Genomic DNA, 57,671 nt, shown 5'->3' on the forward strand with positions numbered 1-57,671 from the left:
TTCGGAATGCCAACCGTAATCAGCCAGTTCATCATGCCTACTGTTATCAGTCAGTAATTATCTCCTGATAAATCAGCCGCAAAGCTAAAGCCTTTCAGAATTCATTAATTTTATCTGAAACGTCCATAAATGCCAAATATCATCAGCCAATCATTTGTTATGCTGATTGTTACCTGTCAATAGCGAGATTTGCAATTTTCTTACAAATTACAAATTTTCAGCATATATCACGAAAAATCATAAATTATCATTTGATAAAAATAGTTTTCGGTCAAGTTTTACACGAAAGCTTTCAGTACCTGCCATCATCAGCCAGCTGTTTATGCTATCGGCTGCCATTCACAAGCAATGGATTTTAAAGTTTCCAATCTGTATATATCTATCCCGGAAGCCCCGCAATTTGAGTAAACTCTCAAAGTGTATTCGATCCCGCATTTTGCGTGTTATATTCTATTCTCCTGATTAATTTTCCTGTTCCTGATATTCATAGACAATAATTATTTAAATACAGGCCTGACAGCAAATCTTTAATTTTTTTATAGATTTAGAGGATTTTTATGCTCATTTGCCAGCCTCCGTCATTTTAATAATTGCTATGAAAAAAAAACATACGCTTATCAGTAAACAAACTATTACCAAGCTTAATAATACTCAGGTCGGTCTGACCAGTTCTTCGTCTCCTCAAATCATAGAAAGTATTCCGATTTTAATACCAACTGTAATCAGCATATAATAAAAAAACTCCTACCGAAAAAGCAGGAGTTTGAATAAGGGTAATTTATGAGATGCTAAAGAATGTCTTAGAATTGGAAGTGCATTGATGCCTTTACAGTAAAAGGTGTAGCCTTGTCATGATCCAGATAAGTCAGCCTGTGAAATGCCTGCACTCTGAATATCTTGAATATATTATCAATTCCATATCCGACCTCAACAAAAGGAACGCTCGGATCTAAAGAATCGAATCCGTAACGGTCAAGATATCTTGACTCGAACGGTCTTGGTTTGCCTTCCTGCATCAACTCTACGTTTTCCTTGCGCTGGCTGCCGAATAAAACATTGGCGCTGGCAACAAGACGCCATTTTAATTTTTTAATAGCCGGAATACGGTTAAACACTAAACCTTCGAAACTATGGTTGTATTGAATAGAGGCATACTTATCACTGACAAACTCGAAATACTTCATTGTATTGAAAGCATTTCTGTTGTAAAAGAACGTTTCATTACCTAAGTGCGGGAAAAGCAAAGGTGCCGGCAAAGTAGAAGGCGTATAGCCAAGTGATAAGGTATAAGCCGAACGCCCAAGTGTTCCCAGACGGAAAGTCTGATAAGCCTTAAGTGTAAATTTGTGGTAGTCAAAATTTCCCCCTAAAACGTCTTTGAATCCTCTCTGATATCTGAACGTAATGACAGGGATTCGCTTCGTATCGAGCGTAATCCGATCGTTACCATTCATGATAAAAGTTTCATTTTTGGCAAACCTCGTTTCAAAAGTAAAAAACGTCTCATCATAATTGTCTTTTACCGGAGAGTCTTTCCCTAATTCAGGATTTTCCCGGAATTGAAATCTGAACAAAGGGTCAAAACTTCTGTGTGTCAGTGCAACTGTAAATGAAAGGCCTTTTGTAGGTTCTTTTGTAAAGAAAAATTCATTTTCTCTGCGATAGAAAGCTCCGGAGAAATTTCCCCATCTGGTAAAGGCATAAAATAGCTTATTATCCCCTATCAGCTCCTGGGTTAATCCGATTCTCTCTACATCATATGTATGCCTGAAACCGGCCATTGTCCATCGCTTTTTAGAAAAAAGATAGTCAATTTCACCACTGTATTTCGCCCGGAGGTCATTAGTTCCAAATCCGACAAAACCTCTTAAAATCCAGTGCTTGTCAAAATCAGGATTTGTTCTGAAACCCAAACGCAGTCTCATCCCTTCCAGTTTATTAAAAGCAATTGCGTTTATGTAAGGTCCTATATCAAAATTTCTGAACCTTTTGTATCCGCTGACAACGATTTCAGCAACTTCGACGTACGTTTTAACAACCGGAATATTCCTGACGGAGTCAATTAATGAGGATGCCAGCAAATCCTGTTTACTTAAAGAATCAAATCGGGCAGCTTTCCAGAAATTGGGATCGGGCTCTTTGGCATCTTCGGCAATTTCAGAAGCTAAATCATAAAAAGAAAGAGGTTTCGGTTGATTTACAACAAAGTTTCTGTTCGAGATATACATTTTTAAAAGCATCCCGGCAGAATTCTTTGTAATTTGTTCAATGTCTATTAAAAATCTGGTTTTGGCAGGGAGCCATGCACCTTCAGAAGTACGTTCAAGTTCCTGCTGAATCTTTATCTTTTCAATAAAGTTAAGGTTTGCTCCTTTTCCAACAGAGGCATCAATCTGTACCAGAGCAAAATTAGTTGTATCAATCCACATTTTGCCGGTAAAAACCAGATCCTGCACCCTCTTAGGGTCAAATTCTACCTCATAACATGGATGTCCGTCTATTTCAGTTGTATCAGAAAGAAAATATTTGTAGTTCCCTTTCCAGTTATCTCCGATCGGAGAGGTAAAATCTTTACCGAAGAAAGGAACATAATTATCATAGAAATTGTAATTAGCCAGCAAGTTTCCGCCAACCAGTTGAGAAATAAAACCACCGTCATGAACACCAACACCTTTGACGTTAGTCTTTTCGATCAATTCTTTTTTTCGCTGAGGACTTTCCCGGTAATAAAACTTAGAAATCGATTCTGAAATAAAAGTAGGAATTACAGGCTTTCCATCTTCTCCGGCTATTTTTTCGAATTTTTCTATAGCCTTATCAATTTTCTTCATAAACTTCTTTTCCCGAAGTTTCGCAGAAATATTATCAACATCCAATTCCATTTTTGAATACGAATCATATTCATAGGCAGTCAGTCGTTTCCTGTCATTTTTCTCCCGGTTGGCAATAACGCCCCGGATAATCCGAAATGCAGGATTTTCTCCTGAATACACCACAACTTCTTCAAGTGCGCGGTTGGCAGATTCGAGCTGAAAATTGATAGTCTGAGTTCCGGGCGACTGGGTAATCACCTTATAGCGGGATTTATATCCTACAAAGGAAGCAAACAGAGAATCAGACAGAACTTTCGTTCTAAGAGTGAATACTCCGTCAAAATTTGTTGCAGTACCAATATTTTTACCTTTAAGGGCCACATTAGCAAAAGGAACAGGATCACCATTCGAAGCATCTGTTACTCTACCCGTAATTATATATTGCGCTGAGATGTTTCCGGAAAATATTAGTAACAGTCCGAACGTAAGTATTCTAAATAAACGCTTTGAAATCATTAGTGATCTTTTTACAGATTTTTAACTTGTCTTTAAGGCACCAAAAGTGGAGATGGATTTAGAGGAAATAGTATAGGATTAATAATAGGAAAGTTCAAAATCAGAATATTCAGTAGTAATTACCAAAAACTGAATCAAAAGTTACTATTTTTTCGCTAAAATAATTCATTTCATCTCAAAAAAAAGACATTTAATCCACAAAATCCCCCTATTCGAATTTACAAAATTTACAAAAAATCATGAAATTATCGCAAACCTATCTTGGAAAAATACAGTAAACGCAGATTTTGCCTGACAAGGGATTATTTTTGGTTTTCATTCTTAAAACACGCTCTGTTTTAAGAAATTATTAAAGTTTGAGGTGATTTTCAGTTAAAGACACTAATAGCATAAAATTACTGTATCAGTTCCCGTTTTTCAGATAATCAACGAATTTTTGAAATGCTCTGGCACGATGAGATATTTTACTTTTCTGCTCCATCGACATCTCCGCAAAAGTAAGTTCCTGCCCTGAAGGAATAAAAACAGGATCATAGCCAAAGCCTCCGTCTCCCCTTAATTCTCTGATAATACTGCCATCAATCCTGCCATCAAACTGGTGTATTACGCCATCTCTGATTAAAGTTATCACTGTTCTGAAACAGGCAGAAAGATCTTCTTTTCCTTCAAGGTTCTTTAGCAATAAACTGATATTATCGGCATTGCTCCGATGCTCTCCGGCATATCTGGCAGAATATACGCCAGGTTCTCCGCCCAGTGCTGCAACTTCGAGCCCGCTGTCATCTGCAAAGCAGTTTATTTTATAATGATCAAATAAATATTGTGCTTTTTGAAGGGAATTGGCCTCCATGGTATTTCCGGTTTCAGGTAACTCCTCCTCACACCCTATTTCATTCAAGGTCAATAGCTCAAAATTATCTCCCAAAAGAGCTTTTATTTCTTCTACTTTGTGTTGATTGTTTGAGGCAAAACATAACTTGGTTTTCATCTGTATATCTATCTTTTTAATCAGTCCTTATTCTTTACCTGACAATAATTACGGTAAGAAAGTTGTACCGGATTAAATCATTTCCAGGATTTTAACAAAAAAAATCCTCTTTCCCGAAGAAAAGAGGATGCAAAATTATCAGAAGTTAATTTATCTGACAACTAAATTTTATTTAATCACAGAAAAACCTTATTGGATACTCACAACTTCAATTTCGAAATACAGAGGAGCATAAGGAGGAATAAGACTTCCCCCGCCAGATGCGCCATATCCTAAAGATGAAGGGAATACAAGTATTGCTTTCTCTCCTACCCTCATTTTACTGATTCCTTCCTGAAATCCTGCAATAACAGACTGGGCACCCATTACAAAACTATAGCTTCCAGCATCAAACTGGCTATCATAAGTAGTCAATCCTGAAGAATTTGTCTGACGGAAAGAATAAAGCAATTTACCAACATAATTCACCTTAACTGTTTTACCTGTCTTGATTGAATCTCCTGCGGGATTAGATTTGGTGATGATATATCTCAATCCTGTAGAAGTTAACACTGGTGTCGGTAATTTCTGGTTTGTCAGAAATTCAGAAATCTGTTCTTCTTCATTTCTTGTCTTCAAGAACTTGATATCTACCCTGATCGGAGAATAAGCCGGTAAATTTGCGTAAGACTGACTTCCGTACGCAAGTCCTGATGGTAACAGGAAAGTACCTTTATCCCCCTGCTTCATCGTTGAAATCGGCAAACCAAAAATTGTAGCCGCATTGGTAGTCCAGATAAAGGCAGAAGGCTGTTGTTTACTTTCACTTGTACTATCCAGAATAGTACCATCTAATCTTGAAGTGACATAGTATAAAGTTACCAGTTCATTAGCCTGAGGAACTCTTGATCCTCCGTTACTTGTAACATTATAGTACATCCCGTTCAAATCTTTTGTCATAGACAAATTATTCTTTGAGATATAACTCTGAATATCTTTGTCATTTTGTAATTGCTTGGCAGCAAAATCGTCGGTAGGGCTGCTAAGACAAGAGCTCAGCAAAGCTCCCATCAACAAAAAACCAATAAATTTGAAAGTTGATAGCGGTTTAATCATTTTAAAAATGTTTAATTGTTGTATTGGTAAGGATTTATTAAATACAAAAATTAGTTTGAACCAACTAGTTTTACTTCAAACCAAAGCGGGGTATTCCCCGGAATTGAGCTTGATCCTGTTGTTCCATAGCCTAATGAAGACGGGAACACCAAATATGCTTTTTCTCCGATCTTCATTTTTTCAACACCTTTCTGGAAACCTGTCACCAAAGATCCTGTCGCTCCGATGGTTACACTCAGGGAGTCAGTTGTGGAGTAATTACCGTCAAAAGCACTTCCATTCAGGAACCGGCCTACATATTTAACCTTTGCAACTTTACCTGAAGCTAAAACATCACCGAAACCTGGTTCAACCCTGATATATCTTAACCCGTTATTCGAAGTATCGGTAACAGTAAGTTTTCTGCCTGCAATAAAATCATTAATCAAATCATCTTCATTTCTGATTCTGAAAGACTGAATATCACAACGAAGCGGAGCATAAGCCGGAAGGTTATCAAATGCCTGTGCTGTTCCCGGAAGTACAACAGATGCTTTTTCTCCTTCTTTCATTAAACTGATCAATTGGTTAAAAATAGGGCTGCTGAAACCGTATCGGTAAATAAAAGGTGTGGAAGTAGTTTCCAGCACTTTACCGCTCAGATCAGACAGTGTATAGTTTACAATAATAGAATCGTATTGCTTGGGTTGACGGGCAGTATTGAGAGATAAACTCTTGAAGTAATAAGAGCCATTACCCAATTTCGTAGCAGTAGTAATGTTATTTTTGGCCAGGTACGCAACAATTTGGGCATCCATTTCTTTTTTCCTTACGTCGTCTTCTAATTCAACATTAGACAGACACGCTCCAAGTCCAACACATAAGCTCAAAAAACAGAGTGCCTTAATGATATTTGATTTTTTCATGTTTTAACAAAAATTGGTCTCCGGCACTCAAAAGGCCGAATAGTAAAGTTCTAACGAGAATTAACCTTTCTTATTGCCAATCTATCCGAAAGATTTTAGGGGCTAGGTTTCAGGGAGTCTTATCAATTCAAAACTTTATCCCGGAACCTAACCCCTAACCATTGCTGCAATCGCTATTATTTCTTGATATCTAAAACTTCAACTTCGAATACAAGAATAGAGTTACCCGGGATAGGACCTCTCTCTTCTTCTCCGTATCCGATTGACGGAGGAATGATAAATGTACCTTTTCCACCTTTTTTCATCATCGTCATTGCTTCATTAAAACCAGGGATCATTTGTCCGATTGGCATATCAGCACTTTTATTCTGGTCAAAAATCTTTCCGTCAAGGAATTTACCTACATAGCTTACAGTACAAGTCTGACCGGTTTTAGCATTTTCTCCTGCTCCTGGTGCTGAAATTGAATACAGCAAACCTGATTTAGCTGTTTCAAATTTCTTACCGCTTTTAGCAACATAATCAGCCACTAATTGAGGAACCATTGCTTTGCGTTTTTCTGATTCAACTTTTGCTTTGTCAGCCTCAGCTTTCATTTCTTTTTCAAATTCCGCTTTAGTCTGAACTTTCACAACTTTCACTGTATACTTCAGGTCAGTTCCTCTTTTGATGAACGGAGGAAGCATTTGCTGTGGATTTTTAGCGATAGAATCAACCGGAACAAAAATTGTAGCACTATCACCGATTGCAAGCAGGCGAAGGCCGTCTTCAAAACTTCCTTTGAAACCTGAAGCACCGGCAGCCTGAATCATCGCTTTTGCAGGTTTTCCATCTTTATAAGAACTTTGTAAAACTGAATCCGATCCGTTTTTAAATTCTATATTAAAAGTTACGATATCGCCGTCTTTAAGTTTTTTTGCATTGTCATCATGCGAATGGAACTGGATTTTCACTCCATCTTTCACTTCAACTTTGTACTTGTTACAAGCTACCAGCAAAGTAGCAGCAGAGAGGAATAAACTTATCTTTTTTAACATTTCTGGTTGAGTTTTGACAGCTGTTTTTTCTAGTGTCGTTATTTGTTTGTTTTTCTTTATTTGTAAAATATTTCAAATTTAATGCTTAACTCGGTACGGAAAGTAAGGCTTCTTTGTATTCCGGTAAAATACTCAATAGTTTATCAAGCGTTGCCTGCAGGCCAATTCCGTTTGTTTTACCCCCTGCTGCATTTTTATGGCCGCCGCCGCTAAAATACTTGCTGGCTATTTCATTTACCGCAAATTCTTCAACAGAACGGAAAGACATTTTAATCGCTTCCGGCCTGTCAACAATAATTACAGACATTACAATGTTTTCTATCTGTAAGCCATAATTCACAATTCCCTCTGTATCACCCGTTTGAGAATTAAATCGCTTTAATTCTTCATCCGTAACTACAAAATAAGCTACCCTGAATTCCGGCAAAACTGTCAGTTTTTCAGAAAGAACATATCCCAGGAATTTAAGACGGTCAAAAGAAGTACTGTCATAAATCCTTCTATGAATTTTATTGGTATTTACGCCGATTTCCATGATCTCCGCTGCCATTCTATGAACCGCAGGCGTGGTACTTGGATGGCGGAAAGAACCTGTATCGGTCATCATTCCTGCATAAAGACACTCTCCGGTTGGGATATCCATCAGTGCTTTATCTCCCAATAATTCCGTAATAAGTTTATAGATTAACTCACAGGTAGAAGAAGCATTTGTATCATGAAGACTAAACTGAGAGAAATTCTCGGGGTACAAATGATGATCTATCATCACCTTTACACCCGGTGCATTTCTGACAACCGCTTCCATATCGTTAATGCGTGATAATGCTGAAAAATCCAAACAAAATATCAGGTCTGCCTCAGCAATTAATTTAATAGCTTTTTGTCTGGTTTTATTATTTTCAAAATTTATAACATCCTCATTACCATCCATCCAGGCAATAAATTTAGGATAGTCTGAAGGAGTAATTACATCCACAGTATGACCTTTTTTCTTAAGGTAACGAGCCAAACCTAATGAAGAGCCAAGCGCATCGGCATCGGGTTTGAAGTGTGTGGTTATCACTACCTTTTTTGGAGTTGAAATCAATTCCTTGAAGGCATTCAAATTTTGCATTTCTTCGTTTATGAATTTATTATAACAAAACAGAAAATCTGATTGATATCTTCCTTTTTTGAAAACCTCAACATTCATGTTGAGCGGATTTTCTGACAGCACAGATGAGAATCAGCCTGTTGTTTTAAAAACAGAAGGGCAAAGTTAAAGAGAATTAGTGAATAAAATTTGTTAGGCTTTGAAAACCTGACAGGATTGAGGTAATTTTGTAAAGTTTTTATCAAAAATAACCAAATATGGCAACTAACAGAACATTTACCATGATTAAACCTGACGCTGTGGCGGATGGAAACATAGGTGCAATTACCAAAATGATTGAAGAAGCTGGTTTCGAAGTAATCGCTTTGAAAAAAACTTTGCTTACCAAAGAAAGAGCTGGCCAGTTTTATGCGGTACATGCTGAAAGACCATTCTACGCTGATCTATGTAATTATATGTCATCAGGTCCGATCGTTCCAATGATCTTAGAAAAAGAAAACGCTGTAGCTGATTTCCGTACACTTATCGGAGCAACTAATCCGGCGAACGCTGATGAAGGAACAATCCGTAAAATCTTCGCAAAATCAATTGAAGCTAATGCGATTCATGGTTCTGATTCAGATGAAAATGCTGCTATTGAAGGCTCGTTCTTCTTTTCCGGTACCGAGCAATTCTAATACATTGACTTATTAATTGAAAGAGCGGAGTTCTGATAAACTGAATTTTTATCAGAATTCCGCTCTTTTTGTATTCAGCATTTAACCGCCGGATCATTATTTCCTTCTGTAAAACAGGAATCCGTTCTCTTCTTTAATCAAAACGAGATTGGGATGATATTTCAAATCATCTCCCGCATCTACCTTCATGACGAAATAAGCCGGTTTGTCGAGTTTAGGAGCATTTAATACTTCTTCTCCATTCCTGTATTTCAATTTTGCCGGCACAGGTTTTCTGAAATAAAATAAATGTGCATAAGATTTAAAACCCAAAGGCTCTATATAAATATCCTGTCCCCGATGCGATTCATAAAAATCTATAGCTGTTCTTTGTGTATAACCTTCGATTTTAGTAACAACGATTGCAGAATATACAAAAAGTGTAATCGCTGTACCGAAAAATAACATATATAAAGCCAGTGATTTCTTTTCCTTTTTACGGAAATGAAAGAAAAGAAAAATAGCGGCAAAATAAATCAATCCGATAAATGGTTCTGTCCCGCTCCATTGAACCGGAGCCTGTAAATTGCCTACCACAAATGAATCTTTTATAAAGGGAGTAATATGATCCGAATACATCCCCACAATTGGCACCAATGCCAAAGCAATTGCCATAAGACCACCAATGAAAATGACGCCGAAACTCAGCCAGTTGTTCCATTTGAACTTTCCCGCCAGCCACTGATAAAGCGTGTGTGCAGCCAGAAATGAAACCGGAAACCAGGCCATAGAAGAATAATGTACAATTTTGGTCTTAACGATGGTAAATAAAATCATTACAACCCAAAAGAGTACGATCATCCATTTTCTGAAAATTGTATCAGCCCAAACCTCGGCATCGGATGAAGAAACATTTGTTTTGGGCACCTTCACAAAACCAAGATTTCTGATTGCAAAAACCGAAATAGGGAAACATCCTAACAACACAACCAGAAAATGATAGTAAAATGGCTGCTCATGTCCTGCATCTCCTGTAGTAAGCAAACGGATCTGATAAGCAATAAAGTCCTGAAAAAGGGCAATTCCGTTTTCATAAATAGATAAACCAAACCAAATACAGGCTACCAGAAAAGCCACTCCTATAGATACCAGGACAGGTTTTATACTATTTAAAAGGAACTGTATCTTAAATCCGCCGGCTCCCCAGAATGAGAGAAAAGTCAATCCCCATAACAAACCTCCCACCGGGCCCTTTGTTAAAATAGCCAGACCAATAAATAAACCTGAAAGAATAGCTCCTTTTAATCCCATTGCAGGGGAATTGTTAATCGGCGTAATTATTCTTGCCAAAAACCATACCCCCAGAAATATAAACAGATTGAAAGTCGGATCAATAATACCTGATTTAAAATACAGGTGCGGGGTAAATGAACCCAGGTAAGCGATAGCCCACAGCAATCCAAACTTAGAATTATAAAGTTTCTTACCAATCGAGTAAAAAACCAATAATGTAGCTATTCCGATCATGGCATTCGGAAATCTTGCTCCGAATTCGGGTGAAAAACCGGAAGTATCAGAAAAAACATTGAAAGCTTTCATTGCTAAAACCTGCATCCAGAAGAATAAAGGCGGTTTTTCCCAGAATGGCTGATAGTTAATCTGAACTGTTGAGTAGTTCCCGGTTAAAATCATTTCCCTGGCTGATTCCGCAAAATTGATTTCGTCCCAGTCGAACAAATGAGAAGCGCCTAAAAAGGGTACAAAAAACAGTCCTCCCAATAAGGCAATTAACAGGTAATTATATTTTTCTTTCATGTACAAATGAAATATTTTGATATTTTAAATACTGATAATCAAAGCCATAGAAGCAAAAATCACTTTCCTGACAAGTTACTCAAATTTCTCAAATACCATTTTTGAGGATATTTGTCAAACAGGGAAGTCATAAGATAAAAAATCAATACACTGGATAAACTTCCGATAACAGCACCTGCGAGCACGTCTTCTGGAAAATGCTGGAAAAGATACGGTCTTGAGAAACCGGTAAGAAAAGCCAGTGTAATAAACAGAAATCCGGCTTTTTTATTCTTTACCATGATGGCAATCAAAGTATAACTGGCAAAAGCCGAAGTGGTATGCCCTGAAGGAAAACTATTGTATTCGTTCATAAAAAGCCCGTTCATGAGTTCCCAGTGATACGGCTGGTCTTTGAAAAAGGCAATAGGTCTCAGAAAATCCGGAAATACAGAAAGTTTGAGAAACTGGGTAAAAAGTGATGAAATCGTTACGGAAAGGATGGCAATAATAGCCCAGTCGAATCTGATAAACAATAACAGGCAAATCAATATTGTCCATACAGTTCCTTCTGCTGAAAGCGTAATATAATAGAAGAACTGAAAGCCTCCGGGATTCGAAAAAGCATTGATCCACTTCATCTGATCAAGCTTAGAAGTAGTCATAATCCAATAAAAAGCAATTACCAGCAGAATCAGGTAGGGAATAAAAAAGGCCTTATTTTCTTTAATAATCTTCATCATCCGGCAAAGTTCGGAATTTTTGATCGTTTGACTAAACATATTTAACAGAAACCCCCTGATAAATTTTAGCAGGACACTCCGGAATCAGGAAGAAAAAAGCTAATTGCTTGAATATAAAACTCAAACAATCTTTTGCATTACTCGAAAATCCTCTGTAATTTTGCACTCTTTTCCAGCAAAGTCGTGAAAAACAAGGTTTTAGACAAATATAAGATTGACATTTTCAAGCTCGAAAACAAACTGCATACGTTTGAATTTGAGGGAGGTAATGAGTTTTTTGCCGAATTAGAGCAAGAATTGGTAGAAAAGGGTCAGTTTAAAGCTACTATAACGCTTGATAAGTCTGAGACAATGATCCAGATGAAATATCATATTGTCGGGAATGTAGAACTGACATGTGACAGAAGTCTTGAGTTATTCGATTTTCCGATAGATACGGTTGAAAAACTGATTCTGAAATTCGGAGATCACAATGAAGAACTTTCTGATGAGTTATATCTTATCGACAGAAATACTCAGCAGTTAAATATCGCTCATGATCTTTTTGAGTTTATAGGTCTTGAGATTCCGATGAAAAAACTTCATCCGAGATTTTTAGGAGATGTTGATGAAGATGATGACTTTGAGGACGAGGAAGGAATTCTGGTTTATTCAACAGGAGGAGATGAAGATGATGAGCCGGCGGATGATGAACCGATAGATGAAGACAGCATTGATCCACGTTGGGCAGCATTAAAAAATTTAAAGAAATAAGTAATTAGTTTAAAATTTGTATATCAATCAGTAATTAAATAAGACAATGGCGCATCCTAAACGAAGACATTCGACAACTCGCAGAGATAAAAGACGTTCACATGATTTCGCAACTCCTAAGCAAATCGCGGTAGATCCACAAACAGGAGAAATTCACCTTTTCCACCGTGCTCATGTTTACGAAGGAAACTTATATTACAAAGGTAAAATGATTGTGGAAGGTTACGCACCACAAGCGTAATTTATCTTATAAATAGCTGACCATCAATCCTTAATGTGTCAAAAAGGCGGTTTAATTTCTATCCTTTAAGATTAAACTTTTATTTTTGTACCAAAAAACATCAAAGAAATACTGTTTACCTCTTCATTTAATGCTATTTTTGCGGTTACGTTTTCTTTAACCAAACAGTATATCAAATGAAGATAGCAGTAGATGCAATGGGTGGAGACTTCGCCCCGGAAGCTATTGTAGATGGAGTAATCCAAGCATCAGCAGAAATGCCCTCAGACGTTACCATTGTTTTGATAGGACAACAGTCTGTCATTAATGCTATTCTTGAAAAACATAACTTTAAAGGTGCTAACATTGAAATTATTCATGCTGATGACGTAATTGAAATGGGTGAGCATCCTACGAAGGCATTATCTCAAAAACCCAATTCCAGCATCGGAGTTGGGTTTAAACTTTTAAAGACAGGTGAAGTGGATGTCTTTGCTTCAGCCGGAAATACAGGGGCCATGATGGTTGGAGCCTTATTTTCAGTGAAAGCGATAGAAGGTGTTTTCCGACCTGCAATAGCCGGATTTGCACCACAGACCAATGGTAAATATGCAGTAATGCTTGATATTGGTGCCAATGCGGATGTAAAACCTGAAATGCTTGCACAATTTGCCGAATTAGGTTCAATTTATTGTCGTGCCACAACTGGCGAAGAATCCCCGAGAGTTGCCTTAATGAATATTGGAGAAGAAGAGAAAAAAGGTTCTCTGATAATTCAGGCGGCTCACCAGTTAATGAAAGAGAATAAAAAAATCAACTTCATCGGAAATATTGAAGGAAAAGATTTCTTTAAAGGCAAAGCTGACGTAATCGTAACTGACGGTTTTACCGGAAATATACTCCTCAAAATGGGCGAATCTCTTTATGGTATCATGGCTGAAAGAGGCGTAAGAGACAGCTTTCTGGACGGAACTAATTATGAAGCAGTCGGAGGAAGCCCTATTATCGGAGTAAACGGCAACGTGATAATAGCTCACGGCGCATCTTCCCCGACAGCAATTAAAAATATGGTTCACCTGTGTAAAAAACAGGTTGAATCAAAAGTTTATCAAAAAATCAAAGAAGCATTAGCTTAGTAATGTTGAATGAGTGAATGAACGAATGTGTAAAAAGCCCTTCATTCAAAAAATGACTGACAGGCATTTTCCTATTTATTTCCCCATTCCAAACATTCTATCATTCTCCCATTGAAAAAACTATGAATAAAACCACAGCTGCAATTACCGGTGTTTCCGGATACGTGCCCGAGTATGTGTTAACAAATGCAGAACTTGAAAAAATTGTTGATACCAACGACGAATGGATAGTATCTCGTACCGGGATTAAAGAACGTAGAATTCTGAAAGGCGAAGGAAAAGGTTCTTCGGTGATGGGAGCAGAAGCTGTAAAAAGACTTCTGGAAAAAACCAATACCCGTCCGGAAGACGTGGACTTATTGATATGTGCAACTGTAACGCCTGATTATTTTTTCCCGGCTACAGCAAATCTTATCTGTGCCAAAGTAGGCATACCCGAATCTGCTTCTTATGACCTGGCAGCAGCCTGCTCAGGATTTCTTAATGCGCTCGTAACCGGAGCTATGTTTATTGAATCCGGCAGATATAAGAAAGTGGTCGTAGTTGGCTCTGATAAAATGTCTTCAATTGTTGACTATACTGACCGTACTACCTGTGTTCTTTTCGGAGACGGTGCCGGAGCAGTATTGCTTGAACCGGATGCAGATGGGCTTGGCATTCAGGATTTTATACTAAAATCTGACGGAAACGGAGCCAGCCACCTGATTCAGAAAGCCGGAGGTAGTGCATATCCTCCTACCCATGAAACCATTGATTCCCGTTTACATTTTATCCACCAGGAAGGTCAGGCTGTTTTTAAATTTGCCGTGACAAGAATGGCTGATGTTTCTGCGGAAATCATGGAGAGAAATAAACTTACCGGTGAAGATGTTGCTTTCCTGGTTCCCCATCAGGCTAATAAGAGAATTATTGATGCCACTGCAAAGCGTATGGGCGTGGGTGAGGAAAAAGTAATGCTAAATATTCATAAATACGGAAATACCACTGCTGCAACCATTCCATTATGCCTTTGGGATTATGAAGACCAATTGAAAAAAGGTGATAACCTTATTCTTGCGGCATTCGGAGGAGGATTTACATGGGGCTCGATTTATTTGAAATGGGCTTATGATCCCAACAAATAATTGAAACTATTTCATTATAAGATTGCACTAAGCTAATATTCAATAGGAAGTGTTCGCTTATTTTTTATAATTTTGCATCAATAAACTTTTATTTCATATAAGTAAGTCGCTATCATCCGGAGAATCCTTTTGCTATCGCTTACGCATAATTGAAAATTGAACAAATGGCAACTACCGCAGACATTAGAAACGGTTTAGTAATCAATTTTAACAACGACTTGTATTCAATCGTTGAGTTCCTTCACGTAAAACCTGGTAAAGGCCCGGCTTTCGTGAGAACAAAATTAAAATCATTGACGTCTGGTAAACAGTTCGACAATACTTTCAACTCTGGTGTGACTATCTATCCGGTAAGAGTAGAAAGAAGAAAATTCCAATATCTTTTTGAAGACGAATTTGGGTTCAACTTTATGGACAATGAAACTTTTGAGCAGGTTTTACTGAACAAAAGTATGGTTGAAATGGCTGACTTAATGAAAGAAGGTCAGGAAGTAGAAATTCTGATGAATGCTGAAACGGAACAGCCCCTTACCTGTGAATTGCCTCCGTTTGTAGAATTGAGAGTAACCTACACTGAACCTGGTGTAAAAGGTGATACTGCCAACTCTCCTAAAAAACCTGCTACCGTTGAAACAGGCGCAACAATCACTGTACCTTTGTTTATCGAACAAGACGAGCTTATCAAAGTTGATACCCGTACTTATGCTTATGCTGAGCGTGTTAAATAAAGTTTTTAAACTTGAGTTTTCCCGGAGTCCGGCTTCGGAACAGAAAGCCTTAAGATATTGAATCTCCTAACTTTTCTTTTACCTAACAAATGGAATCTAAAGAAATCCAGAAATTAATTGACTTCATCGCTCAATCTAATCTTGATGAAGTAAGTATCGAGACGTCAGAGTTAAAACTCTCAATCAAACGTTACGGACAAGCTCAGGCAGTGCAACATGTTATTGCAGCCGCTCCTGCTCCGGCTCCTCAGGTAATTGCCGCCGCTCCGGCAGCTGCGCCTGTAGCAGCAGCACCAGCCGCTCCAAGTACTCCTGCTGCTGCCCCTGCAGCAAGCAATCTCCTAACGATCAAGTCACCGATGATTGGAACTTTTTACCGTTCTCCTAGTCCTGATGCTCCTTCATTAGTAGATATCGGTTCAGAAATCACAAAAGGGAAACCTGTCTGTATTATTGAAGCCATGAAATTATTCAACGAAATCGAGTCTGAAATTTCAGGTAAAATCGTTAAAGTTTTGGTTGAAAATGCTACTCCGGTTGAATTCGACCAACCACTATTCTTAGTAGAACCAAATTAATCCGGTTATCAACATCCAGTTATCAATCTCAGTTAAATATTCTGTTTTTGATAACTTTTTTTGTAAAGCAAAGTTTTAACATTTGCTATCGGGTGGAATAAATACTCTGCTCTCTTTGATAACTGATAACCGATAATTGTTCACTGAACATTATGTTTAAGAAAATACTTATTGCCAACAGAGGGGAAATCGCCCTCCGAATTATTCGCACTTGCCGTGAAATGGGTATCAAAACAGTAGCTGTTTATTCAACTGCTGACAGAGAAAGTCTTCACGTAAAATTTGCGGACGAAGCCGTTTGTATTGGCCCACCACCAAGCCGTCAATCATACCTTAATATTCCTGCTATTATTTCAGCAGCTGAAGTAACCGGAGCTGATGCCATTCACCCGGGTTATGGATTCCTTTCTGAAAATGCTGAATTTTCAAGAATTTGTTCTGAATACGGTATCAAGTTTATCGGAGCTACTGCTGACCAGATTAATTCAATGGGTGACAAAGCTACGGCTAAAGAAACTATGAAATTATCAGGTGTGCCTGTTATTCCGGGATCTGAAGGATTAATTGACACGGTTGAAGAAGCCAAAGCTTTAGCAAAAGGCATAAAATATCCTGTAATTATCAAAGCGACTGCCGGAGGCGGTGGCCGTGGGATGAGAATTATCCGTCATGAAGAAGAATTTGAAAAACTCTGGAATGACGCTAAGACTGAATCTGCTGCGGCTTTTGGTAATGACGGGCTTTACATGGAAAAATATGTTGAAGATCCGAGACACATCGAAATTCAGATTGTCGGAGATCAGTTTGGCAGAGTTTGTCACCTTTCAGAACGTGACTGCTCTATTCAGCGTCGTCATCAGAAATTATGTGAAGAAACTCCTTCCCCGGCACTTACCCCTGAATTGCGTGAGCGTATGGGTGAAGCTGCCATCAAGGGTGCTGCTGCTATCGGATACGAAGGTGCAGGGACAATTGAATTTCTGGTTGATAAAAACGGGGATTTCTATTTCATGGAAATGAATACCCGTATTCAGGTAGAACACCCTATTACTGAAGAAGTTACCGATTTCGATCTGATCAAAGAACAAATTAAAGTGGCTGCAGGTGTGGCTATTTCAGGAGCAAACTATTTTCCTAAATTATATGCTCTGGAATGCCGTATCAATGCAGAAGATCCGGCTAACGGATTCCGTCCTTCTCCGGGAAAAATCACGAATTTACATCTTCCGGGTGGCCATGGTGTAAGAATTGACAGCCATGTTTATTCAGGTTATACCATTCCGCCAAACTATGACTCTATGATTGCGAAAGTGATTGTTTCGGGTCAAAGCCGTGAAGAAGTTCTTTTAAGAATGAAAAGAGCTTTACAGGAATTTGTGATTGAAGGTATTAAAACCACCATTCCTTTCCATATTAAATTAATGGATGATGAGCGTTTTAAATCAGGTCAGTTCACAACTTCTTTCATGGAAGGCTTTGATCTGACGGATTTGTAGTTTATTCGGACAGTCAAAAAGTATATATTATAAAGGTTGTGAGTCTCAGTGGCTTACAACCTTTATTTTTATAAAAATAAATGAAGGCCTATTTGCAATTACAAGAACATATTTTTAACTTTGCACTCCCATTTTCAACGATGATGCCCAATTGTTTTGAAAATAAGGTCTATAATCACTGATAATCAAGCAAATTCCGTGGCTTTATGTTTGGTGATTCAACATTAAAAAAACGTACAAAAAAGTGGATACTTTAAGTTACAAAACCATCTCAGCCACAAAGGCTACCACAGAAAAGGGATGGGTCATCGTAGATGCAGAAAACCAAATCTTAGGTCGTTTGACTTCTGAGATTGCGAAAATCATTCGTGGCAAACATAAGCCATCTTTCACACCACACGTTGATTGTGGAGATAATGTTATCGTCATCAATGCCGACAAAGTTCGTTTGACTGGTAAGAAAATGACTGATAAGGTTTATATCCGCCACACTGGATATCCGGGTGGACAACGTTTTGCTACTCCAAGAGAAGTATTGGCAAAAAATCCAAGAGGTGTTGTGGAATCTGCTGTAAAAGGTATGTTACCAAAGAACCGTTTAGGACGTAAATTATTCAACAACTTGTTTGTTTACGCAGGAGCTGAGCATCCACATGCTGCACAGCAACCAAAAGAAATCAAATTCTAATATAATCGTTATTTCGTTATTGGCTAAGGAATCTATGATTTCGACTCACTATTCCTGACAATAACAAATAACTTCTCTATAAAAAAATGGCAGAAGTAACTAATACATTAGGTCGTAGAAAAACAGCCGTAGCACGCCTCTACATGACTCCCGGTAAAGGAGAAATCGTAGTGAACGGTCGTGATTATAAAGAGTATTTTCCTTCAGAAATCCTTCAGATTATCATCAACCAACCATTTGTGTTAACTAACACTTCAGGTACTTTTGATGTTAAAGCTAATCTTGATGGTGGTGGAGTAAAAGGTCAGGCAGAAGCACTTCGTCTGGCTATCTCTCGTGCATTACAGGAAGGTAATACTGAATTACGTGGTCCATTGAAGAAAGAAGGTTTCTTAACCCGTGATCCACGTATGGTAGAACGTAAGAAACCAGGTCGTGCTAAAGCCCGTCGTAAGTTCCAGTTCTCAAAACGTTAATATTTACTCATATCAATTGCCGGTTAGTGATTCTTCTCTTTTCCCGGCAATTGATATTTGTTTTATTATAAATTATGTCAATAAGGCTTACAGTGACCGACGCCTGTTGACTTTCATATCTTTTCACTCTTAATAATTGGTTTAATTCGAAGTTCAATTGTCTGATAATAGGGTAAAAATCCTGTTTATTGATAATTACGGAGATGATAACTGTCCTAAAATGGCACAATTAGAATACAAAGACCTTCTTGATGCTGGTGTTCACTTCGGACACTTAACTCGTAAGTGGGATCCAAAAATGGCTCCATACATTTTCATGGAGAAAAATGGTATCCACATCCTTGACTTGAACAAGACGCTTGCTTGTCTTGACGAAGCTTGTACTGCAATTAAATCAATTGTACGTTCAGGTCGTAAAGTAATGTTTGTGGCTACTAAAAAACAAGCTCAGGAAATCGTTACTGAAGAAGCTCGTCGTTTGAAAATGCCTTACGTTACTGACCGTTGGTTAGGTGGTATGCTTACAAACTTCGCTACTGTACGTAAGTCGATCAAAACTATGTCAACTATTGACAAAATGTTGAAAGACGAAGTTACTGTTAAAGCTCTTGCAAAACGTGAGCGTTTGATGATGTCACGTGATAAAGAAAAAATGGAAAGAGTATTGGGCGGTATTACTGACCTTACCCGTCTTCCTGCAGCTTTATTCATTGTTGATGTTAAGCGTGAGCACATTGCAGTTGCTGAAGCAAAACGTTTAGGTATCCCGGTTTTCGCAATGTGTGATACTAACTCTAACCCGGAATTAGTTGACTATCCGGTTCCTGCAAATGATGATGCTTACAAGTCTATCTCTTTAATCACTTTAGCAATCGGTAAGGCTATTGAAGAAGGTCTTATGGAGCGTAAGCAGGATAAAGATGATGCTCGTTTGGCTGAAGAAGAAGAATCAAAACGTTTAGCTGATATCGAAGAGGCTGCTGAAGCAGCTAAAGTGGCGGCTAAATACGAAAAAGAAGCTGAACAAGAATAATTTTAGCGGGCAAAAAACAGTTGAATTTACCGGCAATATGTTGTTAGCTCAATTGTTAATCCCAGTAAAAAATAATTATTAACAATTGGATAGCCCATAGTTTTCTGTGGGCTATTCTTGTAGTTTAGTAATTTCAGTTTTCCGGCCGGATATCTCAGATTCCGGAATTTTTTAATCACAGAAATTTTAAATCTTAAAAAATACAATACAATGGCTATTTCAGCAGCAGACGTAAATAAACTTAGACAAATGACAGGTGCGGGCATGATGGATTGCAAAAAAGCCCTCACTGAAGCTAATGGTGACTTCGAAGCCGCGATTGATATTCTTCGTAAAGCAGGTCAGAAAGTTGCTGCAAAACGTGCTGACAACGCAACAAATGAAGGTGTTGTTTTAATCTCAATCAACGGAGATGCAACTAACGGTAAATTAGTAGCTGTTGCCTGTGAAACTGAACCAGTATCTAAAGTATCTGATTTTGTTAATTTGGCAAATGGTATCCTTGAGTTGGCAGTATCCAGCAATGCAGCAACAAAAGAAGAATTATTAGCAGGAAAATTGTCTGACGGACGTACAGCAGAAGAGCATATCATCGAATTGACAGGTAAAATTGGTGAAAAAATCAATATTGCTGCTTACGAAAATGTAACTGCAGAACAAGTAGTTTCTTATATCCACTCTAACAACAAAATCGGTGTTCTTGTAGCATTTGCAAATGTTCAGGGCTTAGATGTTCAGGAAGTTGGAAAAGATATCGCAATGCAGATTACTGCTATGAAACCGGTTGCTTTGGATAAAGACGGCGTAGATGCAGCTACTGTTGAGCGTGAAATTGAAATCGGTAAAGACCAGGCTCGTCAGGAAGGAAAACCAGAAGCAATGTTAGAAAAAATTGCTGTTGGTAAATTGGAGAAATTCTACAAAGAATCTACTTTGTTGAACCAACAATTCGTAAAAGACGGTTCTATCAACATCAAACAGTTATTGGAACAAACACAAAAAGGTTTGACTATTACTGAATTCAAACGTGTTGCTTTAGCATAATTTTTTTCAAAATATAATGATAGCCCTCCGTTTTCTGAAAACTGAGGGCTATTGTTTTATACCGTCATTAAGTCTGAAGATTGCAGGCTTTGTTCTACAATCATCTCTCCCCAACTTACCATATCAACACTTTCATCATGAACAATCATGTCGTAGGTTCGGCTGAGCAAAGTATCCAGATACCTGCCTTTTTCTTCCAGAAAGCGTTCAAACATTCCCTCAAAAGAACGTTGATAAATACTTCCTATTCTGAATTTCGATGAAATTCCGTAAGAAATCGGATAAATGTCTCCTTTTTCATCAACGACAATGTTATTCATGCTTTTTTCCAATCTATCCGCCAAAGAGCTGTTATCCGGGTTATAAAAGCGAACAACTTCCGGGTTTTCTTTAATATAATCCCGATGAGATAAATCAAGCTGAATCTCTAACCGACAGCTATACTTATTTCTGAGATATTCCGTCAGAATAAAAATTTTATACCTGATTGTATCATTGAGCATATAATCAGACATCTCAGTCGAGGCTCTTCCTGAATTTTCAACAGGATGCAAATGCAGAAGCCTTGCTCCCTGTGACACTGCAAAATCAGCAAGCCATATCAGACTTTCCCAACTTTTACTGGTAATAGTGTGGATAAATCCAAAGGGTTTATGTAAATTTCTGAGTATCTCTATACCACGCAATGTATGCTGAAAAGCACCTTTTTGCCCTCTCATGTAATCATGCCATTCAGGCTCACCATCGATACTGATGGCAACAATGTCTACTGATTCCAGTACTTTTCCGGCAAATTCAGATCCCAGAAGCATCCCGTTAGAAACCATTCCGGTCCTCATTCCAAGAGATTTCGCAAATTGCACAACTTTGTCAAGTTCACGATACATCAGTGGTTCTCCTCCCGACAAAGAAATAGCATTAAAACCTTTTCTTTCAGCATACTGAATAAACCGGAGAAGTCTTTCAGATTCCAGTCCTGTCTTAAACACCGGAGATGATGAGGAATAACAATGTTTGCAGAGCAGGTTGCATCTCAATGTAGGATGAATCTGGATTGTACGAAAACTACCGGATATACCGGTAGCTTCGCAGATTTCATGGTCGGATCCCAGGGAATTCATAACTTTAAAATTCAAATTCGAACTGGTATCTTACATCTTCCAGCTGAAGTAATCCAAGTGGAAATCCCTCAAAGCGTTTGAGTTTACCTGCATCCATCTGTTTTCTGATAAAATCCCAACCTCCCGGAGGTGGAAAAATACCCCGTGTATGTAAAATAACGCTGCTCAAATCCTTAAGTTCAACACCATCAATCTTAAAACCCTCTTTTTTGAGAGAAACCAATGCAGAGGATACCTTTTTGAGGTCATCCTTTCCTAATCTGCTGCTTGTGAGTCTTTTCATAAGCGCATCTTCGAAATTTTTTAAATCTTCCATAGTATTAAGTTTTAATTGAAAAAAAGTAAAAGAGGTCTCTTATTAATATTTTGATACAGAAAATTCCGGAGAAGCAGTTAGGATCGGATAAATCAAATGTGGATAGGATACGCTTTCCATGTACAGAAAGAACAATACAAAGCTAAACCCGATTTTCATCATTTCTCAGCGTAGAATTACCTGAAACGATAGCGTATTTACACGTTATTTAAAAGTATAATGAAAAAATGGAAGAGATTTAAACGTTTGGAAGATGACATGGTCTAAGTCGACATAAAGTAAAAATGATTCATCCGTGAAACAAGACCTTACTTAAGAGGCAAAATTTATCAGGCGCTAATACTCATATCTACCGAACAATCTTTACTTAAAATGAATTATATATCCAAAAATGTAATTTATTACCCATATTATATGAATTTTATTACTTATCAATAAGTATTTAACAAAAAAATTATGTAAAATGCTGATTAATAGGGATATTTGCACCTTCTAACGACACACCCCCTAAGAATCCACGTTATTTAGTAATTTTTCAAAGGTCCAATTTAATATCACTGACCTAAATCCATGAAAAAATTCTCTGATGAACAATTGGTTCGTCTATTCGTTGATACTCAGAAAAATATTTATTTTGAGCATATTTATGATAGATATAGTGACAAAGTTTATCGTAAATGTCTGTCATTCGTAAAGGATGAGGCTAAAGCTGAAGATTTTGCCCATGATATTTTTTTGAAACTGGTTCTTAATATAGGATCGTACAAAGAGACATCTAAATTCTCAACCTGGCTTTTTTCGATTACTTATAATTATTGTATAGACCAACTGAGAATAGCCAAGAAAAAAGCAGAAGTCGAACTTGACGAAAACTTTGATTTTGTTGATGATTTTGAAGATGCTCAGGTTGCAGAAATGGAAGCTAAAAAGCTCAACAAAGCTCTTGAACATATTTCTGTGGAAGACCGGTCTATTCTAATGATGAAATACCAGGATGATCTTAGTATTAAGGAAATTTCTGCATCTCTGGATATCTCTGAAAGTGCAGTAAAAATGCGTCTTCTCCGTGCCAAAGAAAAACTTAAAAAAATCTATTTGGAAAACCTGCTTTTTTGGGCCATTATTACAACAAAGTTTTTGAGTATTTTTTTTAGGCATGATCATCACTAATGGAAGAAGAAAAAAAAAACGCTTTTAAAGAGATTGAACCAAATGTAACAGCTCCGGAAAATCTGAAAAAAGAAATCTCTTCGGAAATTGATTCCATTCGAAATACAAGCGCCATCATTGAGTTATTTGTCGGCAACTTCTTTAATGCTATCAGTGCTGCATTAAAGAAAGACCCATATTGATTGAAGATATACACTTAAATCCCTAGATTATGCCTAACATCCAGGAAATCCTTCTTGAAACATTCCGTAAATTACTTGAACATCTTCAGAATTTTGCTCCGAAGTTCTTAGGGGCATTAGTGCTTATCATCATTGGTTATGTGGTTGCGAAATTAGTCTCAAAATTGTCGAAAGCAGCTTTGGACAAAGCTGGAATTGATCGCCTTGGCGAGAAGCTGAACCAGATTGATATTGTCAGAAAACTGGGAGATATTAAATTAAGTATAGTGATTTCCAAATCATTGTATTACTTTATTATGCTTGTTTTCCTGACTGCAGCAACTGAAACCCTCGGAATGAAAGTACTCACCGATATGGTCGAGTCTATCGTTAATATGATTCCTAAGGCGGTTGCTTCTGTTTTCATGCTGATTTTAGGTGTATTAATTGCGGAAAAACTTAAGCAGTACATCATAAAGATTTGCAAATCCATGGGCATTGAATCAGGAAAATTAATTGCAAATTTTGCTTTCTTCTTCTTCTTAATTATCTCAATTATAGCCTCTCTTAAGCAGATTGGTATTGAAACTGGCCTACTGGAATCCAGTTTTAACCTTATTCTTGGCGGGGTAATTGTTGCTTTTGCCATAGGTTATGGTATGGCCTCGCGTGACGTTTTGGCAAATATTCTGTCTTCATTCTATAGCAAGAATAAATTTAAAGAAGGGCAGGTCATTCTGATTGATGATATTAAGGGTGAAATTATCTCCATTAACAATACTTCAATTGTACTAAAAACCGGAGAAACTCAAACAATCTTACCCCTGCACATGTTACAGGTAAAAAAAATTGAAATTTTGAATTAATTTTCCTTTATTGATTTAAAAATTGGTTTTTAATTAATCTTTCCTGACTCCTTCATTAAAATTGACCCCTGGCTTAATCTGATAGTCAGGCTTTCGCTGTTAGTTTATTTTAATAACAAATCCATACTTTTTATGAAAAAAATTACTCTCGTTCTGCTGATACTTGGCCTGCTGATTTCAGGTAGAACAAACGCTCAGGAAGCTAAAAAAGACACGAGTTACTGGAAAAAAACAACCCAGATGGGATTGACATTTAGTAATTCCGGATACATTAACTGGGTTCCGGGATCACAAACTTCAACAGCTCTTAATTTATTTTTCAATACCAAAGGTGAATATAATAAAGATGTCTGGAGCTGGGTAAATGATTTTCAGTCGCAGTTTGGTTTTATAGCAAATGAGTCCGGACTCAGAAAAAGTTTTGACCGGATATTCTTTGACAGCAAAGTCGGAAGAAAACTCTCTGATAAATGGCTGCTTGTAGGAGATCTGAACTTTCAGTCACAATTCGCAAACGGGTTTAAATATGGCCAGGACAAAAGCGGAATAAATACCCAGACATTAATTTCCGGTTTATTTGCTCCTGCCTATATCACAGAAGCAATAGGTCTTGAATGGAAACCAAAGACTTATTTTAACATGGTTTTTTCTCCGTTAACTATGCGTCAGACTATCGTAGCAAATAAAGATGTCTTTCTAGCTGATACAACGGGAAAAATTCTTCCCGCCTATGGAGTTGCGCCAGGTAATACTATAAAAAACGAAGTAGGTTTACTGCAGATCGTTTCAACTTTTGATAAGGATATCATGACAAATGTGAATCTGAAACTCAGACACCAGATGTTTATCAGTTATGATAATATTCCTGCCATTTATAACAGATTAGATGCCAAAGTTGCTGCGAAAATAAACAAGTATTTAAGTGCAACAGTAGATTTTATTATCCTGTATGATCAAACCCAAAGTTATCATATTCAGGAACTCCATAATTTCGGAATCGGGTTCCTTTATACCCTGTAAAAGTGGTAAAATTTGCTTTTTCGGGAAAGTTTCATGAAAATTACAAAACAATAAATACTGTTCATCCTAATCTTTTCTTTTCACTGATAGACCAATCAAAACTATGTTTAAAGAATTTAAAGCATTTATTGCCCAGGGCAATGTACTGGATTTAGCAGTCGGTGTTATCATCGGAGCTGCTTTTGGTAAAATTACCACCTCCCTTGTTGATGATATCATCATGCCGGTTGTAGGATTAATTACCAACGGAGGCATCAATACCAAAGGAGGTATTATCTTAAAAGCGGCAGAAGGAAGCACTCCTGCTATTGTTCTTAATTATGGAAATTTTCTGGGAGTAATTATCAATTTTCTCATTATAGCTTATGTAGTTTTCCTGATTGTAAAGGCTGCTAATGCTATGGGGTTATCGGAGAAAAAAGCAGAATAATTTATCTTTTAACCCTCCCCGAATGGCCTTCCGGGAGGGTTAGTTTTTACCCCCTTTCTCCTCCGCTTCTTTCCCTCTCTCCTGCAAAATCCGGCAATTGATTTTTTTTGTACTGCTTGCCTCCTCACTAAATAACAATTCTCCTAAAAATTATACCAATTCAATCTTTTTCTCGCCAAAAACCACTTAAGAGTTTAACTTTTTGGTTAATTTGTGTCAGCAATTTCAAGCATACATTCAGATAACATTTGTCGGTTATCACTAAACAGACTATTTAATGAGTAAAATTGTAATCCTGGGTGGTGGGGAAAGTGGTGTTGGCGCTGCTCTACTTGCAAAGGCAAAAGGACATGAAGTATTCCTTTCCGACAAAGGGGTTCTGGAAGAATCTTATAAAGAGATATTACAAAAAAATGAAATCCCGTTTGAAGAAGGGCAGCATAACGAAGAATGGATTTTAGATGCCGATGAAGTGATAAAAAGCCCGGGAATTCCTGATAAAGTGGAATTAATTAAGAAATTGAAATCGCTGAAAAAGCCCATCATTTCTGAAATTGAATTTGCTTACAGGTACACCAGCGCTAAAATTGTAGCAATAACCGGAAGTAATGGAAAAACAACCACCACACTCCTTACTTATCACCTTCTTAAACAAGCAGGATTGAAAGTTGGATTAGCCGGAAATATCGGGGAAAGTTTCGCCAAGCAGGTTATTGAAGACAACTTTGATTATTATGTTCTGGAGTTAAGCAGTTTTCAATTGGATAACTGTTATGATTTCAAAGCTGATGTTGCTATTCTGTTAAATATTACCCCGGATCATTTAGACCGATACAATTACGTTTTTCAGAATTATATTGATTCCAAATTCAGAATTCTGCAAAATATGACAGTTGCCGATGATTTTATTTTCTATCAGGAAAGTAATACTTTGGTTGAGGAATTAAACAAAAAACAATTTCCGGTTAATTACCTGCCTGTTTCACTGGTAAAAGAGGTTTCAGAAGGAGCATTTTTGAAAGATGGATTTCTACATGTAAACTATAAGGGCTCTGATTTAACAATTGCGTTGGAAAATCTTCCCCTGAAAGGCTCTCATAATGCGATAAATGCCATGTCTGCTATGTTAGCATCTAAATCTCTGGGAATTGATAATGAAGCCATAAAACGAGGCCTTACCACCTTTCAAAATGCCGAACACCGTCTTGAACCGGTAGCTGATATAAAAGGTGTAAAATATATTAACGATTCCAAAGCAACCAATGTCGACTCCGTTTTTTATGCTTTAGGAAGTTTCGATGATCCAATCATTCTGATTATGGGTGGCGTGGATAAAGGCAATGATTACAGACAGATTGAAGACCTTGTCAGGGAAAAAGTAAAGGCTTTGATCTGTATGGGGAAAGATAACCACAAACTCATTCATTTCTTCGAAAATATTGTACCATTGATTTTCGATGTTGATAGTATTGAGAAAGCCGTTCAGTTAAGCTCGGATCTGAGTGAATCCGGAGACGTCGTGCTATTGTCCCCGGCCTGTGCAAGCTTTGATCTCTTCAAAAATTACGAAGACCGCGGACATCAGTTTAAGAGTAACGTTTTAAAACTGATTACGGATTAAGATAAATTACAATTCTGATTTATCCATTTTGACCATTTGCTATTTTATAAAGACAATTATTAACTATTCACAATGACGACCTGGCTCAGACAAAACCTCAAGGGAGATTACCAAATCTGGACGATTGTGGCTTTGTTATCTCTCATTAGTGTTGTTGTTGTATTCAGTGCAACAGGCAGATATGCCATTACTTCCGGAAGCGGCACCCTGTCATTTCTGTTCAAACATAGCTCACTGGTCATAGCTGCGCTGATTGCCATGTGGTCTTTTCACAGAATAGATTATCATTACTTTTCAAGAATTTCAGGGTTTGGAGTACTTGTTTCAATTGTTCTGCTGATTTACACTTACAAATTCGGGGTTTCTATCAATGATGCCCGTCGCTGGGTTCGTCTGCCACTTATCGGAATGACATTTATGCCTTCCGATCTGGCAAAATTATCCTTAATAACCAATCTGGCAGGAATGCTGGCCAGAAGGCAGCATCTGGCAAAAGCAGAATATAAATTCACGGAATTACTTCCGATGGTTTTGAAAATTGTAATTGTTTGTGCCTGTATTTCATTAACCAACGTTTCTACAGCCGTCCTTCTTTTTGCAACCTGTTTTTTACTGATGTTTTTTGGAAGGGTTCCCACACAATACCTCGTAATGTCGGTTATGGGAATCATATTTGCCGCAATTATTTTAGTGATGACGGGTACAGGAAGCAGGATTGAGACAGCGAGAAACAGGATAAACAATTATATTTCCGGTATAAAAGGTACCAAAAAGAAAGATGCGGCAAAGGACGAGGATTATCAGATTGAGAGAAGTTTCTATGCCATTGCCAATGGAGCAGGACTTGGAAAAGGGCCTGGAAAAAGCCAGCAGCGGTATTTTCTTTCTCAGGCTGATTCCGATTTCGTTTATGCCATCATTATCGAAGAATGGGGACCGCTTGGGGGGATAACCGTTTTAGGATTATATCTCTGGTTTTTGTATAGAGGTATGAAGGCAGTAGATAGCAGCGGCAGGGCCTTCGGTGGCTTACTCTCTGCAGGCTTAACCTTCAGCCTGGTCATTCAGGCGCTCGTAAATATGGGTGTTGCCACAGGTCTGGGACCGGTTACAGGCCAACCCCTCCCCTTACTGAGTATGGGAGGAAGTTCCCTGATTTTTACCGGAATAACAGTTGGTATTATTATCTCAGTAAGCCGGGATAAAGTAAAAGATTCTGTATTGAAATAAATAACACACAATTATAAAGAAAGTACTCCGGTGGATTTCTGATAAATGATGTGAGGATAAGAAAGAAGCTTCTACTGAAAACTTATTTCTTATCTGCTGAATCAATATTTTATCAGAAATGCCTGTGTAGATTTTACTCTTTCTTCGACATTAAATAAAAACTATCTTGAGAGCACCCAAAGTTATCATTTCTGGTGGTGGAACCGGCGGCCACATTTACCCGGCAATTGCCATTGCTAATGCGTTAAAGGAGATTAATCCTGAAATAGAAGTACTTTTTGTAGGAGCAGAAGGCAAAATGGAAATGGAAAAAGTTCCAAAAGCAGGATACCCGATTATCGGTCTTCCCATTGCAGGAATCAATCGTTCCAGCATGCTGGCTAATCTTTCTTTCCCGAGAAAGTTGATCACAAGTTATACCAGAGCCCGCAGGATTATCAAAGACTTCAAACCAGATGTGGCGATAGGCGTCGGAGGATATGCTTCAGGTCCTTTACTCCTTGCTGCTACAATGCTTGATATTCCTTTTTTGATCCAGGAACAAAACTCATACGCAGGGGTTACCAACAAATTTCTGGCAAAAAATGCCAAAAAAATCTGTGTGGCTTATCCAAACATGGAAGCTTTTTTTCCTCAAAAGAAAATTAAAATAACCGGAAATCCGGTCCGTAAAGATATTCTGGAAGTACGTTCTAAAAGAAATCAGGCTTTGGCACATTTTGGACTCCAAAGTGATAAAAAGACCGTTTTGGTAATCGGTGGAAGTCAGGGTGCGAAAACAATTAATGAAGCCGTAGACGGTGGCCTGACCTCCTTGGTCAATGCCGGATATCAGGTTGTATGGCAAACCGGAAAGCTCTACATCGAAAGAGCCTTAAAGACCTCTGAGATTTTTAAGGGTCAGGTATATGCTTCTGACTTTATTTATGAAATGGATCTAGCTTACGCCATTGCAGATGTGGTAGTTTCAAGAGCTGGTGCGTTATCGGTTTCAGAACTTTGTCTTGCTGCCAAACCTGCAATTTTAGTTCCGCTTCCAACTGCCGCAGAAGATCATCAGACTAAAAATGCCATGAGTCTGGTACAAAACCATGCCGCTATTCTGGTTAAAGACCAGAATGCCAGAGAAGAGTTAATCAAACAAACCATCAGTCTTCTCCAGGATACCGAAAAACAGGGAGAGTTGAGTACCAATATTTATCAATTGGCAAAACCTGATGCGGCAAGGGAAATTGCAGAAGAAGTATTGAAACTGGTGAAAAATCTATAATTTCTCTGAAATACAATTCCCTGATTCCTGACACTATTTTTTATTATTCGTCTGAGTTAAGAATAACTTGAATTTGATTTTGACAGTTACATGCAAATTTTCAACAAATGGAAAACTTATTATTAGCAAATCAGGTAGCGATTATTACAGGAGCCAGTTCAGGGATAGGCAAAGCCATTGCCATCGAGCTGGCTAAAAACGGGGCATCTGTCGTAATTAATTATAACAGCAGCCGGGAAAGAGCCCTCGATACGCTTCATGAAGTGAAAGCAGAAGGAGGAAAAGGAATTATTGTAAAAGCAGATGTAAGCAAAGAGAAAGATATTCTCAGAATGTTTGATAAAACCCTGGAAACTTTCGGCAGACTCGACATCATGGTTGCCAATACAGGAATCCAGGTTGACTCACCTTTCCTCCAGATGTCAACTGACAGCTGGCAAAAAGTTATTGATACCAACCTGACCGGACAATTTATCTGCGCCAGGGAGGCTGCAAAGATTTTTGTAAAACAGGTTCCTGATCCGGAGAAAACTGAAAAATCCATTGGGAAAATTATATGTATGAGTTCGGTACATGACATGATTCCCTGGGCCGGGCATGTAAATTATGCCGCTTCAAAAGGAGGAATTCTAATGTTCATGAAATCTATTGCACAAGAATTAGCCCCTTTAAAAATCAGAGTAAATGCCATTAGTCCGGGAGCGATTCAAACACCTATCAATAAAAGTGTGTGGTCGGATCCTGCCAAAATGGACACTTTATTAGAATTAATTCCATACAGAAGAATCGGTAAACCGGAAGATGTAGCCAAAGCTGCGGCCTGGATTGTTTCAGACAATGCCGATTACATCACAGGAGAAACACTCTATATCGACGGTGGAATGATGCTTTATCCTGAATTTGCAGACAATGGCTAGGAATAACACAGTCTTAGTTTTTCCTGATTTTCAATTCCGGTAAATAAAATTTTTCAAAAAATATCGAATATATTCACAAAACCGTCCAAAGATTGCCTATTTTGGATGGTTAAGAAAGAATCAGATGCTATAATGGGATTGGAGATAGAAAGAAAATATCTGGTAAAACATGACCTGTGGAAAGCTCTTTTTAAACCTCAGGGTGTAAATTACCGGCAAGGATATTTATTGTCGGACAAGGAAAAGACAATCAGAGTCAGAGCAACCGATTTACATGGTTTTATTACCATCAAAGGTAAAACAACCGGGCTCAGCCGACTGGAATATGAATATCAGATTCCATTGTCAGAAGCCATTGAGTTACTGGATACTTTTACTCAGAATAATATTGACAAAATAAGGTATAAAATTGATTTTGAAGGTAAAATCTGGGAAATTGATGTATTTTCAGGAGCCAATGAAGGCCTTATTGTAGCGGAAATTGAATTAGAATCGGAGTCAGAAAAATATCTTATCCCTGAATGGGTAGATACGGAAGTAACCCATGACAAAAGATATTACAATTCAAATTTGTCTGAAACACCCTTTAAAAACTGGTAATTTTCAGGAAAAATCCCGGAAAAGGGTTCCTCCCTGTCAAAATCTGCGGAACACCAACTGAAGTTACTCAAACCATTAAACAAGTGAATTTAAAAGAATTAAAATACATTTATTTTTTAGGAATCGGAGGGATAGGAATGTCAGCTATCGCAAGATGGTTTATCGCAAATGGTTATCAGCTTGCAGGGTATGACAAAACCGCCACTCCTTTAACGGATGCCTTAAAAGCAGAAGGTATTCCTGTACACTTTGAGGATGATATTTCTCTGATTCCTGAAGCATTTTTACAGAACCCTGCTCAGACACTTGTGGTTTATACTCCGGCCATTCCCAAAAACCACCGGGAGTACAACTTTCTGATTGACAATGGGTTTACTTTAATGAAACGTTCCCAGGTTTTGGGTTTACTTACCCGGAATATGTTTACCGTTGCTGTAGCCGGAACACATGGTAAAACAACTACTTCTTCGATGGTTGCACATATCCTGAAAAACGGAGGGAAAAATGTGACCGCATTTTTAGGAGGAATTACCCAGAATTACGGTACCAATTTCCTCCTGAATGAAGGAATGAATGAGATAATGTGTGTAGTTGAGGCAGATGAATTTGACCGCTCCTTTCTGACCCTGTTTCCTGATTTAGCAATTGTAACCTCTACTGATGCAGATCACCTGGATATTTACGGAGATCATGATCATGTTCTCAAATCCTTTCAGATGTTTGTAGGACAGATCAAACCTGGCGGAAAGCTATATCAGAGAGAAGGGCTTCATCTTCAGGCCTATACAAACAATGAAACCAAAGAATTCTCGTTAAACAACGGAGATTTCCATGCTGAAAACCTGAGAATTGAAAATGCAGAAATGATTTTTGACATTGTTTATCCGGATGGGAAAATCACGGATGTTTCAATGCTCATTCCCGGATTTCACAATGTAGAAAATGCCCTGGCAGCTACAGCTGTTGCCTTACAGGCAGGCGTTTCTCCGGAAAAAGTAAAAGAAGGAATTTGTACATTCAAAGGCGTAAAACGTCGTTTTGAATATCATGTAAGAAATAAAGATGTGGTTTATATCGATGATTATGCCCATCACCCAACTGAAATTCAGGCGTTCTTATCTTCTGTTAAAGCACTTTATCCGAATCGTAAACTGACTGCCATTTTTCAGCCGCATTTATTCTCAAGAACAAATGATTTCCAGGATGGATTTGCTGAAAGCCTGGATCTGGCCGACGATTTGTTATTACTGGATATTTATCCGGCCAGAGAATTACCAATGGAAGGGGTTACTTCTCAGATAATTTTTGATAAAATGAAACTGAAAGATAAAGTTATTTGTAGCAAAGAAGAAGTATTAAATCTGTTAACGCAGAAAAAACCGGAGCTTGTGGTGACAATCGGAGCCGGCGATATAGATACCTTAATTCCGAAAATTAAGGGTTTGTTAAATTAAACTGATAATAATTCCTTCTGAATGATAAGGAAAAAATGCTAAATTCGTGTATATTTTCCAAAAATTCTGAACTTTGCCTTATTTTGAGAAGTTTTGAAAATCTTTGTTCGATTTAAAAAAGTAATTTGGATTGTTGTTTCGACAGTATTGTTATTGTCGGTTATTGTCTTTGCCGAAAATATTCACAGAAAACAACGTTGTAAATCAGTCAATGTGAGCATTGATGGTAAAACAGAAAAGCATCTGGTCACCACCAAAGAAATTAAAGATTTAATTTCAAAAAACGGGACAGATCATCCGGAAGGAAAGTTATTTGAAAGAATTGACTTTAAAAGAATTGAAGCAAGAGTTTTATCTAACAGATTAATTAAGTCTTGCCAGGTTCACAGAGATCTGAGTGGAGGAATGAGTGTAGATGTGACAGAAAACGTCCCCATCGCCAGAACAATCAGCTCAAATGGAGGGAGTGCCTACTTTACAGACAATTACGTTAGCGAAGATGGTGATTTTATAGGGATTTCACCACATTACACCGCGAGAGTTCTTTTACTTTCAGGCCCCTATTTTGACAGAAAAATGCAGAATTTAAGAGATTCCAAAAGTCGCTCTCTCTTAACTCTTATCAAAGCAATAAATAATGACGATTTCTGGAAAGCTCAACTCACTCAAATGATTGTTGAAAAGGATGGTGGAATAACATTTATTCCCGAAGCCGGAAATCATAAAATTGAATTTGGACTGGCCGTTGACATTGAAGTAAAATTCAAAAAACTGAAAATATTTTACAAAGACATCCTCCCCGCCAAAGGTTGGAACAGCTATCGAAAAGTAAGCGTAAAGTACCGTAATCAAGTTGTTTGTGAATAGGTACGTTAAAAAGAAACGGGTCTTATCTTTTTCTTTGAATCAGTATCACTAACAAAATTTATCTATGAGTGACATCATCGTTGGACTCGACATTGGCAGTAAGCAAGTAAGCATCGTTGCAGGCAGATTGGATAATCAGGGTAAGCTTGAAATATTAGGCCTGGGAAAAGCCGATACCACGGGTATTGTTTCTAAAGGTGTGGTTCTGAATGTAAACCGGACTACTGATGCCATCAAAGATGCAATAGCCCAGGTAGAAAATCAGGCAAACATTGATGTAAGAGGGGTTATTGCCAGTGTAGCCGGACCAGATATAAATAGTTCGAAACACCGTGCAGCTATTATTCGTAATTCACCCGGAGAAGAAGTAACCGTTACTGACGTCGATCAGATTGTTGTAGATGCCAAGCGTTCTTTTATTTCGCAAGGTAATTCCATTATACATACACTGCCACAGGAATATATAGTTGACTCAAGTACAGGAATTTACGAACCTGTTGGTATCAGCGGACTCAAACTTCAATGTGATTTTCAAATCGTTACCTCCCCTACTTCTGCCATGGAAAAAACCAAGCGTTGTATTGAGAGAGCGAAAGAGAAAATGGAAATTGAAGGAGGTCTTGTATTTTCTCCCCTGGCAGCTTCTCTGGCTGTTCTTTCTGAAGAAGAAAAAAACTCAGGTGTAGCTTTGATTGACATTGGCAGCGGCACTACTGAAATCGTTATTTTCTATAAAAAAGTAATCAGACATATTGCTGTACTACCTTATGCCGGAGATACCATTACCAATGACATAGAATTGGGATGTAATATTTCGAATAATCAGGCAGAGCAGCTGAAAATCAAATTTGGTTCTGCAGAAAGTAAGGAAGTTCCTTTGGAAGAAGTTGTTAAAATTCCGGGAATTAATGGTCGCAGACCTGATTTAATTTCTGTTAAAAACCTGTCTATTATCATTGAAGAGCGTTTGAAAGAAATCGCTGCGATGATTGTTGCTGAGATTAGTAAGTCGGGATACGGTAACAGACTACCGGGAGGCATTGTGCTTACAGGCGGAAGTGTTCAAACCCCTTATATTGCGGAACTCTTCGAAAGAGTTACACAACGCTATGTAAGAATCGGATACCCGAATGAAAACCTGGGAAAAACAGTTTCTGAAGAGATTAAGAGCCCTTCTTATGCCACAGCAGTAGGTTTGGTATGGAATGGCTTCAAATCAATGGATGAGAGAGAAGAAGGTTATAAGATTCTCAGAGTTGATGCACCGAAATACCAGGCTCCGAAAAAAGAAGCAAATCCACAGAAACCAGAAAAATCTACTTCAAAAAGTGCCTTTAACATTTTTGGCACCATTAAGAAAATGGTTTTAGGAGATGATCTGGGAGATTCAGATAAATACTGAAACAAAGAAAGGCTTGCTTATGGCAAGCCTTTCTTTGTTTAAAGACTGCTGACTCTGCCTCCGTCAACAGGTATATTTACGCCATTTACATACGCTGCGGCGGGAGAACACAGAAATGCTGCTACAGCCCCGAATTCAGAAGCTTCTCCAAATCTTCCGGCAGGAATATCAGCCTGAAAAACTCTCTCCATTTCACTCACCGGAACATTCATTGATTTTGCCCTTGAATTTATAACAAAGTCAAGTCTTGCCGTCTTGGTATAACCCGGTAAAACATTATTCACTGTAATACCGAATTGCCCCAGCTCATTCGCCAGTGTTTTTGCCCATGAGGCAACCGCTCCTCTTGTAGTATTCGACACCCCTAATCCTGTGATAGGCTGCTTAACCGAAGTAGAAATAATATTTATAATTCTGCCAAATCTTTCGGCTTTCATCGAAGGTACACAAGCCTGCGTAAGAATATGATTGCAGATCAGATGATTTGAAAAAGCCTGTGCAAATTCCTCGGGTTTTGCTTCAATGATTGCGCCGCCAGCCGGGCCTCCGGTATTATTCACCAGGATGTGTACAACAGGATATTTTTCCAGATGCCCTGAAATTCCGGATCTTACTTCTTCAGGCTTTGAAAAATCTGCTACGAAATAATTATGCCGCTGCCCTTTAGTACTGTCAAGCCTTTTCAGCGTTTCCTGCAAAGAGCTTTCATTTCTTGCCACAAGTGTAATATTGGCTCCCAGAAGGGATAATTCGTAAGCGGTGGCAAATCCCAGGCCTTGCGTGCTTCCGCAAACAATGGCGTTTTTATTACTTAAATCTAAATTCATGACTTCCGCTAAATTTTATTAAAATTATACAGACTTTAAGAAAAAGAACCATAATGTACAAGCCTTTCCTTTCAATCGATTATATTCAGGCAATGTAATATTCGTTTCCAGGCTTAATATAAGCTTATAAAAATAGCATTCATAATTTTAAAATCTCTGAAATCGTGCCTGATTTATCTTACCGAAGTAATGAAAAAGAGCTTATAGATGATTTAACGCTGGACAATGATGCGCTCCGTCAGAATCTGGAAGAGCTTGCTTTAATTAACCGTTTTCTGGGAGGAAATCAGGTTACCTTATCCGGGCTTGGAAAAGCACTTAAACATTTCCAAGCGGATTCCGTTATAGGAAAACTGAAGATTGCTGATTTAGGCTGTGGTGGCGGGGATATGTTAATCGTGATGGCAAAATGGCTAAGAAAAAGGTATTTATCCTCAGAACTTACAGGGATTGATGCCAATGACTTTATGATTCGTTTTGCGCAGAAACGAACTGCGGATTTCCCGGAAATAAGCTATTTACAGGAAAATGTTTTTGAGGATTCCTTTAAAGAGCTTTCATTTGATATTATAACTATGACTCTCTTTTGTCATCATTTTTCAGACGATCTTTTGATAAAGCTATTTTCTCAACTCAGGAGACAAGCTTCAAAAGCTGTCATTATTAACGATATTCACCGGCATTGGTTTGCCTATCACTCCATTGCCTGGATTACAAGGCTTTTCCTCAAATCATATCTGGTAAAAAACGATGCGAAGCTTTCCGTATGGCGGGCCTTCAGAAGATCTGATCTCGAAAAAATCATTATTGCCTCCGGCTTCACAAAGTACTCCATTCAATGGAAATGGGCATTCAGGTGGGAAGTTGTTTTGTATGTATAAAATAAATCAGGGGAAAGGATTATCTACATTTTTCAGTAAATCATTCCGGAATTCAATTATTTTCTGAAAAAATTCCTCCTATCCCCCTATGTTAAAAACCTTATGCTAAAACCAGCTTTTCAATCAAAAGAATGAAAATGTGAATTACTTTAATATGCACCTCCTGAATCCTGTCGGCATAGCCAAAATGAGGCACTCTTACTTCCACATCTGCTGTACCTGCTAATTTCCCGCCGTCTTTTCCGGAAAGAAGAATAACTTTCATTCCTTTTGCACGGGCCGCTTCTACCGCACGAATAATATTGGCAGAGTTTCCACTGGTTGAAATACCTAATAATACGTCCCCTTCATTTCCTAAACCTTCAATAAATCTGGAAAAAATAAAATCATAACCATAATCATTACTTACGCATGAAATATGGGAAACATCTGAAATAGCAATAGCAGGCAAGGCTTTACGGTTATCACGGTAACGTCCGGAAAGTTCCTCTGCAAAATGCATAGCATCGCAGTGAGAGCCCCCATTACCGCAGGAAATGATCTTTTTCCCCGATTTAATCGCATCAGCCATTAAATGAGCTGCTGATTCAACAGCAGCAATATTTTTTTCATCTGAAAGAAAATTCTGAAGCACTATTTGCGCCTCATTTAATTCCTGAGAAATAATAGTTTGAATCACAATAATTAGATTTTACAGGTTTTTCAAAGATTTTTGAATTCTCAATCACAACCTTTTATAAACAATTTCCGACAAAATTAAGGATTATTGAAGCAATTGAGATGAACTACTCAGAATAGAATTGATAATTTATTGAATGGCACTGATTATCAGTCACTTCAAAAGAAAACCGCTTCAATCCGGGAATATATCTATCCGAAATCAAAGCGGTCTTTAATCATGTACTTATAAACCCCTACTAAAGCTTTAATAATCGCCTCCGGCACCTCCGCCACCAAAGTCGCCTCCACCAAATCCTCCGAAATCGAATCCCCCTCCGGAACCACCACCTCCGCCTCTGGAAGAGCTTCCCCAGGATGACATGGTTACCGGCGGGAACCACATCCCTCCGGAATTGAATCCACGACCTCCTCCCCCACGGTTATTTCTGGAAGAAATAATGATAAAAATGATAATTACGATAATGATAATAACAAAGACGACAATATTACCTCCCCCACCGCCATCTTCTTCCTGATCAGCTTTGAATTCTCCGCTTGCACGTTTAATCATTTCTGTAGTGGCATCATCAAGTCCCCTATACCACTGACCAGCCTGAAAATTAGGTTTCAGAACAGTATTGATAATTCTTTTACAGACTGCATCGGGTAAAACAGCCTCTATGCCTCTTCCGGTTACGATTCTGATTTTACGTGTTTCGGTAGCCCAAAGGAGCAATACTCCGTTATTTTTATCTTTTTGACCAACGCCCCAGTCCTTGGCAATTTTCATTGCATAATCATAAGGATCAGAATCTCCTGTATTTTTTACAATTACTACGGAAATCTGTGTGGAAGTGGAATCGGCATATCCTCTTAGTTTCTGCTCCAATTGCTCTCTTTCTCCGCCGGAAAGTATCATCACGAAATCATTAACTAACCTCGGAGGATTAGGCTGAGCCGGAATATTCTGCGCTTTTGAGAGAAATAAAGTACAAACTAAGAATAAAAGGAAGGTATATTTTGAAATGATTTTCAGCATGGCGAAAAATAAAGGTTCCTCTGATGAGAGGAGCAAAAATGATTAGTTTCCAAAAGAAATATCGTCAGAAATCTCGTTAATGTCATCCGATTGATAAGGAAAGTATTTCTTCAGCTGCTCACCGGCAAGGTGAATTCCGGCAACAAGTCCATCTGCATATTCATTCCTGACAAAGTAACTTTTCAGAAGTTCTTTCACACTTTCCCAAAAATTCTCAGGTACTACTTTATCAATTCCTTTATCTCCCAAAATGGCGAATTTTCTATCGGAAACTGCCAGATAAAACAGCACTGCATTTTCCTGTTCGGTCTTATGCATTTCCAGCATTGAAAATACCTCAATGGCTCTATCCATTGGATTGAGCCCTGAGCCTGCTTCAATATGCACCTTGATTTCACCTGAGGTATTTAATTCAGCTGATTTTATCGCAGAAATGATCTGAGCCTTCTGGGCCTCTGTGAAGAAGTTTTGAGACATGTTTTTTGTTCATTATGAATAGCAAATGTTGCAGGATAAATGCTGACTAGGCCTCATCCTGCAACATTTGCCATCTCATGATTATTTTGTTCCGAAATCAACAGAAGGAGCTTTCTGTGCACCCTGATCAGCCTCGAAATATCCTTTCTCAGCAAAACCCGAGAAACCGGCGATAAGACTGTTCGGGAAGGTTACTACCTTATTATTGAATTGCTGAACAGTTCCGTTAAATCTGTCACGTTCTTCTTTAATACGGTTTTCTGTACCTTCAAGCTGAGCCTGCAATTCAGAGAAATTTTCAGTAGCTTTCAATTGAGGATAATTTTCAGAAACTGCCATCAAACGGGATAATGCTCCGCTTAACTGAGACTGTGCATCCTGGAATTTTTTCATATTTTCAGGAGTCAGATCATTAGCATCTAATTTGATTTGTGTAGCACTTGCACGTGCAGAAATTACATCCGAAAGTGTACTTTTTTCGAAATTAGCTACTCCCTGTACAGTTTTTACCAGGTTAGGAATCAAATCAGCACGACGCTGGTATGCTGTTTGTACATTAGCCCAAGCCGATTTAACTTCCTGATTGCTTGTAGCCAGTCCATTTCTGACACCGATACCCCAGAATACGATTAGCCCAACAACGACTAAACCGATAATAAGTCCTCTTGACATAGTTTTGGTAATTTTTTAGTTGATAGTTTTGATTGAAAAGATTTACATTTCAGATTCAGGCAATCACCTCCCGCTCTGTTTACAAATTTGAGTTATTTCATAAAATTCAGCTCCGGGAAAATCATTGGAATTTTTCACAGATTCAATACTGAGATTCCCGTCCGGTACTAATTCATTGAAATGATGTGTCAAAAGTAATAATTTGAAGAAATATACAAACTTTTTGTGTGTTAAGGATAAGATTTGCGTGGCTGAACGGTCTAAAATTGTGTTTCTCTTATTTATTTATCATTTTTACGCTCTGATAAAACTACTGAATTTCTATGAATATCTTCAAAAAATAAATCTATTATTTCAGTCTTCTGTCAACAGCTATGAAAAAAAACAAGACCAATTATTTCAAACAAATTCTGACTTTAGGGACGGTTCTTACCATAACACAAGCCTGTCAGGAAATGAAAAAATCTTTACCAATGAATCCAGAAGTAATTAAAGCACCAGTGGCGGCGATAAAGCCCCATCCTATGACCATTCACGGAGATACCCGGGTTGATAACTATTATTGGCTGAAAGATCGCGAGAACCCCGAAGTGATCAAATACCTGAATGAAGAAAATGCCTATACCGATACAGTTATGGCTCCGACTAAAGCTTTTCAGGAATCTTTATTCAACGAAATGAAAGGCAGGGTCAAAGAAAAGGATGAATCGGTTCCTACCAAAGATGGCGGTTATTACTATTATTCCAGATTTATCGAAGGAGGAGAATATCCTTTGTATTGCCGCAAGAAAGGTTCTCTGGAAGCTGCTGAGGAAATTATGCTTGACGGAAATGCACTAGCAAAAGGTAATTCTTATTTTAACATCGGAGGATATGAAGTTTCAGACAATGATGAAATTCTGGCTTATGGTGTAGATACTTTAAGCCGCAGAAACTATACTTTGAAGTTTAAAAATCTCAAAACCGGAGAAATTTTAAAAGACGAAATTAAAAATACAGAAGGTGGCTCTTATGCCTGGGCGAATGATAATAAAACGATATTCTACATGGTCCGCGATCAGCAGACTCTTCTGGCTTCAAAAGTATATCGTCATGAATTAGGCAGCAGTACCAAAAGTGATGTATTGGTTTATGAAGAAAAAGACCCTCAGTTTTACATGGGTTTAGGACGTACCAAGTCGAAAAAGTATATCATTTCTATTTCGGATCATAATGGTGTTTCTTCCGAATACAGACTCCTCGACGCTTCTGATCCGAAAGGAAAATTTTCAGTTTTCCTTCCCAGAGAACACGGACATCAATATTATATCGAGCATTTCGGCAATAAGTTTTTCGTAAGAACCAATAAAGATAAAGCGGAAAATTTTAAGCTGATGGAAGTAGAAGAAGGCAAAACCAGTGATAAAGCTAATTGGAAAGAAGTAATCCCTCACAGAGCAGACGTCTATCTTGACGGAATGGAAGTTTTCAGAAATCATTTGGTTCTTCAGGAAAGAAAAGAAGGTTTAATGCATTTACGGGTAATTAATGAAAATACCAAAAAGGAATACTATATCGATTTCGGCGAACCGGCTTATGATGCAAGTGTAGCTTATAATCCGGACTTTGAAACCAATGTGCTTCGTTTTTCCTATACTTCTCTGACAACCCCGAGTTCGGTTTTCGATTACAATATGGATTCGAAAGACAAGAAATTAATGAAAGAGCAGGCCGTTTTAGGTGGTTTTGATAAAAATGATTATGTTACTGAACGTCTATACGCCACTGCACGGGATGGTGTAAAAGTTCCTATTTCAATTGTTTACAAAAAGGGATTCAAAAAAGATGGTTCTCAACCTCTTTTACAGTATGCCTATGGCTCATATGGATACTCCACCGATCCGTATTTTTCCGGTGCAAGATTAAGCTTGCTGAATCGGGGATTTGCTTTTGCCATCGCTCACATCAGAGGCGGGCAGGAAATGGGTCGTGCCTGGTATGAGAATGGTAAAATGCTGAAAAAGAAGAATACGTTTTACGATTTCATCGACTGTTCTGAGTATCTGATTAAAGAACAATACACCTCAAAAGATAAGCTTTTTGCCAATGGCGGTTCTGCAGGTGGTTTGCTGATGGGTGCAATTATCAATATGCGCCCGGATTTGTATAAGGGAGTTGTGGCTGGCGTGCCTTTTGTTGATGTCGTTACCACCATGCTGGATGAAACCATTCCGCTTACTACGGGAGAATGGGAAGAATGGGGAAATCCAAAAGAGAAGATTTATTACGATTATATGAAGTCGTATTCTCCTTACGACAATGTTGAAAAGAAAGAATATCCTAATTTACTGGTAACAACCGGATTACATGATTCTCAGGTACAATATTGGGAGCCTGCTAAATGGGTAGCCCGTTTGAGAGCACTCAAAACTGACAAAAACGTATTGCTTTTACATTGTGATATGGAATCCGGACATGGAGGTGCCTCAGGACGATTCAAGCGTTTTCATGATGTTGCAAGAGAATATGCATTTATCCTGAATCTGATGGGAATTAATCAATAAGCCCTAAAATACTAAAAGGGAATACGGCTGGTCCTTATTCCCTTTTACTTTATATTGCGTAAAATGCTACTGACTTTTATTGCTGTTTATTTATTCATCAACCTGCTGATTGGCTGGTGGGCTTCAAAGCGTATTTCAAATACAGAAGATTTTGTGCTGGCCGGGCGAGGGCTTTCTTTTATGTTTTCCTCTATGGTAACTTTTGCTACCTGGTTTGGTTCAGAAACCATGATGGGTGCTCCTGCTGAGTTTATTAAAGACGGCTTCCTCGGAGTAATTGAGGAGCCTTTCGGAGCCTCTTTATGTCTTGTTCTGGTCGGCTGTTTTTATGCAAGAATTTTCTATAAACTCAATATCCTGACTTTTTGCGACTATTTCGGCTTACGTTTTGGCAAAATTGCTGAATATGCTTCTGCCATTCTGATGATTCCCTCCTATTTCGGATGGATTGCAGCACAATTGGTAGCAATGGGTGTCGTAATGCAGGTAATTATAGGTTTGCCACTAAGTACAGGGATCTGGATCAGTGCCTTGCTGGTGATGACATATACGCTGATGGGAGGTATGTGGTCCATTTCTATTACAGACTTCCTTCACAACATTCTCCTCATTCTTGGTCTGATTATTCTGGGAGTCATTCTTTACCGACGAATCGGAGGAATTGAAAATATCATTGCACAGACCCCTCCGGGCTTTTTCAGAATAATTCCAAAAGATTTCACGCTGAAAAGTAATCTGGAATATTTTGCTGCCTGGATAACGGTCGGGCTGGGTTCAATTCCACAACAGGATATATTTCAAAGGGTCATGGCCTCGAAGGATGAACATACCGCTGTAAAATCTTCCATAACAGCCGGAATAATGTACCTTACCATTGCCATGCTGCCCTTGTTTATAGCTCTGATTGCCAAAATTCTGCATCCTGAATTATTGAATGCTGACACCAAAATGATTATCCCGAATATGGTACTTCAGCATACTTCTCCGTTTATTCAGATTGTGTTTTTCGGGGCTCTGATCTCAGCTATTTTAAGTACAACAAGCGGTGCCATACTGGCTCCTGCAGCTGTAATCGGTGAGAATCTTATCAAACCGCTTTTCCCGAAAACCTCTGATAAACAATTGCTTTTAATCATCAGGATTTCAGTTGTTCTCGTTACATTCTTTAGCATCTGGATGGCATTGAGCCGTCAGGATATTTTTACCCTGGTAGGAGAATCTTCTGCATTCAGTCTGGTTTCTCTTTTCATTCCCATGACTGCAGGACTTTACTGGAAAAAAGCAAATCTTACCGGTTGTATCGCCTCAATGTTTTTCGGCTTTTTTACCTGGCTTTTATGCAATTTTTACCTTTATACTGAAGTTCCGCCAATTCTTTATGGTTTATTGGCCGGAGGAATTGCGCTCTTTCTGGGTTCTTTCTTCCCGGATAAGCTAAACTCTTCAAAGTTCAGTGCAAATCAGAGTGTCTGAGATAAATCTTATTTTCCCCGAAATACCGCAGAATTTATCTTTGAATTACTTACTCATGCCATTTTTGTCTGATCCTTCCGATGTATTGCCCACCGTTTCCTTCAAACAAAATCCTTTGAAGTTCTGAACCAACATTTGGATACATTTCCAGATGTTGTATCTCAGTAATCGGTTTCCATACCAGTGCTTTTGCTGAAGTTTCTGAGGGATTTAAAATAGGTATTCCGCCGATAATTTCTCCTGCAAAAACGACATGAAGTACATCGTTCTTTTGCTGAGGCAAAATAACTTCTCCGCTAAGCAGCATTTTCCCGATTTCAATCTCAATTCCCATTTCTTCCTGCAACTCTCTAATCAAAGTTTGCTCAAGCGTTTCCCCCAGATCAGGATTTCCCCCGGGAAGATTATAAACATCAGTTCCTCCGTAAAAATATTGCATGAGTAAAACATGCTGATTTTCAATAACTAATACACTTGGCCTTACTTTCATAAATGAATAAAAATATTTTTTTTCTTATTGTATAGGGGGAAATGACTTCTGATTTGTCTAGGATTTATACTTCTCAAACTTAATAAATTAATCTCTAGAGTGCCATGAAACTAAACAAAAAACTTAGTTTTTCTAGCCTTTTCTTAATACAGTTATTGTTTCTGTTTCTCACTGGATGCCATATCCGGTATGGCCTTTATGACGATGATCGTCCTGTTGAAATCAGAGAAAAGAATTTCTACATCAATAATTTCACAAAGCTGGACATTGGAAATGCCATGAGAGTGAATGTGCAGAGAGGGGATCATTTTAGTGTGTCAGCAAAAGGAGATCGGATTAATGTAGATGATATCGACATGACAGAAAGAAATGGCGTTCTGAAGATTTATTACCGTAATAACAGAAACAGACGCTTTCCGATGGATATTAGTATCGTGATGCCCAATTTAAGAGCCGTGTTTTTCTCGGGAGCATCAGAAAGTAATGTAGAAGGTTTTGATACAGGAATTATAGATATTGTTCTTTCGGATGCCTCCAAAGCCGCTTTTAATGTCAGATCACAATTTTTAAATATAGATCTTTCAGGAGCATCCAGTTTAAATATATCAGGAGAGTGTCAGAAAATAAACGGATACTTTTCCGGTGCATCAAATCTTTATGCGTTTAACCTCTATTCCGACGAAGCTGAAATTGATGCCTCCGGCGCAAGTTCAGTCAGAATTAACATTTTGAAATATCTGAAAGCAAGGGCCTCCGGTGCAAGCAGAATCAGATACCGGGGAAATCCTTCGATCGACAGAAATCTTTCAGGCGGCAGCGCACTGGAAAGAGATTAAAATATTAAAGATAAGCTCTGAGAATAGTTCTCACCTAAGTCACTAAAATAAATGATACCAGGGTTCTTAAAAGAGATGAATTGTTTTCATCTCTTTTTTATTATTTAATGCCTGCGAAAAGCTTCTGAATACCCGTTCTTTTGAATTTCAGAATGTTGAAAACTTGCCAAAGTATTGGTATCTTTCGGCAGATTAAAAGATTATTTCAAATGCAGATTCAGGAAATTACAAGATATATTGAACAACTGGCGCCTTTAGCTTATCAGGAAAGTTATGACAATGCAGGGCTGATAACCGGGAATCCAAAAACTGAAATCAGTGGCATCTTAATCTCACTGGATTGCACAGAAGAGGTTGTGGATGAGGCCATTCAAAAAGGCTGCAATCTCATTGTTGCCCATCATCCTATTGTTTTCAAAGGTCTGAAAAAGCTCAACGGTAAAAATTATGTGGAACGAACCGTGATTAAGGCCATTAAAAATGATATCGCTGTTTATGCTTCTCATACCAATCTTGACCACGTAAAAGGAGGCGTTAATTTTAAAATCGCTGAGAAGTTAAAACTTACCGATTGCAGGATTCTGGCCCCGAAAAAACAGATTCTTAAAAAGTTAGTTGTTTTTGTGCCTTTCAATCATACTCCACAGGTAACCAAGGCATTGTGCGAGGCAGGTGCAGGACAGATTGGTGAATATTTTAATTGCAGTTTCCAAACATCAGGCATCGGATCATTTACTCCTTCTGAAAATACAAATCCATTTATCGGAGAAGCATTAAAGCCGGAAAAAGTGGAGGAAAACCGTGTAGAGGTAATTTTACCCTCTCATCTCGAAAGAGAGGTTCTGCAGGCTATGAAAACAGCTCATCCCTATGAGGAAGTAGCCTATTATCTGACCTTACTGGAAAACACTGATAATGAGGTTGGTGCAGGAGTAATCGGCACTTTATCCGAAACCCTGACTGAAGAGGATTTTCTGCATTATTTAAAGAATCATATGCAATTGAAAAGCATCCGTCATACCAGATTGCTAAACAGAAATATAAGCAGGATTGCTGTCTGCGGCGGAGCCGGAAGCTTTTTGCTTTCAGATGCAATCAGACAGAAAGCTGATGTTTTTATTACGGCAGATTATAAATATCACGAGTTTTTTGATGCTGAAGAAAACATCATAATTTGTGACATTGGACATTATGAGTCGGAAGTTTTCACAAAGGACTTAATTCATAGCTATTTATCAAAAAAAATTACTAATTTTGCGATTCTCAAAAGTGAAGTCAATACTAATCCCGTTCAGTACTTTTGAGGTGACGCGTTAATAAGTTCGCAGGACGATATGTTTCTTTTGAATTGTTAACCAACAACGAACAACGAATAACTACAAAATGGCAACAGCAACCGAAACAACCATTGCTCAAAAATTAGAAGGTTTACTCAAACTTCAATCTATAGATACCGCTTTAGATAACATCAAAAAAGTGCGTGGCGATTTGCCTGAAGAAGTTCGCGATCTGGAGGATGAAATTGCAGGTTATGAGACCCGTATTTCTAAATTCAAGAAAGAAATTTCTTCTCTGGAAGAGGAAATCTCCAAAAATCGTAATGCCAAGAAAGAAGCTGAGAAGTTGGTAAATAAGTACAAAGACCAGCAAATGAATGTCCGCAATAACCGTGAATTTGATGCTATTTCAAAAGAGATCGAATTACAACAGCTGGAGATGGAATTGGCTGATAAGCGTATTCGTGAGTTCGACTTTAAAATCTTAAATAAAAACGACGAAATTTCTTCTACTGAGACTGTTCTTTTCGAACGTCAGAAAGACCTTGATTCAAAACGTAAAGAATTAGGTGTTATCATTGGCGAAAGCGAAGAAGAAGAGACTAAATTCATGAAAGACCGTGATAAAGCGGCCAAAAATGTTGAAGAACGTCTGTTAAAATCTTACGATAAATTGCGTAGCAATGCCGTTAACGGACTTGCTGTAGTAATGGTAAAACGTGGTGCGTGCGGAGGCTGCTTCAGCTTTGTTCCCCCTCAGCGTCAGGCAGATATTAAAGATAAAAAGAAAATTATTGTTTGTGAACACTGCGGACGTATCCTTGCTGATGTTGAGGATTCAATTACCGCTGTTGGTAAACGATAATAAGTTTTCTGAAAAATCGTTCTTTAAAAAGCCTACCGTATCGCACGGTAGGCTTTTTTGATTTACTGGCCTGTGAATTGTTTATTTTAGAGAAATTTTTCCTATTTTTCCAAAAAATCTATTAAGTCTATAAATAAACTATATTTTATGTCTGAAAACATCTTGCTGCAAAAACCGATCAGGTTTGGCCGGATAATCCTCAATTTCATTCTGTTTTTCATTCTGATAAGTTACAATAGCTTTTCAGCCGATTTTGAATTGACTCCTCAAATGCAGAAAGCCTATTCTGAAATACTTAAAATGAGAATTTATTCAGGAAGAAATCTATTGCTGGCCGACAAAAACCAGCCCAACGGTTTCAGAGCCTATCTGGAAAGTTATGCCGATATGATTGAGCTGCTTGCTTCAGAGAATCCGAACGACTACGATGAATTTATTGACCAGCAGAGCGACAGGCTTTCCTTCATCTCAAGTCTCGACAAGTCTTCTCCTTACAACAAACTCTTGCAGGCAGAAGTCAGACTTCACAGCGCTTTTGTAAAGTTAAAATTCGGCCATGAAATCAAGGGTGCAGGGGATATTATTAAAGCTTATAAATTATTGGAAGCCAATGCCAAACAGTTTCCAAACTTTATCTCTAATCAGAAATCTCTCGGTTTATTGCATATTCTGATAGGTTCTACGCCTGAAAACTATTTATGGGTAGCCCATATTCTTGGTTTAAGGGGCAATATCAATCAGGGACTTACTGAGCTACAAAATGTTATACAAAAAGACCCTTTTTTCAGGGATGAAGCTCAGATGATTGACTATGTTGTACATTCCTATATTCTGAAAATCAACGAGAAGCAGCTTGCAGGTTTTAAAAATTTCATAGAATCCCATCCGGATAACCTGTTGTTTCAATTCTTCGGAATTACTACTTATATCAAAGAAGGCAAAAGCGAAGAGGCATTAGACCTGCTGGAGCTCAAAAGAAAACCAGGTTATGTTCCGCTTCCCGTGCTGGAATACCTGAAATCTGATATCTTATTACAAAAAGGTCAATACCATCAGGCTGTTACCGGATATTTATATTACATCAACAATCATAAAGGCCTTAATTTCATCAAGGATGCCAATTATAAACTATTCCTTTGCTACTGGCTCAACAATGAAGATACTAAGGCTATGCCTTATCTGCAAAAGGTGGAAGAAGTCGGAGAAACAATTGTAGAGTCCGACAAATCAGCCTTAAAATATTCAAAGAACTATCTTGCTAAAAAACCCGGCCCTCAATCAAAGATTCTGATGAAGGCTCGCCTTGCTTGTGATGGCGGCTACTACGATCAGGCCTTATCTTTTCTGGGAAATTTAACAGAAGCTCAGTTTGAATCTCTATCTGACAAAGCTGAATTTAATTACAGAAAAGGAAGGATTTACCAAAGAATGGATGATTCTCTTAAGGCTGTCCCGCTTTTTGAAAGGGCCATTAATCTTTCTTCCGGGCAAAACTGGTCGTTCGGTGCAAATGCCGCACTTCAGACTGGTTATATCTTTCAGCAAAAAGGAGACAGAATGAAGGCCAAGTATTTTTTCGAAAAAGCAATTTCCTTTAAGAAACATGAATACAAGAATTCTGTTGACAATAAAGCCAAAGCAGCGCTGAATGAAATGGGATTTTAGAACAAACCCTGCTTCTTCAATTCTGACACAAAATTTCCTGACATCTTTTTAAATGGTGATTTAGTTAAAGACATGTTTATCACATTTTAATAGCGATTTCCGCAAAACCTTAACTTTCATGGAATGGAATCCATAAAAGTTAAGGTTTTTGTGGATTTAATTCCATAAAAGTTATATATTTGTTAAAACCTGATAGCCATGATTACAAGATTATTGCAGAGGAAATTAGAAAGCAGAATAGACTATAAAAAGGCTTTGTTGATTTTTGGCCCGCGGCAGGTGGGTAAAACGACACTTGCAAAAGCTCTTGCCAAAACATTGGATTTACCTTTTGAGTATTTCAATGGAGATAATATCACAACTAAAAATTTATGGTCAATATCTAATCTTGAAGCCTTAAAACAAAGTTTTGGTAATAAAAAACTGATAGTGCTTGATGAAGCACAAATGATTGAGGATATCGGTCTGATTCTGAAACAATTAATAGATGCTGATTTAGGTATTCAACTAATTGTGACAGGCTCGTCCTCATTAAATATTGCGAATAAAACGCAAGAACCACTCACAGGTAGAAAATGGGAGTACAATCTATATCCAGTCAGTAGTAGCGAAATGATGGAGTTTCAGGGTATTCCTCAATATTTACAGTCATTTCAACACTACCTGATTTTCGGAATGTACCCGGAAGTGATTATGAACAAGGCTGATGCCAAAGAAATTTTGCTCAACATCTCCAGTAGTTATCTTTACAAAGATGTCTTAGCATTAGTGGGATTGAAACGGCCACAACTTTTAGAAAAAATACTGAAGGCATTAGCCTTACAGGTAGGAAGTGAAGTTTCCCTCAATGAATTGGCAGGTCTGGTTTCAGCAGATGTAAAAACTGTTGACAATTATATCTATTTACTTGAACAAACATTTGTGGTGTACCGACTCGGGACTTTGAGTAGAAATGAACGGAATGAAATTAGTACTAAAAAGAAAGTATACTTTTATGACAATGGCATTCGAAATGCTCTAATTGGTAATTTCAGTCCTATAAACAACCGAAATGACATTGGAGCTTTATGGGAAAACTTTTTGATGGTAGAGAGAAAAAAGCTATTAGCTTATCATGGCTTTCATGGCAGGACTTATTTTTGGAGAAATAAACAGCAGGCAGAAGTCGATTATATTGAAGAAATAGATGGTAAAATATATGCATTTGAGTTCAAATGGAATCCAAAGGCGCAAACAAGGTTTCCTCAAGCATTTATTGATAGCTACGAACCCGTCAATACTGTCGTTATAAGTCAGGATAATTTTTGGCAGTGGCTAAAAGAATATCCATATTCTGTAGGCAGTCCTAAAATGTAACATTTTGTATTCAGTTTATTTTCAGCCAACAAAATGCTTACTAAATGTTCAGGAAAACTTACCTTACTCCCACAAATCCTTATTTTTCACCTATTCATCAACAAAAAATGGCAAATCTCAGGTATTTAAACCGGATTTGCCATTTTCAATTCACTTTAAAAATAACTAATTCTAAATATTCTGATTGATCTAAGAAAGCATCTTAAACAAAGAAGTCAATTTATCTTTCAGATCTTTTCTGTCAACAATAAAATCAAGGAAACCATGTTCTAAAACAAATTCAGCACTCTGGAATCCTTTAGGAAGATCTTTTCCGATTGTTTCACGAATTACACGAGGGCCTGCAAAACCAATTAAGGCTCCCGGTTCGGCAATGTTAAAATCCCCTAACATTGCATAAGAAGCCGTTACACCGCCTGTTGTCGGGTCGGTTAATAAAGATACATAAGGAATTCCTGCTTCGTCAAGCAAAGCCAAACGGGCAGAAGTTTTTGCCATTTGCATCAAAGAATAACCTGCTTCCATCATTCTGGCACCTCCCGAACGCGAAATCATTAAAAACGGTGATTTTGTTTCCAGAGAATGGTCAATTGCACGGGCAATTTTCTCTCCTACCACAGATCCCATTGATCCTCCGATAAAATTGAAATCCATTGCCGCCACAGTAATATCCAATTCGTTCATCTTACCGTAAGCAGTACGAACAGCATCTTTTAGGCCGGTTTTCTTTTCTGTAGCTTTTAAACGATCAGGATAATTTTTAGTATCTACGAAGTTCAGAGGATCTCCTGAAGACATTAATGCATCTAATTCAGTATATCTAGTTTGATCAAAAAGCAATTCGAAATATTCCTGAGAGCCAATTTTTTCATGATATCCGCAATTAGAGCATGTATAAGCCAAAATTCTGTGCTCACGTGTATGCATTACTTTTTTGCAGGATGGACACTGATACCAAAGCCCGTCCGGAGCTTCACGTTTCGCTTCTGTGGGGGTATTAATCCCTTTATCTTTTCTGGTAAACCAAGACATTGTTCAGATGATAATTGAATGTTGAAAGTATTTTGGGTAATTGGTTCTAAATTATTAATGAGGATTTCAGGGAAAAGAGCCTTGCCCTTTTTCTGTAAAACTCTGACCAAAACTAATTTTTGCAAAATTTACAAGACAAATTTAGCCTTGTAAATTGTATTACACCAAGATTTTTTGGGTAAAATAAAGATTATTACACTTCTTTATTTCAATTATAAATCCTGATTTTTCAAAAATCCGTTGCAAAGATACAGAAAATGCAAAAGCCTTTTCCGAATTTTTCAGAAAAGGCTTCACAAGAATTACTTCTTTTAGATAGAATTGTAGTATTTGAGCAGTTTTATGATGTTTTCCCAATTATTTAATTTCAAATTTTCTTTACTGAGATATTCCTCAAGCTGTTCTTTTTTATCAGGAATGGCTTCAAATACAGATTTTTTATCCTTTTTTACCTTTACAAGCGTTCCGTCCATTTTAGCAAGATAAAAGCTTTCATCACTTACATAAGCATATAATTTGGTAGCCTGATTATATTGCGTTTTATTCTGCATTCTGGAATGCGGATATTTGACCAGCGATAAATTCCCTTCACTAAGAATCTGATAGAAGGTAAGATTAGTCTGTTTCCTGTCCAGATTCTGGAAACCTCTCCGAAAAATGGACCCATCCGGCAGCCTGAATCCAACAATTGTCGGTTCTGTAAGGGTGAAATTATTCCCATCCTGCTGGTATTCCAGGTCATTGCTGTATGTATTGAAACGAATCATGAGTTTACTCAGTTTTTCATCTTTATACATTATAACTGCCTCCTGAAAAGTATCCGATAAATAGGGAGAATTCTCAAATTGCACATCCTGGCCAAGCATCACAACATTGCCGGATGTATTGGAATTTGCCTCAATACCACTTCTGGTATTAGCCTGTGCTGTTGAAAGATGAACAGAGGCAATCCCCAATAACACAGTTGCGGTAAAAACTATCTTTTTCATATATAATTCAAACAAATGAAATGTTTAATATTTTCAATTTAACGAAGGAAAATGGCTTTTTTAACAATGCGTTCATCACCAACCTGTAAATGAATAAAATAAGTGCCTCCAGCCTGATTAGAAAGATTAACTATCTGGGTAAACTCCGTTCCGATTCCTTCAAATGTAGATGTTCCCAGCATTTTTCCGGTTAAGGTACTTACAGAAAGCGTCACCTTTCCGGCTGGTTTTACGAATTTGGCTTCTATTCTGAATTCACCAGTTTCATTCGGATTAGGTGATAGCTTTACCTCCGTTTTTACCTCCTCTTCCAGACCCAGAACCTGATTGCCTCCTGATGTTCCTGGAGCAGGGCCCTGGATATTTAAATTATCTACTGTCCAGCCCCAGCCATAAGCGCCTGCGTCAGCATGAAGTTTGAAACGAATCAACACTTTATCGCCTGCTTTAAAATATCCGGCTTTAAGCATATCGATTTGTCTTTTCTGGAAAAGAGCAGGACTCCCTACTGCTTTGGAATTATTATCCTGGTCAACAATACTGTTCCATGCTGACAACCATACAGGTTTGTCGTTGGAATCCCAGCCTGCCTGAAATGCCTTCCAGGTTTTACCACCATCCGAAGAGCCTTCAACGATTACATAATCGTAAAACTGCCGGTTAACAGAACCATCTGAATTATAAAACTTGGCATTTGTTTCGCCTGGTTCTACCAAAACAACCTCATCAAAATAAATTTTTGCCGTATCGGCTCTTAAAGTAACTGGCTTTAATAAGGTAAAATAGGTATTTGTAAAAGGATCGACGTCAACATCTTCTTCCGAGCCATCTTTATAGGGGTGATCTGAGTTCATAGAAGGATCCTTGAAACTCGCCGGAGTGGTAATGCTAAATCCCTTTGTAAAAAAGTCTGTACTCTGAAGATTTGAAAAATCAGTCTGGTAAATTGCCACAGGAGCCTGAATCTGAATTACTTTAAATTCATATGTTCCCGTTATTGGGCTATAAGTAGTATTTTTTGCTTTTGCTTTATCTTTTACCACAATTCTGTAGGTAATCTTTTCTCCTCCTTTCAGCAAACCTGCCGGAAATTCAAAATTCCCGTCATAATCACTTATTAAAATGCCATCTCCATTGCTTCTTTTTAAGCCAAAGGGTTTCTGAACAGCTCCGTTAATCGAATATTCCACATAAACCGTGTCAATCCCAATGTTATCACTTCCTTTCAAGGTTGGCAGTTTAGTGATGGTTTCCGTAGAAAACATAGAAGAAATGTTGTTATTATAAACCACAACCGGCCTGGTAGTATCCGCTCCTACTTTGAATCTGTAGAAAAAAGTAGAATCTGCTTTTCCCGGAGCCTCAGCTGGTGTAAGCATTGTTCTCCCCGCTAAATCACTTCCCTGAAAGTAATAACTTATCGTCCTTTCCGTCGCAGAAGCAGGTAAGGAAAAAGTATAAGTATCTGTATTGGGAATCCTGGTAAGACTTGCCTGAACAGGTTTCGTTTTTATATTATCATTTATGGCATAAAACATCTTTATCGACTCAGGAAGATAAGTTGTATCGCTCATTACCTGAATAGAAAATACAAAAGATTTTGTCATATCTTCCGTATCATTAAAAGGCGTGTGAATAATTGAAGATCCTCTCCAGCCCATGTCTTTAAACATGTTTAAAACAATAGGGCCTGGGTTAAGTGTCAACTCTCCGGGAGCTCCCTGTGGAGTCATCAGGGCATCTTTATCTCCTGCTTTATAAGTCTGTTCGTCCAAATGAGAAATACTTGAACCCGTTACATAAGGATATGGTGCATAAAGTTTTGCCGGAGTATTATTGTTATTTCTGGTAGTGGAAGGGCTGTTAAAAAACAAGGCATTGCTTGTATATTGATCCATTAGAGCTGAGGAAGGATTCTCAAACAGTTTCTGGTTAATAATCTGCTGTGCCGTTTTGTTCTCAATATAGTGATCAAAAATATAAGGCCCGAATCCATAGCCCCATAAACCCTGCGTCTGGTTATTGATTGCTCTGAAAGATGATACAAATCCCAGTCCGTGGCCAATTTCATGAAGTACAGTTGAGGTAAGATCTTCTTTTCCTCTTACGGAAACAGTTTGATAAGACCAGTCAAAATTGGCATTAAAACTGGCTATAATATCCGGATCATCTCCATTTAGATTTTTATGGGCCATTTTTTCTGCCAAAGCAACCGGATACCATGTCAGGGCTTTATTAGCTCCGGGAAAATCTCTGTAAATTGCAGTGGTATAAGCCGATCCCAATATGCCATCTCCGAGAATCGTCCAGTTGGCTCTGATTTTTATAGGAACATCTGAAATGATTACGCTCTGCCAGATATCAACTGCCCTTTGAAAAGCTGCTTTTGCTTCCTGCGGGAAATCTATATATTCTACAATAAATTTGGAACGATCAGCCTGCGGGCGTGCATTTGGAGAAAGTTTCTGTAAATACTCCTGCGGAGGGGCTACGTACGTAGGGGTATATGGTGTATTTCGGTCCGGAACGGGGCAATAAATAATAGAACCTGGTCTGGTTTCCATTCTTACTCCATTATTTTTAGCTGGCGTTTTCTGTGCTTCTGCTGAAAACACAGTGCCTGTAAAAGTCAAAACAAGCAAGGTAGCTTTCGAAAGTAAATTTTTCACATTCTTAAGAATTTTAGATGAACACTTCTCAAATAAATTAATCCTACGGGTTAAAATTCAATATCGATGCATCCGGCAAAGAAACAGCTTTTAAAGCTAGAACTATCAGATATTAAGCAAACTTCATGCTTCAACAGGCTTAAATACTTTTCCTTCTATAAAGTTATTGGCTTTTCCGTATTTTCCTTGGGATTTTCCATAAAAAACCTCGCACAGGTGAATGCGCGAGGCTTTTTTAAAAGATTCTCAAATCGATTTAATATCCCGGGTTCTGAATAAGTTTCTTATTAGCCAGCATTTCTCTTTGAGGAATCGGCCACAATGCCTGGTTATTGCTGTAATTAGCCAATACTTTTGAGGCTCTACCCGTTCTGATCAGATCGTAGTAATAATGTCCTTCCAATGCTAATTCTAACCTTCTTTGCAGGAACAATTCATCTCTCAGTTTCGCCTGATCATTCACAATAGAATCGCTGACGTTCGATAATCCGGCTCTGTTTCTGATTTGATTAATCAGCGTAACTGCATCTGCAAGCTTTCCTGTTTCCAAAGCAGCTTCTGCCTGGATCAGAATCATCTCGCCAAGTCTGAATAATACCACATTATCATTTCCCTGGATTCTGAAGTACTTCAGTCTTGAATCAAAGGCAACTGTAGGAATTCTACGAGCATCTCCCACAGTAAAGGCATTTTGTAAATCCGTAGTCGGGCGCATCTCATTTCTTCCTCCTCTTGCCGTACTAAATAAGAAAAATGCAATCGGATTGGAGTTTGTAATACTGAACTGAAGCTCCCAGATAGATTCATTTGTATTCTGATCTTCAAAAATTGAAAGGAAATTAGATTCCAGGGTTTTCCCCTGAGAGGCAGAGGCTGCTGCGGCAGAAGCCAGTGCCCATTCCTGACGATACAGATGTACTCTTGCCTTTAAAGCATAAGCAGCAAGTTTATTAGCTCTTCCTACATCAAATGAAGGATCACCTGTTGCAAAATCCATCGGCAGATTTGCAATCGCAAATGTCAGATCATCCAGAATCTGTTTGTACACATCTTCTTTAGGATTACGGGAAACCTGCAAGCTTGCATCTGCAACTTTTGTAGGCGTTAATACAAGCGGAACATCACCCCATGAACGAATCAAGGTAAAATAATGATATGCTCTCAGGAAGCGGGCTTCTGCAATAACAATATTTTTACTGTCAGCAAAAGCCGGATCATTGAATGCCGGAACATTGGTTATAATGTTATTCGCACGGTTTATTCCGTCATAGATTTGTGCCCAAACATTAGTTATTTCAATATTATCCGCCAGAATATTACGTTGTGCAATAGCGGCAAATGACGGAAAAGAACCTGTATGAGCAAGATTACCTCCCTGAAGGTCAGGATAAAGTAAGATTCTTAAACCCATATAGTTTTCACTTTGCAAAGCATTATAAGCTCCAATCAGAGAAGCCTGAATGGCCTCAACACTTTGAAAAGCTTTGTCGGAGGTAATTGAAGACTGGGGCTCCTGATTTAACACCTCACAACCTGCCAGACTAAAAACAAGCGTGGCAGCCAGTATTAATTTATGAATATATGTTTTCATCTGTTTATGATTTAGACTTTCGTTTGAACATCAGCTATTTTCTCATTCCCTTCTGTCTTTTAAGCTGAAATTCCCGGAAAATAAAATTGACTGATAATTAAAATATAAAACGCATTAATTATGAGACATTTAACATTTCAATTAAAAATCGAGTTGAACGCCAAAAGTATAGGTTCTTGCCTGAGGATAAACCAGGAAGTCTGTTCCTAATGCCACGTTACTTCCGCTGAATGTATTTACTTCCGGATCAAAACCTTTGTATTTTGTAAATGTCCATAAGTTCTGAGCTTGTCCGTAAATTCTTACTCTTGAGAATAATTTGGTTCTTTCTATCAATTTTGCAGGAAGGGTATAACCTAAAATCAGGTTCTTGATTCTGGCATAAGAACCATCTTCAAGCCATCTGTCTGAATCACGGCTATTGCTGTTCGGGTCACCATAAATAGCTCTCGGAACATCTGTATTAGTATTTTGCGGAGTCCAGCGTCTTAGTGTTTCATCTGTCTGGCCAAAAACACTGCTCATTGCAGCAGAAAAGGATCTGGTTGCATTATAAATTTTGTTTCCGTAAGAATATTGAAGGAATACAGATAAGTCAAAACCTTTGTAATAGAAATTATTGGTCATCCCGCCAAAGAAATCCGGTTGAGCAGACCCCAGAACTTCCTGGTCGGCGGCAGTAATAACGCCATCACCATTTAAATCCTTAAACTTGATATCACCAGGTGCAGTAGCAGCTACCTGATAATAGGCTTTCGCTCCGTTGGTACCAAATTTATTATTGGCAATTGTATTCAACGCATTGATTTCATCCTGAGTCTGGAAGATTTTCTCAACTCTGTAACCTCTGAAAGAACCGATCGGGTAACCGGCAGCTAACCAGCTGGCAAAACCTGCTTCCTGTGGCTCCACATCCGTATTGAATGATAGTAATTTATTTCTGTTAAATGTAATGTTAAAGTCTGTTG

55 protein-coding genes (1 of these 55 running past the window's edge) are annotated in these 57,671 nt (G+C 38.1%); 34 read left to right on the forward strand and 21 right to left on the reverse strand.

Going from position 1 to position 57,671, the window contains the following annotated elements; all coding sequences use genetic code 11:
- Positions 1-595: 595 nt before the first annotated feature.
- The gene (locus tag BM179_RS25350; protein WP_177219408.1) at positions 596-733 is read left to right on the forward strand and encodes a hypothetical protein; all 138 of its coding nucleotides are present in this window, start codon (positions 596-598) and stop codon (positions 731-733) included.
- A 67-nt stretch (positions 734-800) separates the two neighbouring features.
- Here the strand turns inward: BM179_RS25350 and BM179_RS14030 are convergent, their stop codons facing one another.
- From BM179_RS14030 to BM179_RS14055, 6 genes are all read right to left on the reverse strand, one after another.
- Complete coding sequence (locus tag BM179_RS14030) at positions 801-3,329, reverse strand: DUF5686 and carboxypeptidase-like regulatory domain-containing protein (RefSeq protein WP_092017773.1); 2,529 nt, start codon at positions 3,327-3,329, stop codon at positions 801-803.
- Positions 3,330-3,732: 403 nt separating this feature from the next.
- A complete protein-coding gene (gene rdgB / locus BM179_RS14035; RefSeq protein WP_092017774.1) occupies positions 3,733-4,317 on the reverse strand; it encodes an RdgB/HAM1 family non-canonical purine NTP pyrophosphatase in 585 nt (194 codons plus the stop codon).
- Between the two features lie 189 nt (positions 4,318-4,506).
- Positions 4,507-5,412 carry an FKBP-type peptidyl-prolyl cis-trans isomerase gene (locus BM179_RS14040; RefSeq protein ID WP_092017775.1) on the reverse strand — a complete coding sequence of 302 codons (906 nt, stop codon included), beginning with the start codon at positions 5,410-5,412 and terminating at the stop codon, positions 4,507-4,509.
- Between the two features lie 50 nt (positions 5,413-5,462).
- Positions 5,463-6,317, reverse strand: coding sequence for an FKBP-type peptidyl-prolyl cis-trans isomerase (locus tag BM179_RS14045; protein WP_092017776.1), 855 nt, complete (start codon positions 6,315-6,317; stop codon positions 5,463-5,465).
- A gap of 176 nt (positions 6,318-6,493) precedes the next feature.
- A complete protein-coding gene (locus tag BM179_RS14050) occupies positions 6,494-7,354 on the reverse strand; it encodes an FKBP-type peptidyl-prolyl cis-trans isomerase (RefSeq protein ID WP_092017777.1) in 861 nt (286 codons plus the stop codon).
- A gap of 85 nt (positions 7,355-7,439) precedes the next feature.
- Positions 7,440-8,468, reverse strand: coding sequence for a DHH family phosphoesterase (locus BM179_RS14055; protein WP_092017845.1), 1,029 nt, complete (start codon positions 8,466-8,468; stop codon positions 7,440-7,442).
- 236 nt (positions 8,469-8,704) lie between these two features.
- Between BM179_RS14055 and BM179_RS14060 the strand changes: the two genes are divergently transcribed.
- Positions 8,705-9,124, forward strand: a complete 420-nt coding sequence (locus BM179_RS14060) for a nucleoside-diphosphate kinase (RefSeq protein ID WP_092017778.1) — start codon at positions 8,705-8,707, stop codon at positions 9,122-9,124.
- A 96-nt stretch (positions 9,125-9,220) separates the two neighbouring features.
- Here the strand turns inward: BM179_RS14060 and BM179_RS14065 are convergent, their stop codons facing one another.
- On the reverse strand, positions 9,221-10,918 hold the full coding sequence (locus BM179_RS14065) for an ArnT family glycosyltransferase (protein WP_092017779.1): 1,698 nt from the start codon (positions 10,916-10,918) through the stop codon (positions 9,221-9,223).
- 59 nt (positions 10,919-10,977) lie between these two features.
- Positions 10,978-11,640 carry a phosphatase PAP2 family protein gene (locus BM179_RS14070; RefSeq protein WP_177219409.1) on the reverse strand — a complete coding sequence of 221 codons (663 nt, stop codon included), beginning with the start codon at positions 11,638-11,640 and terminating at the stop codon, positions 10,978-10,980.
- 183 nt (positions 11,641-11,823) lie between these two features.
- On the opposite strand from BM179_RS14070, the gene BM179_RS14075 reads away from it, so the two are divergent.
- From BM179_RS14075 to tsf, 11 genes are all read left to right on the forward strand, one after another.
- Positions 11,824-12,393, forward strand: a complete 570-nt coding sequence (locus tag BM179_RS14075) for a YceD family protein (protein WP_229632950.1) — start codon at positions 11,824-11,826, stop codon at positions 12,391-12,393.
- 46 nt (positions 12,394-12,439) lie between these two features.
- Complete coding sequence (rpmF, locus tag BM179_RS14080; protein WP_092017781.1) at positions 12,440-12,634, forward strand: 50S ribosomal protein L32; 195 nt, start codon at positions 12,440-12,442, stop codon at positions 12,632-12,634.
- 176 nt (positions 12,635-12,810) lie between these two features.
- Positions 12,811-13,749: a phosphate acyltransferase PlsX gene (gene plsX / locus BM179_RS14085; protein WP_092017782.1), complete on the forward strand. Its 939-nt coding sequence runs from the start codon at positions 12,811-12,813 to the stop codon at positions 13,747-13,749.
- A gap of 122 nt (positions 13,750-13,871) precedes the next feature.
- A complete protein-coding gene (locus tag BM179_RS14090; protein ID WP_092017783.1) occupies positions 13,872-14,873 on the forward strand; it encodes a beta-ketoacyl-ACP synthase III in 1,002 nt (333 codons plus the stop codon).
- A 164-nt stretch (positions 14,874-15,037) separates the two neighbouring features.
- Entirely contained in the window at positions 15,038-15,601 is a 564-nt protein-coding gene (gene efp, locus BM179_RS14095; RefSeq protein WP_092017784.1) for an elongation factor P, read from the forward strand.
- A gap of 89 nt (positions 15,602-15,690) precedes the next feature.
- Positions 15,691-16,179 carry an acetyl-CoA carboxylase biotin carboxyl carrier protein gene (gene accB / locus BM179_RS14100; protein WP_092017785.1) on the forward strand — a complete coding sequence of 163 codons (489 nt, stop codon included), beginning with the start codon at positions 15,691-15,693 and terminating at the stop codon, positions 16,177-16,179.
- A gap of 152 nt (positions 16,180-16,331) precedes the next feature.
- Complete coding sequence (accC, locus tag BM179_RS14105) at positions 16,332-17,675, forward strand: acetyl-CoA carboxylase biotin carboxylase subunit (RefSeq protein ID WP_092017786.1); 1,344 nt, start codon at positions 16,332-16,334, stop codon at positions 17,673-17,675.
- A 244-nt stretch (positions 17,676-17,919) separates the two neighbouring features.
- Positions 17,920-18,363, forward strand: a complete 444-nt coding sequence (gene rplM / locus BM179_RS14110; protein WP_092017787.1) for a 50S ribosomal protein L13 — start codon at positions 17,920-17,922, stop codon at positions 18,361-18,363.
- A gap of 86 nt (positions 18,364-18,449) precedes the next feature.
- On the forward strand, positions 18,450-18,839 hold the full coding sequence (gene rpsI, locus BM179_RS14115) for a 30S ribosomal protein S9 (protein ID WP_092017788.1): 390 nt from the start codon (positions 18,450-18,452) through the stop codon (positions 18,837-18,839).
- A 220-nt stretch (positions 18,840-19,059) separates the two neighbouring features.
- The gene (gene rpsB, locus BM179_RS14120; protein ID WP_092017847.1) at positions 19,060-19,872 is read left to right on the forward strand and encodes a 30S ribosomal protein S2; all 813 of its coding nucleotides are present in this window, start codon (positions 19,060-19,062) and stop codon (positions 19,870-19,872) included.
- 210 nt (positions 19,873-20,082) lie between these two features.
- The gene (gene tsf, locus BM179_RS14125) at positions 20,083-20,916 is read left to right on the forward strand and encodes a translation elongation factor Ts (RefSeq protein WP_092017789.1); all 834 of its coding nucleotides are present in this window, start codon (positions 20,083-20,085) and stop codon (positions 20,914-20,916) included.
- A gap of 56 nt (positions 20,917-20,972) precedes the next feature.
- Here tsf and BM179_RS14130 read toward each other — a convergent pair whose 3' ends face one another.
- On the reverse strand, positions 20,973-22,037 hold the full coding sequence (locus tag BM179_RS14130) for a radical SAM protein (protein WP_092017790.1): 1,065 nt from the start codon (positions 22,035-22,037) through the stop codon (positions 20,973-20,975).
- A 4-nt stretch (positions 22,038-22,041) separates the two neighbouring features.
- On the reverse strand, positions 22,042-22,353 hold the full coding sequence (locus tag BM179_RS14135) for a hypothetical protein (RefSeq protein ID WP_092017791.1): 312 nt from the start codon (positions 22,351-22,353) through the stop codon (positions 22,042-22,044).
- A 570-nt stretch (positions 22,354-22,923) separates the two neighbouring features.
- On the opposite strand from BM179_RS14135, the gene BM179_RS14140 reads away from it, so the two are divergent.
- From BM179_RS14140 to ftsA, 13 genes are all read left to right on the forward strand, one after another.
- Entirely contained in the window at positions 22,924-23,523 is a 600-nt protein-coding gene (locus BM179_RS14140; protein ID WP_092017792.1) for an RNA polymerase sigma factor, read from the forward strand.
- On the forward strand, positions 23,523-23,705 hold the full coding sequence (locus tag BM179_RS14145; RefSeq protein ID WP_092017793.1) for a hypothetical protein: 183 nt from the start codon (positions 23,523-23,525) through the stop codon (positions 23,703-23,705). Before BM179_RS14140 ends, BM179_RS14145 begins: the two co-directional genes overlap by 1 nt.
- A gap of 29 nt (positions 23,706-23,734) precedes the next feature.
- On the forward strand, positions 23,735-24,550 hold the full coding sequence (locus tag BM179_RS14150; protein ID WP_092017794.1) for a mechanosensitive ion channel family protein: 816 nt from the start codon (positions 23,735-23,737) through the stop codon (positions 24,548-24,550).
- A gap of 132 nt (positions 24,551-24,682) precedes the next feature.
- Entirely contained in the window at positions 24,683-25,570 is an 888-nt protein-coding gene (locus BM179_RS14155) for a DUF3078 domain-containing protein (protein ID WP_092017795.1), read from the forward strand.
- A gap of 103 nt (positions 25,571-25,673) precedes the next feature.
- Positions 25,674-26,000, forward strand: a complete 327-nt coding sequence (gene mscL / locus BM179_RS14160; protein ID WP_092017796.1) for a large conductance mechanosensitive channel protein MscL — start codon at positions 25,674-25,676, stop codon at positions 25,998-26,000.
- Positions 26,001-26,277: 277 nt separating this feature from the next.
- Positions 26,278-27,621, forward strand: coding sequence for a UDP-N-acetylmuramoyl-L-alanine--D-glutamate ligase (gene murD / locus BM179_RS14165; RefSeq protein ID WP_092017797.1), 1,344 nt, complete (start codon positions 26,278-26,280; stop codon positions 27,619-27,621).
- 72 nt (positions 27,622-27,693) lie between these two features.
- Positions 27,694-28,851: an FtsW/RodA/SpoVE family cell cycle protein gene (locus BM179_RS14170; protein ID WP_092017798.1), complete on the forward strand. Its 1,158-nt coding sequence runs from the start codon at positions 27,694-27,696 to the stop codon at positions 28,849-28,851.
- Between the two features lie 166 nt (positions 28,852-29,017).
- Entirely contained in the window at positions 29,018-30,121 is a 1,104-nt protein-coding gene (gene murG, locus BM179_RS14175) for an undecaprenyldiphospho-muramoylpentapeptide beta-N-acetylglucosaminyltransferase (RefSeq protein ID WP_092017799.1), read from the forward strand.
- 107 nt (positions 30,122-30,228) lie between these two features.
- On the forward strand, positions 30,229-31,038 hold the full coding sequence (locus tag BM179_RS14180; protein ID WP_092017800.1) for an SDR family oxidoreductase: 810 nt from the start codon (positions 30,229-30,231) through the stop codon (positions 31,036-31,038).
- A 105-nt stretch (positions 31,039-31,143) separates the two neighbouring features.
- On the forward strand, positions 31,144-31,638 hold the full coding sequence (locus BM179_RS14185; RefSeq protein WP_229632951.1) for a CYTH domain-containing protein: 495 nt from the start codon (positions 31,144-31,146) through the stop codon (positions 31,636-31,638).
- An 83-nt stretch (positions 31,639-31,721) separates the two neighbouring features.
- Entirely contained in the window at positions 31,722-33,092 is a 1,371-nt protein-coding gene (gene murC / locus BM179_RS14190; protein ID WP_092017801.1) for a UDP-N-acetylmuramate--L-alanine ligase, read from the forward strand.
- Between the two features lie 93 nt (positions 33,093-33,185).
- The gene (locus BM179_RS14195) at positions 33,186-33,959 is read left to right on the forward strand and encodes a cell division protein FtsQ/DivIB (protein WP_092017802.1); all 774 of its coding nucleotides are present in this window, start codon (positions 33,186-33,188) and stop codon (positions 33,957-33,959) included.
- 64 nt (positions 33,960-34,023) lie between these two features.
- Entirely contained in the window at positions 34,024-35,361 is a 1,338-nt protein-coding gene (gene ftsA, locus BM179_RS14200; RefSeq protein WP_092017803.1) for a cell division protein FtsA, read from the forward strand.
- A gap of 38 nt (positions 35,362-35,399) precedes the next feature.
- Here the strand turns inward: ftsA and BM179_RS14205 are convergent, their stop codons facing one another.
- Positions 35,400-36,188, reverse strand: coding sequence for an SDR family oxidoreductase (locus tag BM179_RS14205; RefSeq protein ID WP_092017804.1), 789 nt, complete (start codon positions 36,186-36,188; stop codon positions 35,400-35,402).
- 164 nt (positions 36,189-36,352) lie between these two features.
- Between BM179_RS14205 and BM179_RS14210 the strand changes: the two genes are divergently transcribed.
- Positions 36,353-37,069: a methyltransferase domain-containing protein gene (locus BM179_RS14210; RefSeq protein ID WP_229632952.1), complete on the forward strand. Its 717-nt coding sequence runs from the start codon at positions 36,353-36,355 to the stop codon at positions 37,067-37,069.
- A 100-nt stretch (positions 37,070-37,169) separates the two neighbouring features.
- Here BM179_RS14210 and lpcA read toward each other — a convergent pair whose 3' ends face one another.
- The 4 genes from lpcA to BM179_RS14230 form a co-directional block, all read right to left on the reverse strand.
- Positions 37,170-37,745: a D-sedoheptulose 7-phosphate isomerase gene (gene lpcA / locus BM179_RS14215; RefSeq protein WP_177219411.1), complete on the reverse strand. Its 576-nt coding sequence runs from the start codon at positions 37,743-37,745 to the stop codon at positions 37,170-37,172.
- Between the two features lie 249 nt (positions 37,746-37,994).
- Complete coding sequence (locus tag BM179_RS14220; protein ID WP_092017806.1) at positions 37,995-38,768, reverse strand: TPM domain-containing protein; 774 nt, start codon at positions 38,766-38,768, stop codon at positions 37,995-37,997.
- Between the two features lie 42 nt (positions 38,769-38,810).
- Positions 38,811-39,245, reverse strand: coding sequence for a TPM domain-containing protein (locus BM179_RS14225; protein ID WP_092017807.1), 435 nt, complete (start codon positions 39,243-39,245; stop codon positions 38,811-38,813).
- A gap of 81 nt (positions 39,246-39,326) precedes the next feature.
- Positions 39,327-39,917: a LemA family protein gene (locus tag BM179_RS14230; RefSeq protein ID WP_092017808.1), complete on the reverse strand. Its 591-nt coding sequence runs from the start codon at positions 39,915-39,917 to the stop codon at positions 39,327-39,329.
- Positions 39,918-40,291: 374 nt separating this feature from the next.
- Between BM179_RS14230 and BM179_RS14235 the strand changes: the two genes are divergently transcribed.
- Both BM179_RS14235 and BM179_RS14240 read left to right on the forward strand, forming a co-directional pair.
- The gene (locus BM179_RS14235; RefSeq protein ID WP_092017809.1) at positions 40,292-42,460 is read left to right on the forward strand and encodes a S9 family peptidase; all 2,169 of its coding nucleotides are present in this window, start codon (positions 40,292-40,294) and stop codon (positions 42,458-42,460) included.
- A 63-nt stretch (positions 42,461-42,523) separates the two neighbouring features.
- Complete coding sequence (locus tag BM179_RS14240) at positions 42,524-43,933, forward strand: high affinity choline transporter 1 (protein WP_092017810.1); 1,410 nt, start codon at positions 42,524-42,526, stop codon at positions 43,931-43,933.
- Positions 43,934-43,982: 49 nt separating this feature from the next.
- On the opposite strand, the gene BM179_RS14245 is transcribed toward BM179_RS14240, so the two are convergent.
- Positions 43,983-44,423 (reverse strand): NUDIX hydrolase, encoded by a 441-nt coding sequence (locus BM179_RS14245; protein ID WP_092017811.1) that lies wholly within the window; start codon positions 44,421-44,423, stop codon positions 43,983-43,985.
- 104 nt (positions 44,424-44,527) lie between these two features.
- On the opposite strand from BM179_RS14245, the gene BM179_RS14250 reads away from it, so the two are divergent.
- The 5 genes from BM179_RS14250 (at position 44,528) to BM179_RS14270 (ending at position 50,422) form a co-directional block, all read left to right on the forward strand.
- On the forward strand, positions 44,528-45,259 hold the full coding sequence (locus BM179_RS14250) for a head GIN domain-containing protein (RefSeq protein ID WP_092017812.1): 732 nt from the start codon (positions 44,528-44,530) through the stop codon (positions 45,257-45,259).
- 209 nt (positions 45,260-45,468) lie between these two features.
- The gene (locus tag BM179_RS14255; protein WP_092017850.1) at positions 45,469-46,563 is read left to right on the forward strand and encodes a Nif3-like dinuclear metal center hexameric protein; all 1,095 of its coding nucleotides are present in this window, start codon (positions 45,469-45,471) and stop codon (positions 46,561-46,563) included.
- A gap of 79 nt (positions 46,564-46,642) precedes the next feature.
- On the forward strand, positions 46,643-47,401 hold the full coding sequence (locus BM179_RS14260) for a zinc ribbon domain-containing protein (protein WP_092017813.1): 759 nt from the start codon (positions 46,643-46,645) through the stop codon (positions 47,399-47,401).
- A 147-nt stretch (positions 47,402-47,548) separates the two neighbouring features.
- Positions 47,549-49,066: a tetratricopeptide repeat protein gene (locus tag BM179_RS14265; protein ID WP_092017814.1), complete on the forward strand. Its 1,518-nt coding sequence runs from the start codon at positions 47,549-47,551 to the stop codon at positions 49,064-49,066.
- A 198-nt stretch (positions 49,067-49,264) separates the two neighbouring features.
- Positions 49,265-50,422, forward strand: coding sequence for an ATP-binding protein (locus BM179_RS14270; RefSeq protein WP_092017815.1), 1,158 nt, complete (start codon positions 49,265-49,267; stop codon positions 50,420-50,422).
- Between the two features lie 189 nt (positions 50,423-50,611).
- On the opposite strand, the gene accD is transcribed toward BM179_RS14270, so the two are convergent.
- From accD to BM179_RS14295, 5 genes are all read right to left on the reverse strand, one after another.
- Positions 50,612-51,454 carry an acetyl-CoA carboxylase, carboxyltransferase subunit beta gene (gene accD / locus BM179_RS14275; RefSeq protein ID WP_092017816.1) on the reverse strand — a complete coding sequence of 281 codons (843 nt, stop codon included), beginning with the start codon at positions 51,452-51,454 and terminating at the stop codon, positions 50,612-50,614.
- A 311-nt stretch (positions 51,455-51,765) separates the two neighbouring features.
- A complete protein-coding gene (locus BM179_RS14280) occupies positions 51,766-52,443 on the reverse strand; it encodes a hypothetical protein (RefSeq protein ID WP_092017817.1) in 678 nt (225 codons plus the stop codon).
- 38 nt (positions 52,444-52,481) lie between these two features.
- Complete coding sequence (locus tag BM179_RS14285; RefSeq protein WP_092017818.1) at positions 52,482-55,112, reverse strand: T9SS type A sorting domain-containing protein; 2,631 nt, start codon at positions 55,110-55,112, stop codon at positions 52,482-52,484.
- Positions 55,113-55,368: 256 nt separating this feature from the next.
- Positions 55,369-56,703, reverse strand: coding sequence for a RagB/SusD family nutrient uptake outer membrane protein (locus BM179_RS14290; protein ID WP_092017819.1), 1,335 nt, complete (start codon positions 56,701-56,703; stop codon positions 55,369-55,371).
- Positions 56,704-56,844: 141 nt separating this feature from the next.
- Positions 56,845-57,671, reverse strand: the end of a protein-coding gene (locus BM179_RS14295; protein WP_177219410.1) for a SusC/RagA family TonB-linked outer membrane protein. It continues 2,398 nt past the right edge of the window; 827 of the gene's 3,225 nt are visible here — the last part of the coding sequence; its start codon lies off the right edge, out of view — the gene reads right to left on this strand; it ends in the stop codon at positions 56,845-56,847.

It is taken from the genome of Pseudarcicella hirudinis (assembly GCF_900115665.1).
Lineage (GTDB): Bacteria > Bacteroidota > Bacteroidia > Cytophagales > Spirosomataceae > Pseudarcicella > Pseudarcicella hirudinis.

What these genes read in the sequence shown, in the direction of transcription:
- BM179_RS25350 (WP_177219408.1), top strand. Translation starts at nt 596, where the DNA reads ATGAAAAAAAAACATACGCTTATCAGTAAACAAACTATTACCAAGCTT.
- BM179_RS14030 (WP_092017773.1), bottom strand. Translation starts at nt 3,329, where the DNA reads ATGATTTCAAAGCGTTTATTTAGAATACTTACGTTCGGACTGTTACTA.
- rdgB (WP_092017774.1), bottom strand. Translation starts at nt 4,317, where the DNA reads ATGAAAACCAAGTTATGTTTTGCCTCAAACAATCAACACAAAGTAGAA.
- BM179_RS14040 (WP_092017775.1), bottom strand. Translation starts at nt 5,412, where the DNA reads ATGATTAAACCGCTATCAACTTTCAAATTTATTGGTTTTTTGTTGATG.
- BM179_RS14045 (WP_092017776.1), bottom strand. Translation starts at nt 6,317, where the DNA reads ATGAAAAAATCAAATATCATTAAGGCACTCTGTTTTTTGAGCTTATGT.
- BM179_RS14050 (WP_092017777.1), bottom strand. Translation starts at nt 7,354, where the DNA reads ATGTTAAAAAAGATAAGTTTATTCCTCTCTGCTGCTACTTTGCTGGTA.
- BM179_RS14055 (WP_092017845.1), bottom strand. Translation starts at nt 8,468, where the DNA reads ATGCAAAATTTGAATGCCTTCAAGGAATTGATTTCAACTCCAAAAAAG.
- BM179_RS14060 (WP_092017778.1), top strand. Translation starts at nt 8,705, where the DNA reads ATGGCAACTAACAGAACATTTACCATGATTAAACCTGACGCTGTGGCG.
- BM179_RS14065 (WP_092017779.1), bottom strand. Translation starts at nt 10,918, where the DNA reads ATGAAAGAAAAATATAATTACCTGTTAATTGCCTTATTGGGAGGACTG.
- BM179_RS14070 (WP_177219409.1), bottom strand. Translation starts at nt 11,640, where the DNA reads ATGATGAAGATTATTAAAGAAAATAAGGCCTTTTTTATTCCCTACCTG.
- rpmF (WP_092017781.1), top strand. Translation starts at nt 12,440, where the DNA reads ATGGCGCATCCTAAACGAAGACATTCGACAACTCGCAGAGATAAAAGA.
- plsX (WP_092017782.1), top strand. Translation starts at nt 12,811, where the DNA reads ATGAAGATAGCAGTAGATGCAATGGGTGGAGACTTCGCCCCGGAAGCT.
- BM179_RS14090 (WP_092017783.1), top strand. Translation starts at nt 13,872, where the DNA reads ATGAATAAAACCACAGCTGCAATTACCGGTGTTTCCGGATACGTGCCC.
- efp (WP_092017784.1), top strand. Translation starts at nt 15,038, where the DNA reads ATGGCAACTACCGCAGACATTAGAAACGGTTTAGTAATCAATTTTAAC.
- accB (WP_092017785.1), top strand. Translation starts at nt 15,691, where the DNA reads ATGGAATCTAAAGAAATCCAGAAATTAATTGACTTCATCGCTCAATCT.
- accC (WP_092017786.1), top strand. Translation starts at nt 16,332, where the DNA reads ATGTTTAAGAAAATACTTATTGCCAACAGAGGGGAAATCGCCCTCCGA.
- rpsI (WP_092017788.1), top strand. Translation starts at nt 18,450, where the DNA reads ATGGCAGAAGTAACTAATACATTAGGTCGTAGAAAAACAGCCGTAGCA.
- rpsB (WP_092017847.1), top strand. Translation starts at nt 19,060, where the DNA reads ATGGCACAATTAGAATACAAAGACCTTCTTGATGCTGGTGTTCACTTC.
- tsf (WP_092017789.1), top strand. Translation starts at nt 20,083, where the DNA reads ATGGCTATTTCAGCAGCAGACGTAAATAAACTTAGACAAATGACAGGT.
- BM179_RS14130 (WP_092017790.1), bottom strand. Translation starts at nt 22,037, where the DNA reads ATGAATTCCCTGGGATCCGACCATGAAATCTGCGAAGCTACCGGTATA.
- BM179_RS14135 (WP_092017791.1), bottom strand. Translation starts at nt 22,353, where the DNA reads ATGGAAGATTTAAAAAATTTCGAAGATGCGCTTATGAAAAGACTCACA.
- BM179_RS14140 (WP_092017792.1), top strand. Translation starts at nt 22,924, where the DNA reads ATGAAAAAATTCTCTGATGAACAATTGGTTCGTCTATTCGTTGATACT.
- BM179_RS14145 (WP_092017793.1), top strand. Translation starts at nt 23,523, where the DNA reads ATGGAAGAAGAAAAAAAAAACGCTTTTAAAGAGATTGAACCAAATGTA.
- BM179_RS14150 (WP_092017794.1), top strand. Translation starts at nt 23,735, where the DNA reads ATGCCTAACATCCAGGAAATCCTTCTTGAAACATTCCGTAAATTACTT.
- BM179_RS14155 (WP_092017795.1), top strand. Translation starts at nt 24,683, where the DNA reads ATGAAAAAAATTACTCTCGTTCTGCTGATACTTGGCCTGCTGATTTCA.
- mscL (WP_092017796.1), top strand. Translation starts at nt 25,674, where the DNA reads ATGTTTAAAGAATTTAAAGCATTTATTGCCCAGGGCAATGTACTGGAT.
- murD (WP_092017797.1), top strand. Translation starts at nt 26,278, where the DNA reads ATGAGTAAAATTGTAATCCTGGGTGGTGGGGAAAGTGGTGTTGGCGCT.
- BM179_RS14170 (WP_092017798.1), top strand. Translation starts at nt 27,694, where the DNA reads ATGACGACCTGGCTCAGACAAAACCTCAAGGGAGATTACCAAATCTGG.
- BM179_RS14180 (WP_092017800.1), top strand. Translation starts at nt 30,229, where the DNA reads ATGGAAAACTTATTATTAGCAAATCAGGTAGCGATTATTACAGGAGCC.
- BM179_RS14185 (WP_229632951.1), top strand. Translation starts at nt 31,144, where the DNA reads ATGGTTAAGAAAGAATCAGATGCTATAATGGGATTGGAGATAGAAAGA.
- ftsA (WP_092017803.1), top strand. Translation starts at nt 34,024, where the DNA reads ATGAGTGACATCATCGTTGGACTCGACATTGGCAGTAAGCAAGTAAGC.
- BM179_RS14205 (WP_092017804.1), bottom strand. Translation starts at nt 36,188, where the DNA reads ATGAATTTAGATTTAAGTAATAAAAACGCCATTGTTTGCGGAAGCACG.
- BM179_RS14220 (WP_092017806.1), bottom strand. Translation starts at nt 38,768, where the DNA reads ATGCTGAAAATCATTTCAAAATATACCTTCCTTTTATTCTTAGTTTGT.
- BM179_RS14225 (WP_092017807.1), bottom strand. Translation starts at nt 39,245, where the DNA reads ATGTCTCAAAACTTCTTCACAGAGGCCCAGAAGGCTCAGATCATTTCT.
- BM179_RS14230 (WP_092017808.1), bottom strand. Translation starts at nt 39,917, where the DNA reads ATGTCAAGAGGACTTATTATCGGTTTAGTCGTTGTTGGGCTAATCGTA.
- BM179_RS14235 (WP_092017809.1), top strand. Translation starts at nt 40,292, where the DNA reads ATGAAAAAAAACAAGACCAATTATTTCAAACAAATTCTGACTTTAGGG.
- BM179_RS14240 (WP_092017810.1), top strand. Translation starts at nt 42,524, where the DNA reads ATGCTACTGACTTTTATTGCTGTTTATTTATTCATCAACCTGCTGATT.
- BM179_RS14245 (WP_092017811.1), bottom strand. Translation starts at nt 44,423, where the DNA reads ATGAAAGTAAGGCCAAGTGTATTAGTTATTGAAAATCAGCATGTTTTA.
- BM179_RS14250 (WP_092017812.1), top strand. Translation starts at nt 44,528, where the DNA reads ATGAAACTAAACAAAAAACTTAGTTTTTCTAGCCTTTTCTTAATACAG.
- BM179_RS14255 (WP_092017850.1), top strand. Translation starts at nt 45,469, where the DNA reads ATGCAGATTCAGGAAATTACAAGATATATTGAACAACTGGCGCCTTTA.
- BM179_RS14260 (WP_092017813.1), top strand. Translation starts at nt 46,643, where the DNA reads ATGGCAACAGCAACCGAAACAACCATTGCTCAAAAATTAGAAGGTTTA.
- BM179_RS14265 (WP_092017814.1), top strand. Translation starts at nt 47,549, where the DNA reads ATGTCTGAAAACATCTTGCTGCAAAAACCGATCAGGTTTGGCCGGATA.
- BM179_RS14270 (WP_092017815.1), top strand. Translation starts at nt 49,265, where the DNA reads ATGATTACAAGATTATTGCAGAGGAAATTAGAAAGCAGAATAGACTAT.
- accD (WP_092017816.1), bottom strand. Translation starts at nt 51,454, where the DNA reads ATGTCTTGGTTTACCAGAAAAGATAAAGGGATTAATACCCCCACAGAA.
- BM179_RS14280 (WP_092017817.1), bottom strand. Translation starts at nt 52,443, where the DNA reads ATGAAAAAGATAGTTTTTACCGCAACTGTGTTATTGGGGATTGCCTCT.
- BM179_RS14290 (WP_092017819.1), bottom strand. Translation starts at nt 56,703, where the DNA reads ATGAAAACATATATTCATAAATTAATACTGGCTGCCACGCTTGTTTTT.